Consider the following 52,806-nt stretch of genomic DNA (forward strand, 5'->3'; position numbering starts at 1 on the left):
CTTCGGCCTGCACTGCATCTACGAGGTGCCGACGGAGTGTTTTATGGCGATGGAGTTGCAACCCGGCGGGCTCGACGGGGTAAGGGGCGAGGTGCTCTATCACCCCCTGTTCGATGAAGAGCCGGTGGAGTGACCGCCTGCCCATCCATGAAAAAGGACCCTGAGCGGGTCCTTTTTCATGCCATGCCCATCGCTTGAATGGACGTCACTGGGCCAGGGATTTCAGCTGCTGCTTGCCCGGCGGGTTGTTCCAGTCGATGGGGCCGTGGGTGAAACGGTACTGTAGCCTTGGCAGACTCAGTTCCAGCCACTCCTCCCGGAAGTAGGCATAACCCTGGTCCCAGTCTGGATCCTGCGCCCAGCCGGTCTGCAGGAAGTGGAGCCGGGTGCCCTGGCCCTCCGGCACGAAGCGCAGGCTGACCTGGGTCTTCTGCTGACGAATGTGGGGAAACTGGGGAGGGAAATTCCAGCTGAAGCTGAGCAGATCATGGGGCATGACCGCCATCACCCGGCACCCTTCGCTGCCACGCTCGCCGAGGGGAGCATCGGGTCTGAAATAGATCTCGAACGGTCCGTTGGGTTCCGGGACCATGAGGCACTCCGGCGCCAGAAAACTGCGCAGCCCGCTCTCCGTGGTCCAGGCCCGCCAGACATCGTCAATGTGGGCGGGTACCAGAATACTGCCTTCAATTTGCTTGTTATCCATAAATCAGTGAACCTCAAACCAGTCATGGACGGGACCTCGGCAGTATAGCCCCTGAGGCGATAAAATAGGCAGCCCTGTGTCACACGGTTACGTATTCAAGAGGGTCCACATTGCCGATTTGACAGCACGGCGGGATCCATCGAGAGTGGGAAGCGACAAGCACGCAACGCAAGGATGGTGTCATGATCAGAATGATGACGGAAGCTGACGAGCCCATGCTGGCGCAGCTCTTCCTCAAGGGAAGGCGCCAGGCCTTCCATTGGGTTGATCCCGCCCTGTTCCGGCTCGAGGATTTTGCCGAGCAGACCCGGGGCGAGGAGATCTGGGTGGCGGAGAAAGGGGGCAGCCCGTGCGGATTCGTCTCCATCTGGGGGGCCGAGAGCTTCGTGCATCATCTCTACGTGGTGGCGGACTGGCATGGGCAGGGCATGGGGCGGGCCTTGCTTGCCGCCGGCTTGGCCGGATACCCCTCCCCGGCCTCCCTCAAGGTGGCCATGCGCAACACCACGGCGATGGCTTTCTATCATCGCCTGGGCTGGGAGAACACCGAAGAGACGGGTCATTGCGACATCACGGGGCCCTGGCGCAGGCTGGTGTTGACGCCCGATGACGCAGGGGAATAAGCCGCTGGCAGACTGCTGCAACCGCACCGCACATTGATCTCCAGCCCTTGCAGGGCATAAAAAAGCCACTTCGCGGGAAGTGGCTCTTCAACACATCCGGGGGAGGGCAGACCTTCCCACGCTCAACCGATGATCACAGGGCCGCCACTGCCTCTCTTACCAGGGCGGCCAGCTCTTCCCACCTGCCCTCGTCGATGAGCTTGGCCGGCACCATCCAGGTGCCGCCGCAGGCGATCACGGCATTCAGCCCCAGATACTCCTTCAGATTGGCCGGCGTCACGCCGCCGGTGGGCATGAAGCGCACCGGATAGACGGCGCCCAGGGCCTTGAGCATGGCGGTGCCGCCAGACTGCTCGGCCGGGAAGAACTTGAGGTGGCGCAGCCCCATCTCCATGGCCTGCTCCACCAGGCTGGGGTTGTTGACCCCGGGGATGATGGTGACGTCCTTGTCCAGGCAGTACTGCACCGTGGTCGGGTTGAAGCCGGGGCTGACGATGAAGTCGGCGCCCGCCGCAACGGCCGCATCCACCTGCTCGCGGTTGAGCACGGTGCCGGCCCCGATCAGCAGATCCGGGTAGGCCGCGCGTATCTGGCGGATGGCCTCGGCGGCGGCGGGGGTGCGGAAGGTCACCTCGGCGGCGGGCAGGCCATTTTCCACCAGCACCCGGGCGAGAGGGACGGCCTGGGCAGCATCTTTCAGCGCGATGACGGGGATCACCTTGAGGGCTTCGAGGCGGGCGATGAGATCAGACATGGTGCGTTTCCTTGAGTGATGGCATGTGGGAGGGGGGAATGATGGCCCCCGGATACTGGATAACGGCCGCCGCCAGGCGGTGGCCTGCCCGGGCGGCGTCGGTGACGTCGGCCCCTTGCAGGCGTGCTGCGAGATAACCGGCGCTGAAGGAGTCGCCCGCCGCCGTGGTGTCGATCACCTGTTCGGCGGACAACCGCAGGGCGGCGATTTCGATCCGCTGCGCTGCCGTGACCACCAGGCAAGGCTCAGAGCCGCGCTTGACGACGATCTCGCCCACCCCGAAGCCCTGGCTGCGGGCGAGGCAGGTTTCTACCTCCGCGTCGCCCCAGAGTGCCTGCTCGTCATCCAGGGTCAGCAGGGCGATGTCCGCCAGGCGCAGGATGGCGGTGTAGGCCTCTTTGGCGGTCTCCTTGTCTTGCCAGAGGCGGGGGCGGTAGTTGTTGTCAAAGGCAATTCTGGCCCCCCGGGCGCGCGCTGCGGCGAGTCCTTCCAGCAGGCGCTGGCGCGAGACGGGCGGCAGTATGGCCAGGCTGATGCCGCTCACGTAGACAAGATCGCACTGGCCCAGGGCGGCGAGAATGGCCTCGCCCTCGGGTTGCGCCAGCCAGTAGCGGGCGGCGGCGTCGCTGCGCCAGTAGGTGAACGAGCGCTCGCCGTCGGCCGCGGTGTCGATGAGATAGAGACCAGGGGCCTTGTCAGCCAGGCGCTGCACCCAGTCGGTGTGGATGCCCTCTTGCTGCCAGGCGGCCAGCATCTGGCTGCTGAACCCGTCCTGGCCAAGGGCCGTGACATAGTGCACCGCGAACGCCTGGCTCCCCAGGCGGGCGAGATAGAGGGCGGTGTTGAGGGTGTCGCCCCCGAAACCTTGTGCCAGCAGGCCTTGCCCGGCTCGGCGCAGCTCCACCATGCATTCGCCGATAACGGCTATCTGTCGGGTCATGGTTTCGACTCCTTGCAATCGTTACAGGGGGTTCGCCAGGGGATGACGCCACATGCGATACATGGTGTGGCAGTTGACGAACAGGAAGGTGGTCTCAATCAGGCTGCCGCCGATGGAGCCGATCAGTATGTTGTGGCTGGTCCAGCACAGGCCGCCCGCCAGCATGCACAGCCGCAGCGCCAGCCCGCGGGCCCGGAACAGGCCCCAGGTGCCGATGGTGGTGCCGATGATGGGGAGCCACTGCACCGCACTGGTGATCCCGGGGATGCCCAGCACCCACACCAGCACGAGGAAGAAGAGCATCACCCAGGGGCTGCGGGTGCGCCCCGAGGCGATGGTGCGACCACAGCTGAGGGCGGCGCTGAGAGCCGCCGTGCTGGCACCCATTAGCAGGAAGTGGACCGCGATGGCTCCCTGGTAGAGACACAGCCGCCAGCGAAAGCGGCTGTCGTCCCGTTGCAGGAAGGCGCTCACCCCGACCAGCATGGCGGCAAGGCCGATGCCTTGCGCCAGGGGCTGCTGTTCAATCAGGGTCCAGACCGGTTGCAGCCAGCCAAGCTCGAGACTCACAGGGTGACACCACTCTTGAAGATGGCCAGCTCCCGGAAGTCGTTGCGCTCGTTGCAGGTCGGCTTGCCGTTGGCGATGTCGACGATGAGGTCGATGAACTGGGCGAGCAGGCTGCTCATGGGGGTGCCCTCAATCAGGGTGCCGGCATTGAAGTCGATCCAGTGCGGCTTGCGCCTGGCCAGATCGCTGTTGGTGGCGAGCTTGACCGTGGGGGCCGGGCCACCGTAAGGGGTGCCGCGCCCGGTACTGAACAGCACCATGTGGCAGCCTGCGCCGGCCAGGGCGCTGGTGGCGACGGCGTCGTTGCCCGGGGCGCTCAGCAGGTTCAGCCCGGGGCGCTGCAAGCGGGCGCCGTAGGGCAGCACGTCCACCACCTGGCTGTGCCCCGCCTTCTGGGTGCAGCCGAGGGACTTCTCCTCCAGGGTCGAGATGCCGCCCGCCTTGTTGCCGGGGGAGGGGTTCTCGTAGATGGGCTGCTGGTGGTCGATGAAGTACTGCTTGAAGTCGTTGACCATCTGCACCGTCTTGTCGAAGGTCTGCTCGTCCTGGCAGCGGGACATCAGGATGCGCTCGGCGCCAAACATCTCCGGCACCTCGGTCAGCACCGAGCTGCCCCCGTGCTGGATCACGTAGTCGGAGAAGCAGCCGAGCAGCGGGTTGGCGGTGATCCCGGAGAGGCCGTCCGAGCCGCCGCATTCCAGCCCGAATTTGAGCTCGCCGAGCCGACCGGGTTGGCGCCTGTCTTGCTGCATCTGCGCGAGCAGCTCGCGCAGCAGCCCCAGCCCGTGCTCCACTTCGTCATCGTGCTGCTGGCACACCATGAAGCGCACGCGGGCGGCATCGACGGGGCCCAGGGTCTCCCTGAAGGCGGCGATCTGGTTGTTCTCGCAGCCCAGCCCCACCACCAGAACCCCCCCCGAGTTGGGGTGATGCACCAGGTTTTGCAGCAGGGTGCGGGTGTTGAGGTGATCCTGACCGAGTTGGGAGCAGCCGTACTGGTGGCTGAACAGGTGCACCCCGTCGATGGCGCCGAGATCGGTGTCGCGCTCGAGCTGTTGCTTCATCTGTTTGGCGAGGGCGTTGACGCAGCCCACGGTGGGCAGGATCCACAGCTCGTTGCGAATGCCGACCTGGCCGTCGTGGCGGCGGTAGACCTGGATCTCCCGGTCCGGCAGCGCGGTGCTGACGTCGATGAGCTCCGGCTGGTAGCTGTACTCGTCGAGATCGCTGAGGTTGGTGGCCAGGTTGTGGTGATGGATATGTTCTCCCGCCGCGATGGCGCGGGTGGCGTGGCCGATGGGCAGACCGTACTTGATGATCTGATCCCCTTCAGAGAGGGCCACCAGCGCCAGCTTGTGGCCGCGGGGGAGGGGGTCGCTCAGGGTGAAGGCAACACCTTCGTGCGCTATCTGCTCGCCAGCGGCGAGCTCTCTCAGGGTCACCAGCACATTGTCGGCGGGGTGGATGCGAATCACGGCTTGCATGGTCACTCCTTAGCAGCAGGCGGCCAGCGCCGCGCGCAGGCCCTGCTCGCGGATCCGGGTCAGGCAGAGATCTACCCGCTCGACCAGGCCGGGCACCTCGCACAGGGACTGGCCCCAGTGGGCCTCCTGGCCGAGCACCTCTTGCACCAGGGCGCGCTGGGGGATCTCGCCGCGCTCCACCGCAGGCCAGAAGCGGGCGTAGGCGTCGAGCCAGGGTTGATCGTCCTGCAGCGGATAGGCGTGTCCGTTGCGCTCCCCGCGATAGAAGGCGAGCAGGGCGGCGAGGGCAAAGCTCAGGCGCGGCGCCAGGGTGCCCTGCTGCTGTTGATAGGTCAGCAACTGCGGCAGCAAACGGGTGCGGAACTTGGTCATGCCGTTCAGGGCGATGGAGAGCAACTGGTGCTTGATGAAGGGATTGCGAAAGCGCCCCTGCACGTCGCGGGCGAAGGAGAGCAGCTCTTCTTGCGGCAGGCTCAAGGTCGGCACTATCTCATCGCGCATGATGCGCTCGACGAACTTGCCAATCTCCTCGTCGGCCATGGCCTCGCCCACCGTGTCGAGCCCGGCCAGGAAGGCGACCGGCACCAGGGCGGTGTGGGCGCCGTTGAGGATGGCGACCTTGCGCTCCTTGTAGGGCTTGATGTCGTCGACGATGAGGATGTTGAGTGCCTGCCCGGCGGGCAGCTGATCGAGGCAGAGGGCGCTCGCCAGCCATGCAGGCCCCTGGATCACCAGCAGGTAGAAGTGCTCGGCGGTGACCACGAACTGATCCTGATAGCCAAATTGCGTCTGCAGCTCGGCGTGCTCGTCCCGGGGGAAGCCGGTGACGATGCGATCCACCAGGGTGGAGCAGAAGGTGTTGTGTTCGCGCAGCCAGGTCTGGAAAGCGTCTGGCAACTGCCACTGGGCGGCGTAGCGCAGCACCAGCTCGCGCAGGGCGTCGCCGTTGTAGTCGATGAGCTCGCACGGCAGCAGCACCCAGCCCTTGTCGGCGGCGCCGTCAAAGTGACTGAAGCGCTCGAACAGCAAGCGGGTCAGCTTGGCCGGGAAGCTCGCGGGCGGAGCGTCGTCGAACTGGTCGTCGGCGTGATAGCTGATCCCGGCTTCCGTGGTGTTGGAGAAGAGGAAGCGGATATCCGGGTTGCGCGCCAGTGCCAGCACCTCGTCGAACTGGCGATAGCAGCTCAGTTCGCGGTTGACGCTGCGGATCAGGCGCTGGGTGCTGATGGCCTTGCCGGACTCGTCCAGCCCGCGGATGACGGTGGTGTAGAGGCCGTCCTGAGTGCTCAGGCTGGGGGGAAAGTCGCTGTCGATGGGGCGCACAATGACCACGCCGGCGTCGAGGCGGGTGTGCTCGTTGAGCAGGTCCAGCTGCCAGTCGATGAAGGCGCGCAGGAAATTCCCCTCGCCAAACTGGATCACGCGGTCCGGATATTGGGCCCCCGGGAAGGCATCACGATTCAGGCGTTGCATCTTGTTGTGGTCCTCATGGGGCTGTGCCCCTGTGGCGGATATGGATGATGGGCGCGGTTTGACCCATGGAATGGTCCGCTCCGGCGGCGGGACATGCCCGCCGCCTCATTTTTTATTTCTGGTCAGTTCAGCTCGATGGCGAAGTAGTCGCGGGCGTTGTGGAAGCAGATGTTCTCCACCATCTGGCCCAGCAGCGCGAGATCGGCCGGGGCCTCACCGTCCGCGACCCAGTGCCCGATCATGCGGCACAGGATGCGGCGGAAGTATTCGTGACGGGTGTAGGAGAGGAAGCTGCGGCTGTCGGTCAGCATGCCGACGAAGCGACTGAGCAGGCCGAGCTGGGCGAGCTGGGTCATCTGGCGCTCCATGCCATCCTTCTGATCGTTGAACCACCAGCCCGAGCCGAACTGCATCTTGCCGGGAAGGTTGTCCCCCTGGAAGTTGCCGATCATGGTGCCGAGCACCTCGTTGTCCCTCGGGTTCAGGCAGTAGAGGATGGTCTTGGGCAGCGTCCCTTGCGCGTCCTGGGCGTCGAGCAGGCGGGAGAGCGCCTTGGCCACGGGAGCGTCGTGGATGGAGTCAAAGCCGGTGTCCGGCCCCAGGGTCAGCAGGCGGCGGCTGTTGTTGTTGCGCAGCGCCCCGATGTGGTACTGCTGCACCCAGCCGCGCCTGTGGTATTCGCCCGCCAGATAGAGCAGCACGGCGGTCTTGAAGGCGGCCACATCGGCGCTCTCCAGTACGGCACCCCCCAGACGGCGGGTCAGCATGGCGTCGAGCGCCTGTTCGCCGGCCTGGCCGAAGGGCACTTCGTCCAGGGCATGGTCGGCAATCTTGCAGCCGTGTGCGGCGAAGTGATTCAGCCGCACGCCGAGGGCCCGGGTCAGATCGGCAAAGGTGCGGATCTGGATGTCGCTGACCCGGCCAAGCTCGGCCAGGTAGTCAGCAAAGCCATGGGCGTCGATGTTGAACGCCTTGTCCGGACGCCAGCTCGGCAGCACCTTGATGTCGAAGCCGCCGTCGGCCGCGATGGCGGCGTGGTGGCGCAGATCGTCGACGGGATCGTCCGTGGTGCCCACCATCTTGACGTTCATCTGTTTCATGATGCCGCGGGCCGAGAAGTCGGGCTGGGCCAGCTTGTCGTTGCACTGGTGCCAAATGGCCTGTGCGGTCTGCGGCCCCAGCAGCTGGCCCGTGATGCCAAAGGGCCGCTTGAGCTCGAGATGGGTCCAGTGATAGAGGGGGTTGCCGATGGTGTGGGGCACGGTGCGGGCCCAGGCCTCGAACTTGGCGTAGTCGTCGGCATCCCCGGTGCAGAAGCGTTCATCCACTCCGTTTGAGCGCATGGCGCGCCACTTGTAGTGATCCCCCTTGAGCCAGATCTCATACAGGTTGGCGAAGCGGTGATCCTCGGCAATCAGCTGGGGCGGCAGGTGGCAGTGATAGTCGAAGATGGGCTGTCCGGCGGCGAAGCCGTGATAAAGCTGGCGCGAGAATTCGGTATCCAGCAGAAAGTCATCGGTCATGAAGGCGGTCATTCGCTTGCTCCCTACGAGAGTGCTCGGTGAAGTGGAGATAGTTGTTGGACCAATTATTCTCATTGCCAGACATCTCGTCCAGTCACCATATTGAAAAAACACCGGTCGGCTCACAAAATCGTCGAATTAAACCATTTTGAGTCTCAAAGAGGGCCTTCAATGGTGCCTAACAGGGTGAGAAAGAGCGGGAAAGAGGATGAAGAGGCTGGATGAGAGGTTTGTATGACACCTTTTTACTCTTGTGGATCGGGAAAATGTGACCTGCGTTGGGTTTATCACAGCCCATTTGTGGGGGTATGCCGTTTTTGTGATGGTTCTCAACATTCATAGATGTTCTACCAATTACAGTGTGCATCACAAAGATGTAGGACATTAAGACTGACTCCTCAGGGAAGAGGTCTAGCAGATAAACGCACACACTTGAGGTCCCGCTCCAATGAAAATGAAAACCATCGCCGCCGCCATCCTGATGGCCGCCCCCCTGGCCCTGACAGCCTTCTCTTCCCATGCCATGGAGAGAGTGACGCTGAAGCTGGCCCATAATCTGGACACCAACCATGTGGTACACCAGGCGCTGGCCCAGATGGCCAAGGAGATCAGCACCGCCTCCGACGGCAAGATGAAGCTGCGCATCTACCCGGGTGGCCAGATGGGCGGTCCCCGTGAGACCCTGGAGTTGCTGCAAAACGGCGCCCTGGACATGACCAAGGCCAGTGCCAGCGAGATGGAACCCTTCTCGCCCGCCTTCTCCATCTTCAGCCTGCCTTACCTGTTCAAGGATCAGGCCCACTTCAACAAGGTTATTTACGGCCCCGTGGGCGAATCCATGATGGCCCAGACCCGTGACAAGGGCTTCGTTTCCATCGCCGCCTACGTGGCGGGGACCCGCAGCTTCTACGCCAACAAGCCTATTCACACCCCGGCCGACATGAAGGGGATGAAGATCCGGGTGGTCGCCACCCCCACCACCATCAAGCTGATCGAACTGCTGGGTGCGGCCCCGGCCCCGATCCCCTTCGGTGAGGTCTACACCGCACTGCAGCAAGGGGTCATCGACGGCGCCGAGAACAACGAGCCCTCCTACGTGCAGACTCGTCATGTCGAGGTGGCCAAGTTCTACGCCGAAGATCAGCACACTTCTGTGCCCGATTTCCTGGTGATCTCGAGCAAGGTGCTGGACAAGCTTTCCGACGAGCAGAAGGCCATCCTCACCACTGCCGCCAAGCACTCGGAAACCTACGAACAGGAGCTGTGGGACAAGGAGGTCGCGGCATCTCGCAAGCAGGCGACCGACGCGGGGGCCACCTTCATCCAGGTCGACAAGGAGGCTTTCCGCACTGCGCTGGCCCCCCTGTATGACGATTTCCGCAAGGATCCGATACGCGGTGAGTGGCTCACCAAGATCGAGAATGAAGCCGGTCAGTAATCATGAGGGGAGGGCGACGAGATCGCCCTCCCGGGAGAACCGCAATGCGTCTTGAAAAGTTCAAGCAACCCATCGACAGGTTGCTCGCCGGGTTTACCGTCGCCGTGATGGCCATGCTGGTGGTCTGCGTGGTCTGGCAGGTGTTCAGCCGCTACGTGCTGGCACAGCCGAGCACCATGACCGACGAGATAGCCCGCTTCAGCATGATCTGGGTGGGATTGCTGGGAGCGGCCTACGCCACCGGCAAGCGTCGCCACCTCAGCATCGACCTGTTCGTTTCCGACCTCAAGGGAGGGCGCAAGCTCGCCAACCAGCTGTTCGTGGATCTCTGCGTGCTGCTGTTTTCCAGCGGCGCCATGGTGTGGGGCGGCCTGACCCTGGTGACCAAGGTCTACAGCACCGGCCAGGTCTCCCCGGCCATGCAGTTGCCGATGGCCTATGTCTACGCCGTGCTGCCCCTGAGCGGCCTCATCATCAGTTATTACTGTGTGCTCTTCATGCTGGAGACCCTGCTCGACAGTCTGGCGCCCACCCCCGATCTTGCCCCCTCAGAGGAGAACATCTGATGGATTGGACCATAGCCCTGGTCATGTTCGGCTCCTTCTTCGTGTTGGTGTTCGCGGGCGTGCCCATCTCTTTCTCCATCGGCCTGGCGACCCTGGCCTCCGGCATGATGATGCTGCCGATGGAAACCATCCTTGCGGTGGTCGGCCAGAAGATGGCCACCGGCCTCGACAGCTTCTCCCTGCTGGCGATCCCCTTCTTCATCCTGGCGGGGACCCTGATGAACTGCGGCGGCATCGCCCAGCGGCTCATCAACTTCTCCCAGGTGCTGGTGGGCCGCATGCCGGGCTCGCTCGGCCACGTGAATGTCATGGCCAACATGCTGTTCGGCTCCATCTCGGGGTCGGCGGTGGCAGCCGCGGCCGCGGTGGGTGGCACCATGGCCCCCATGCAGAAGAAGTCCGGCTATGATCCGGCCTATTCGGCGGCCATCAACGTGACCTCCTGCATCACGGGTCTGCTGATCCCGCCCTCCAACGTGCTCATCATCTATGCCCTGACCGCCGGCGGCATCTCGGTGGCCACCCTGTTCATGGCCGGTTACGTCCCCGGCATCCTGATGGGGCTCAGCATCATGGCCGTGGGAGCCATCATCGCCAAGCGCCGTGGCTACCCGGTTGCGGAGCGACCCTCCTTTGCCATGGTGATGCGCGCCTTCTGGGATGCCATCCCCAGCCTGCTGCTGGTGGTGGTGGTCATGGGCGGGATCCTGGGGGGCATCTTCACCGCCACCGAAGCCTCCGCCATCGCCGTGGTCTACACCTTCGTGCTCTCGGTGCTCATCTACCGCGAAGTGAAGTTCAAGGATCTGCCGGCCATCATGCTGGACTCGGTCATCACCACCGCCATCGTGCTGCTGCTGATCGGCATCTCGGTGGGCATGTCCTGGGCCATGACCAATGCGGATATCCCCTACACCATCAGTGACGCCTTGATGAATGTCTCCGATAACCCTCTGGTCATCCTGCTCATCATCAACGTGATCCTGCTCATCGTGGGCGTCTTCATGGACATGACCCCGGCGGTGCTGATCTTCACCCCGATCTTCCTGCCCATCGTCACCGAGCTCGGCATGGATCCGGTCCACTTCGGCATCATGATGATCTTCAACCTCTGCATCGGGCTCTGTACACCGCCGGTGGGCAGTGCGTTGTTTGTGGGGTGTTCGGTCTCGGGGGTCAAGCTGCAGGCCCTGATCCGGCCCATGCTGCCCTTCTTCTTCGTCTTGCTGCTGAGCCTGATGGCGGTGACCTACATACCGTCACTCAGCCTCTTCCTGCCGGGACTGTTTGGCATGCATTGAGTCATGAGAGAGCAAGTGAGCCCAGGGCTCACTTGTTCATTTTCATGTAAATTGGTATAACAAGTTACCGTATCCGGGGGACAGTCCCGGCACTTGAATAGTATGAGGCTGGGGTGTGAGTGAGATGAATATGGACTTGGTTGAATCAAAGCGTCTCTATCAGAAAGTCGCCGCCGAGCTGAAACAACGCATTGCCAGCCAGCGTTATCAAGTTGGCGAGCGTCTGCCGGCCGAGCGGCTGATTGCCGAGGAGATGGACGTGAGTCGCACCGTGGTGCGCGAAGCCATCATCATGCTGGAAGTGGAAGGGCTGGTGGCGGTGCAGAAAGGGTCCGGGATCCACGTGATCGCCCGGGAGAGCCAGTATGCCGAAGCGACTCCCACCCTGGATGACGCCCTGTTGACGGCGGGCCCCTTCGAGCTGCTGCAAGCCAGGCAACTGCTGGAGAGCAATATCGCCGAGTTTGCCGCGACCCAGGTGACCAAGCAGGACATCATGGAGCTGCTGAAGATCCAGGCCCTGGCCCGCAAGGAGGATCGTGCCCGCGATTCGGAGTGGGACAAGCAGTTCCATATCCAGGTGGCCAAGGCGACCCAGAACTCCGTGCTGGTGATCCTGACCGAGCAGCTCTGGCTGCATCGCGAGCGCAACCCCTACTGGCGCAAGCTCCACGAGCATATCGACGACAAGGCTATCTCCAGCTGGTGCGACGATCACGACCAGATCCTCAAGGCCCTGATGCGCAAGGATCCGCAGGCGGCCAAGCTGGCCATGTGGCAGCACCTGGAGAACACCAAGCAGATGCTCTTCCAGGCCACCATCTTCGATGACGAAATGGAGGATGACCGCTACCTCTTCTCCGAAAATCCCGTCGTTCATCTGACCCAGCATTCCACTGCCAACGGCTAGTGGAAGGTTCTCGGGGGCGAATCCTCGAGGCTGTTTCAACCCCATGGAGGCGCTGGGCTGATGGCGTAGCCCAGAGCTCCCGGGCAAATTGCCGTTCCACTCGCCGGTTTTTGCTGGCCGCATCACCTGGATGCTGGCCCATGTCAAATGCAGTCACGACCCGCAGAGCCTTTGGCCCTTGGTCTGGAGATACACAGCACTCGCGGGGCGGATACAACCTCTGAAGGTGAGAAAAAGGATACAAAAAGGGCCACTTCTTGCGAAGTGGCCCTTTCCAAACGTTTGGTGGAGCTGGGGGGAGGTGACAACCAATCTTTAGTTTATCATTTCAGATCAATAAGTTAGATGACCTGTTCCAGCGAATCATTTCTGTGACCCTTCACTATGACACCAAAATTTGGACGCCGGTTCAACCTCCAGATGACGAAGAAATTTATCAACTTGCGAGGGAGATCTCTTTCATAAATTAGCCTCATATGAGCATAATATGAGTAATTTACAAGGAGGTAATAATGGAACCTATAGACTTCTCAATTACTCTTTCAGATAAACACTGTGATGATGGTGCAGAACAGTCCCAGCAAATATCAACAAATGATTATTTGAAAAGGCTTGCTGAATATTTCTCTGTTGAGCAAAAGATTGATTTGGTAATATATTCAGGAAATATAGGTTCGCCAGCTGACAATGATTTTAGGAATGCGTTATCTAAAAGTAAAAAGAATGAGAAAGTTATTCTTTGGCTGTCAACGTATGGGGGAGTTCCTGATTCAGCGTATAGAATGGGTAGAGCATTGCAGAGCCACTATAATCATATCACGGTTTATGTTGATAGATATTGTAAGAGTTCTGGTACTTTGCTCGCATTGGCAGCAGATGAGATCTGTATGTCTGAAAGTGGTGAGTTTGGTCCATTAGACATTCAATTATTAAATAAAGAAGAGTTTTATGAAAGGAATTCAGGCCTAGATTCTTTTCAAGCGTTAAGTACGCTAGCTGAGCGTAGTAATGAAATAATGCGTTCTCAGTTCATGGACCTTAGAATGGGGGCTAGGCTTAGTACCAAACAGGCATTAGATGCAGCAACTAAAGTCACAATAGGGTTGCTTAGCCCAATCTATGAACAACTTGAGCCAATGAGGTTAGGCGAGGTGCATAGATCGATGCAAATCGCATATGAGTATGGGAATAGATTAAACAAAGGCATTCTTAAACAGAATGCACTTAGCCATTTGATTGCTCAGTATCCCTCTCACTCTTATGTTATTGATCGTATCGAAGCAGAGGATAGGTTATTTAGCATAGTAACTGAGCCTGGAGATGCCTTGGTTGTACTAAGCAAGATACTTAGCCCAATAGTTGATGAACGGATCGCCAATTCTGCCCCTTTACTTGTACATCTTAATGATTACTTGAAAGAGAGTGATGATAAGCATGACTGTGTAGCTACACAAGAAGATGCCGTTAACGAAGATGCCGTTAATGAAGATGCCGTTAACGAAGATGCCGTTAACGAAGATGCTGTTAATGAAGATGCCGTTAACGAAGGTGTTGTTAACGTAGATGCTGAAAATAACTAAAGAATAACGGAACAAAATGTTAACGAGCAAATGTAGGGTGATTGTAAGATTACATGATGAAAATCATGGATTTTCTGCATCATTTGGCTCGATAATTGCTTGTGAACTGCTATGTGTCAGATCTGTGTACCTGCCCCCAAAATGAGGAACTAACGGGAGTGCAAGTAGTCTTAATTGGTAAAGTCACTTGCACAAAAGTTCCTAGCTTGTATGGTTACAGAAAGACATCGTTGGGTACGTCTGGGTACATGTATGTCTAATCGAGCATGGAGTGCTCAAGCTGCAATTGAGGAGTGTTTGTTATGTTTTTTTCAGCATCTAAGGTTGCATCCGTGAGTCAAGGCAACTCTGAAGCTGTTGATCTTGCTAAGATTCTTCAGGAGTATCAGAGTGGGGCAGCTAAACGCTGGGAAGGCGGAGATGTAGCTACTGTCGTTATCGTTGATAACAAGCCAGATCGAAACCGAGTGATCAAACCGAAGGTTATTGATAAACCTAGTGCCTATCAAACGCCGCCTGCTGATATTCTATGGTAATGCCACAACGTCAAAAGAAGGCCCTAATGGGGCCTTTTTTTTGCCTGTTTTTTTGACCGTTGCGAGTTCTAGTGCTTTGTAAGCAACAGAAATATTTAGTGTCATAAAACGACTGAATTATGACACCAGCACTTGCAACGATCAGAGCATGACCATGAGAGATGAACGGTCACTAACTCAGATATCATTTTTCATGTCTACGCCCACAACGAACGTTGAACATTGTGTGTGGCTGTTGTTAATCCGAGACTAATCCCTTCCTTGCTTTGGCTCAAAATGTGTACCTTTTGAGCCACCTAAACACCCCACTGAAAATGATGGCTCAAAAGTGTTGATTTCAATATGAGCTACCACTATATTGTGAGCCATAGTTTTTGAGCTATCCGTGGGGAATTGTTATGGCGGTTATCGGGTATCTGAGGGTGAGCACTGGCGAGCAAAGCGTAGAGGCTCAGCGACACAGCATTGAGCAGATTCACAAGGTAGAAACGTGGTTCGCAGACGAGGGCATATCTGGCGCAGTGAAGGCATTAGAGCGCCCGGAATTCTCCGAGCTGTTCAAGTTTGTGCGGAAGGGGGATACGCTAATTGTTCCCGCTGTTGACCGTCTTGGGCGTGACACCATCGACGTTCTATACACGGTTGAAGCGCTGCAAGCCAAGGGCGTGTCGATTATCAGCTTGCGGGAGGGGTTCGACCTATCCACGCCAATCGGTAAGGCAATGCTGACCATGCTGGCCGCTGTCGCAGAGCTGGAACGCTCAAATATCAAGGCCCGTCAGATGGCCGGGATCGCTAAGGCCAAGGCAGAGGGCAAAGCATTAGGGCGTGAGAAGACCATCGACGATACCGCCGTTGCTATCTGGCGGAAGGAAAACAGCGCAAGCATCCAGGCGACCGCCGAACATTTTGGGATTTCACCCGCCAGTGTGAAGCGAGCCTGCAAAGCAGCGTAATGACGACCCAAGCAGCACGCGAATAAAGCAACAACATACCGGCCAAGCGCCGGTATTTTTTTGTCTCGAATATGGTGATCGGTCATCTGTTTGTGTAACATGAAATCATTGTAACTTATTGAGATTTATAGGCTTATACATGAAGGTTTCAATATTGAAGCGTCAGCTCGCAGAGCGGATGGGTGAGGATGCGCACTATCTGGAAGGTAGGGACAAAGCGTTTTTAGCAGAGCTTGCCGGTATACCGGTTGAGCAGATTGAAGACGACGAGATCATCACTGGTGAAGGGGAAACCGGCTGGATTGAAGAGCGTGAGACCCATCTAGATTTGGCGGACAGGATGCGCATGGAAGTTAAGGAGGAAATCGAGAAGCAGCGTCAGCGCACTATTGAGCGTGGAAGCCTTGGCGGCTCGTATCGTATAGCGGCGGCATTGGCCCGCAATGGAGGTAAAGCATGATCCCGGAAACGCGTTTCGAACAGGCGCATGGTGTGACAGCGGGCAAGCTCTCATACGCTTTGGAACTGATGGATAAGGGGGACGTTGTGGCGGCTCGCGATGTAATCCTTGAGGTTCAAAAGACCAATGAAGAGCAGGCCCGGGTTATTGATACCCGGCTTTATGGGGCTGTTCGTAATCTATGCGAGGCGAGGCGTATGGATAGCCGGAGATTTTTCGCATTGCAGCAGGTGTTAGGGTTGCGCGAGATCGTCCGCTCCTTGCTCGTATCACCTGCCGGGGTGGATCTGATCTCTATGCATGTGCCAGTAGAAAATGATTTTTTCGTCTCCATGCTGTCTAGGATCCCACAATCGGCGGCAGTAGCCCCCATAGCCAATGACAATGAGCGGGCGGCAACCCTGACATATCAAAATGGGAATGCGCGTTTATGGACGATGTTCTGCGAACAGCAGCAGGGTTTGGAGCATGGAGAGGGGAAAGCATGAAGCCGCAAAAAACAGTCCAAGTAATACGGCTATCCCGTCCAGTCGCGGAACGTGTGGCGATATGGGCCAGTGCTCTGAATATGTCGCCTACGCAAATTGTGGAGCTAGCAATCACCCGATGGGAACAATTGACCCCGTGTGATGCGCTCGGAATAGAGGGGGGCCGCGATGCGTCGCACCTCCCCCGCCCTTGAAGCGCAGGTCGCCGCAGCTCTCGCGGCAGGATGGCCTATTGTTGCTATCGCCGAGCAGACGGGAATCAGCCTATCCACAGTGAAACGGATCAGGGGGCGTTCAGGTGTTCGCCCCGACTCGATGCGGGAGGAGTTGATAGAGGAGGCCCGCGCCGGATTGCGGGCCTCATTGTCTTCTGAGTTCGCAGCCTCGGAGGGCGCTCGCCTCGTCCTGTAGTGGTCTAATCATCCCGGACACCGTTTTAGGTGGTACAGTCGCCACCATTATTTGAGGTGTTCAATGACAAGATTACGTCGCTCATTTACTGCCGAGTTCAAGCTGGAAGCCGCATCCCTGGTGCTCGACCAAGGCTATTCAGTCCCCGAAGCCAGCCGTTCACTGGATGTCGGCGAAACCGTGCTGCGTCGATGGGTTCAGCAACTTCAATCAGAACGAAGTGGCGCTACACCTGCTAACCGGGCGCTGACCCCTGAGCAGCAAAAAATTCAGGAGTTGGAAGCCCGCATCAACCGGCTTGAACGCGAAAAGGCCATTCTAAAAAAGGCTACTGCTCTCTTGATGGCGGACGAACTCGAACGTACGCGCTGATAGACCGATTAAGGGAGCAAGCCCCCACCACCCTGGTCTGTTGCGCTTTCGGTATACCAACCGCCTGTTTTTACGACTATCTGGCTCGCAGGCGCACAATTAACCGTGAACGGGTGCAGCAGAGAAGTGAGTTACGGTGTTTGTTCAAAGAGAGTAGAGGCTCAGCTGGCAGCCGGGCCTTGATGTCAATGATGCGGGCACTGGGGCATCAGATTGGTCGGTTCAAGGTGCGTCGCCTGATGAAGGAGGCCGGGCTGGTCTCCAAACAACCGGGAGCTCATCGTTATCAGGTCGCGCGGTCTGAACGACCGGATATTCCTAATCTTCTGGCGCGTGAATTTGATGTCCAGCAACCCAATCAGGTGTGGTGCGGCGACATCACTTACGTATGGGCAGGTGGCCGCTGGCATTACCTGGCCGCGGTGCTCGACCTCCACACCCGACGGGTCGTGGGCTGGGCGATGTCCGGCAGGCCTGATGCTGAGTTGGCCGTGAAAGCGCTCGACATGGCGTATCAGCAACGGGGCTGCCCGTCTGGCGTGCTGTTTCACTCCGACCAGGGCAGCCAATACGGCAGCCGGGTATTTCGGCAACGGCTGTGGCGCTATCGCATGACCCAGAGCATGAGTCGGCGTGGCAACTGCTGGGATAACGCGCCGATGGAGCGGCTGTTCAGGAGCCTCAAGACGGAATGGCTTCCGACCACGGGGTACATGAGCCTGCGGGAAGCCAAGCGGGATATCAGCTACTACCTGATGGATTACTACAACTGGCGGCGCCCGCATCAACACAATGATGGGATACCGCCAGCAGAGGCCGAAAATCGGCTTAACTGTGTGTCCGGATTTAGTTGACCACTACAGCCCCTGCTCGGACAGGGAGGGCAGGCCCCGCTTGCCTAAGCCCAGATACCAGTTACGCCGCAGCACGGGATCCTCGGGGCGCTCTTTCCAAATTGACAATTTCGGGAGATTCTTAGGGATCGTGCGAATAACCTCTCGATAGTGGGCAATATCGGCGGCACTAAGCGCCGCGCTGCCCAGCGGGCCGAGAACATCGAGGAAACGGGCAAGATTGCTCTGGCGTTGGCTCAGGGTCTTGGGTTTGAGCTTTTCCACATGTTCGCTGTGCTCGTTGAATCGGGCCACCAGCCATTCCAACGATTGACTGCACGCAGAGGGGGCAACCAAGGCTCCACCGACGGGCACCGGCTCGGCGTTGATCGTTGTTGGCAACGTGGCGAGAGCGTCAGCCATCCGCCGGGATTCTATGAGCTGGCCTTGTGTCCGTTGGGCAATGCCAACCGCTGTACGGGCCAGCTCCTTCGCCTTCTGAGTCACTGTCTGAGCAGTCGCCAGCTCTTTGCGGGAGCGTAGTGCTTCAAGACGCTGCTCGTTAATCTGGTCTTGCAGTGCGGCCAGTTGTTCCCCGAGCCGGATTTGTTCTCTTTTCGCGGCGATCTTCGCCTTCATGATTTCTGAGATTTCAGCCATGTCTACTTCCTGATCGACTTCCTGAACTAATGCCAATAATTCGTCGAGCAGGAGCCTGCCAAGTTGGAAAGCATGGATCCACAATTCTCCCGTTTTAGCGCGATTTTTTGTGCCAAGTGAGAAGCGAGTCTCACGAGGAGCGCCGTACTGGCGGAGGGAAGGGGGGAAGATCAGACGGTAGCAGTAGACACCACAGCGGTTTTTGATGAGACCGGGATAGAGCATATGTGACACCTCAGTGTGTCACTCCCTAACCAGCCATAAAGAAAAAGCCCTGACGAATCAGGGCTTTAGAAGGTGGTGGAGCTGGGGGGATTTGAACCCCCGGACTGTGCAGCTTTACCAATTGAACTATAAGGCTTTTTTATTTTCCGGTTGGATTTTGGATCAGGATTGGCGCTTTTGCTGTCTGGCCGTCGTACTCGGCAAGGTAGGATCCGTAGTGCCGAAACAGCATTTCTGGCCCCTTGTGTCCCATCTGGGTGGAGAGCCAAAACAGGTTGCAACCGCGGCTGATGTTGGCGGTGGCGAAGGTGTGGCGGGTTTGGTAGAGGTGGCGGTAGCGAACGCCGGACCGCTTGAGGGTGTAGAGCCAGGCTTTCTTCCTGATGGCGTCGGCCCCGGCCCAGGGCTGGTTGAGCTTGGGGTCGTCAAAGACATACTCCCCCCGCATGAAGGTGAAGCGCTTCTGGCTGGTCAGCGCCGCCAGCGCCTCGCTGGTCAGCTCGATGGTGCGAGTCCCGGCCCTGGTCTTGGTGGTCTTGATGACCCCGACCACTTTGGCGCGCGACACCTGCACGGTGTTACCGACCCAGTCGATCTCCTCCCAGCGCAGGGCGCACAGCTCTGACGGCCGCATCCCGGTTGCGAAAGCGAAGGAGAACAGGTTGGCCCACTGCTCATTGATGCCGTGGGCTGTGGAGAGGATGGCGGCCACTTCCTCCGGGGTGAACGGGTCCACGTCCTTGGCTCCCTGTTCGGGAACTGAACTCCCGTCCAAATATCGGGAAACGGTCACCAGCGAAACAGGGTTTGATGCGAGCAAACCATCCGTGACAGCCTCGTCGATTGCGCTGCGCAGGAACGAGAGCCGGTTGCGCGCTGTCTTGGCGGTAGTGCCTCCCCTGATCAGCCAGTTTTTCACCTGGGCGGGGGTCAGCTCCGAGACGGTGATCCCGTGCAGATCGGCCAGCGCCTTGTGGCACTTGCGGTACCCAACCATGGTGGATGGGCTCAGCCCCCGGCGCTCACAACGCTGCAGGTACTCGTCCAGATAGTCGGCCACCTTGGCGGCGATCGAGGCGCCGCCGAACATCCGCAGTTTCTTGGACTTCGGGAAGTAGTCGGCGTAGGCGAATTGGCCACGCTCTATCTTGCCTTGTATCTCCCCGAGCAAGCGGGAGGCATAGCGCACGTTTGCCGTGGTGTTGGGCAGGTTGGACAGGGGCTCACGGCAGCGAACCCCCTTAAAGGTAAAGGTGATGTTGATGGTCTCACCGCGCAGGCTCACGCCGCGTGGGAGCTGTTTTTCATTGCCCACTTTGTCACCTCTGCGATGTTAACCCAGCGTTCTTTCACCCCGTCCACGTTGACGATGTGAACCCCCAACTGCCAGATGCCGCGCTGGATCCGCTTGTTGATGGTGTCCCGGTCGGTGAGCTCGATGGTGCTCAGGTAGGTGCTGAGCGGGATGGCGTCAGGCATTCTCATTATGATGAGCTGGCCCTGAATGTGGCTTTGCGCCGGGTCTGCTGCTGCTCCCATGGTTGTTGGTCCTCGTCAGTCTGGTGATTTCATCCCGGCCCGCTCGGTTGTAGAGGAAGCATTCCACCTGCTTCCTGCTGCTGACCGCCTGGTCAAGGCGGTACTCCCCGAACGCCGGGCGTTTGAGTTGGTGCTGGTTAGCCAGCCGGCCAATGGCCTGGGCACTTACCCCCAGCTCCTTGCCCAGCTCGGTGGCGCTCCAGAGCTGGCCATCAACCCGGGGCGCTTCGATAGGCAGATCGAAGTGCGCAAGGATGCGGCCAATCTCGGCGAGCTTGGCCGAACGGGAAAGGGTGGGGGAGAGTACGGTATTAACCAGATCGTCCAGCAGTTGGCTGCTCTGGTCGATGAGCTGTAGCTGTTGCATGGCGTGGCCCTCCTGTCCTTGAGGATGGGGCGCCAATTGGATTGAAGGAAGGGCCGTTAATCAGCGGCAGATGATGTAGCCGGGTGTTTTGCCTCGTAGGTTTCGTCTTTGTGCGCCTCCCATGAGTAGGTTGCCGGGAAGGCGCCACGAGTGCCTTCTTTGACGAAGGCGAAGATGTGGCTGTGCTCACCTGTCGAGTCTGGAACAACCTTAACCCAGCGATACTCTGGAACGCAGAGGAAGCAGTCATATCCCTCAGCCCGCACAGCCCTCATAAACTCATGGATGTCGTGATGGCCGCGAGACATGAAAATGCGCTGCCTATCACAACTGACGTCGTAAACGTCGAGTGGATATTCTTTTCCGCTCATGCCTACCACCTTCCAATCAGTGCGGCCGCCACAATGACGGCCAGAATGTTAATGGCCAGGATGGCGAGCCCGGCGGCCCGCTGTCTGGTCATGCCGCCACCTCGTCAGCCAAGTGCGGCACGGGGAGGATTATGGCCTTGCCGAGCTTGATGGCCAGGGCGTGCTCTGCTCTGGCGCCGGCGCTGCGCTCCCAGCCAGGCAGCATGACCAGCTGATCTGCCATCTTGACCATCTCGATGCAGATGGCCATGTATTCGTGTTGCTCCAGCCCATCCGGCAGGATCGCCGGGTTTAGGGCCACATGGCCCAGGCCAAGCAGGCGGTGCGCCTCGGCATTGAAGGCGTCGCGGTTGAAGTTCGGCAGGCCTGAGATAGGCCCGGCTATGTAGATTTTCGCCATGGTGAGTCCTTGAATTGGAAGCCCCGGGCAGGCCGGGGATCTGGTTATGCTCGCCAGCCCCGGTACCCGATAAAGCCGGGATCCATGACTTGCCTGAACGGCAGGACGGGGAGGTGGGCTATCAGGGTCTTGAGCTGGGGGTTATCGGGTTGGCTGTCGATGGTGACCCGGGCGCCGGGATTGATGAGTAGATATCGCTCCCTCACGTTCACCGCCTCTTCTAGGGTTAACCCTGTTTGGATAATTGGTTCTCTGAAGCGCACCCATTCATTCCTCGCCGCCCAGAGCGGCAAGCAGGGCCGGGATGAACTGGGAGAGCTCGCCGGTCACCAGGGCGAAGTCGGCGTCCAGGCGGGCGGCAGGATCTTCGCTGGCGATGTCGTCGTTCTGCTCGCGCAGCTCCTCGCTGAACTTCAGGCGCTTGATGGAGAGGTCGTCGCCCAGTACAAAGCTGAGGCGCTCACCCCAGTTCAGGGCCAGCTTGGTGACCAGCTTGTCGTTGGCGAGGTGATTTTTCACCTCGTCGGTCATCAGGTCTTGCTGTTTGAAGCGGGCGATCCCGCCGTGCTCCATGGCGCTGCGCAGCTCGGATTCATCCTCCAGGGTGAAAGCTGCCGGCAGGTTTCCCTCTTGCAGCCACTCAGTCATGGTGATCTCGGGTGGGTTCTTGAGCGCCACCGGCACCACCGGCAGGCTGCCAATGGACTTGCGAAGCAGAGCCAGCACATCGTCCGCCTTCTTGGCGGAGGAGGCATCGACCATCAGCAGGCCGTCGGCCGGGTTGATCCAGGCGAAGGTGTTGGCGGTGCGGCTGAATGCCCGGGGCAGCAGGGTGTGAAGCAGCTCCTCCTTGAGCGCTTCCTTCTCTTTCTTCTTGAGGGGGAGGCCCTGCTCGTACTCGATGGCCTCCACCTTCTCTGCCAGCGCTTCCTTGATGACGGCGGTCGGCAGGATCTTGTCCTCGCGGCGGGCGCACAGCAGGATCTGGCCGTTGGCGGCATGGGTCAGGGTGCCGCCGAACTTGCCGAGTGGGCGGGTCCAGCCGAAGCGGGAAACATCCTGGCTGCCGCAGGGGGTGAAGGCGCAGGCTTCCAGCTGGGTTTCCAGCTGCTCAACGGTCAGGTCGAAGGGGCGGGTAAAGCGGTAAATCTGCAGGTTTTTAAACCACATGGTCTGGGTCCTTTGGTCGGTTAGTTGCGGGCTTTCTTGGCCTGCAGGTCGTGGATCTTCTTGGCTGCGGCCTCGGCGGTTTGCCTGTCGCAGGTGATGCCGCCTGGCAGAACGAACTTGCCGGGCTGCTTGGGATGGGGCATGACGACGCCCAACCCGATGACTACTGCACCGCAGTAGGGGTTTTCCGTGGCTTTCATGGGGTTCCTCGACTTGCCCACCGTTTCTGTGGGGATGGCGGTGGATGGGTTGGTGGTATCAGGCGGCAGCGCTGATGGGCTCTGCTCCTGCCAGCAGCAGTGTCAGCTTGCTGACATCGCGGATCCGGCATTCGCCGCGCCAGTTGGGTGCGAAGATGAGGAGCATGGAGCCCTTGGGGTTGCCCTTCATCTCCTCGCCGGTGGCCTTGTTGATGAAGCTCACCCGGCCGTTACGCCATTTGCCATTGGCATCGTGGTAGCCGGTGATGTGCCGCACCTCGCTGGCACGCATACCGGGATACCATTCGGTGCTGGTGTCCTGGGGGACCAGCATGACGGTGCCGATGCCGCGCCCCTGCTGCTCGATGGCCTTTTCTACCCACGGCCCTATATCGGAGTAGGGTGGGTTGAGCCATGCCCACGGCGAGCGCACTGACGGGCTGATAAAGTCGCCCCAGTCCACGCTCAGGGCGTCGATATCCGGTGTCAGGTACTTCTCGCAGAGCGCCGTTTCCGGCAGGGCGGCGGCATCGAGGGCGAAGTTGAAATCCCGATCCAGCGCCCGGAACAGCCAGAGCGGGGTCTGGGTCATGTCGCGGGTGGCTTCTGGAGTGGTAGAGCCGCGGTAGTCGCTCATGCTACCTCCCCTCCTGCTGCATTTACCTCAAGGATCTCTCGGCCAAGTTTGGTGATGGTCGCCTTGGCGCGACCGTGCCGGATCCGAGCCTTCTTGCGCTGTTGGATCAGGGTGTGGGCCTTTCGGCAGTGCCCACAAATCCCGCTGCTCGCGATCTCGTCTAGGTATTCGGCAGCCTCCTCGATGGTTAGCCGGCGCTCTGACTGGTGGCCGCCATAGTGATCCTCGGTGGTGGTCGCCGTGTAGGCTTCGATCAGATGCGGGCGTTTCGGGTAGTCGGCCTCCTGCGGGCACTGTCCCAGCTCAAAAGCGATCTCGTCGGTGAGCCTTTCGACTTCCTGTCGCGTCTCGCCATACCGGAGGATTGCCTGCATGGCTCGGTTCTCGATCTTCGGTTTCATGCTGCCTCCTGGTGCTGTTCAGACTGCCGGCTGGCGGAGAACTGTTCCTCCCACAGCTTCACCTTGAGCTCGCAGGCGTAGACGACCTGGCCGACCAGCTTCTGGCCGATCCCCTTCACCTTGTCCAGCTTGTTCCCCTGATGGCTCATCACCTTGTAGAGGGTGTCGATCCCGGCATCCTCCAGCGGCTTGATGGTGCGCGGCGGCAAGCCACATTCATGGATGCTGACTGCCTTGGCCCATTCGGTGCGGGGTTGCAGGTGGGGGTGACTCTGCTCCAGTGCCTCCTGCATGAAGGCGAAGATGTCCTGCGTCATGGCATCAGGGGCCCCGGCACCATATGGCGCCGGGTAGATGGGGTTCATCCACTGGCTCAGCATGACCGAGCAGCCGGAGCCATCGGATTTCATGGCGTGCAGCTTCCAGTTGAGGTCATTGATGAGGTAGGGGAGGTTTGACTGCAGGCCGTGATCCACCAGGTAAACATTCCAGAGCGTGCCGTCCTCGCCCTTGTAGGTCTTGGCAAGGTGCTTGAACCAGACCAGCTTGGCATCACGGCAGCTCTCGAGCTCCATGATGACGCCGTGGCGGCTTTCCAGCTCACGATCCTGCTCGTTGATGGCATCCAGCAGGTCTTTGATGCGGCGCTCGAGTTTCAGCACCTCGGCGCGGTAGGCGGCCTCATTGCTCTTGTGCTTGGCGATCGCGGTGCGCTGCAGCTCCAGCTGGTCGTTTTTCTCCTTGATGCGGCGCTTCATTCCTGCCGGGTCCATGGTCTTGAGGTCAGCCAGCTGGCGATCGGTCTGGCGGGAGGTGAATTGCAGGGCGCTGAATTTGGCCTCAATCTCGTTCAGGGCGCGCTGCGCCTTGTAGAGCTCGCCTGCCTTGGCTTCCAGCTCGGCGGCGCCTTCTTGCCGCGCTGCTGCGATGCGCTGCTCGGCTTCTGCTACCTGCTGGCGCAGCTGGCTGACCAGGGCCGCCTGGGCGAGCAGTTCGCCATCCCGGCCTTCCAGTTGGTCGATTAGCCCGTTGAACTCGTCGATATGGGCGTTGGCGGACTCGCTGATCATGGTCAGGTTGGCAGTGAGCAGGGTTTCAAAGCTGCCGATGGCGGCCTTTGCCGGGCCGTCAGGCATCAGCAGGATGTTGCGGATCTGGCTGGTGAGGGTGTGCAGGGCGAGACTGGTCGCCTCGCTGGGGTTCAGCGTGGTCATGGTTGGTCCTCTGGGAGTGCAAGGGCCCCGTTGGCGGCGGGGCGGGTGATCAGTAGTTGATGGTCAGATGGTCGATCTTGTTGCTGGCGATGTGCTTGATGAGGTTGATGGCTTTCCCCTCATCGATCCCCAAGCCCATCAGGTCCATCAGGATGGCGTTGTTGACGGTGCGGCGGTGCTCCATGTCGGCGGCGCGACGGTCGTCTTCCTGCTGCTTGCGAGCCTGCTCCTGCTCGATGCGCTGACGCTCTTGTTCTGCGGCGCGGGCGGCAGCCTCCTCTGCCATGCGTGCGGCGTTGGCTTCGGCCTGCTGGCGGGCCAGCTCGGCGGCTTCGGCATCGCGCCGGGCTTGTTCTTCACGTTCACGGGCGACCTGGGCTTGGCGTTGGGCCTCCTGCTCGCGGTGCTGGGCGGCTTCACGCTCCAGGCGCTGGCGATTCTCTTCCTGAAGGCGGGCTTGCTCCGCCGCCTGCTCGGCTATCAGGCGCTCGCGGTCGATGCGATCCTGTTCGGCCTGCTTCTGGCGCAGCTGTTCCAGCTCTGCCTGTTCGGCTTCGTACTTCTGGCGGGCTGCCAGGGCCTCGCCGAGGCGCTTGGTTGCGAGCTCCTTGGCGACGGTCGCCTGGGGCAGCAGCTCTTGCCAGGAGTCGTCCAGGGCGTTCTGCTCGACCTCCTGCAGCATGACCTGCAGGTCGGCGGCGGCGATCTCGATACTGGCAGAGGATCCCAGTTCATTGAGGCGGGCCAGTCGGGATTGCAGTGCTGCCACTCGGGCTTCCTCTGCCGCTTCGTACTGGGTGAGCGGGGCGCGCACCTCGTCTTTCAAGGTGTCCAGGGTGTCGCGCAGGGTTTTGCGGTTGGCGTCGATGCGCTTGGGGATCTCCTTGTACTGGTCGGTCAGCTCTTTGCCGAGCCCGTCCAGGTAGGTCTTGGTGCGGGCGACAGCATGGGCGACGCTGGCGATCTCCTTGCGGCCCTTGGCGGTGGTGATGTCGGGTACCAGGCTGGTTGCCTTCTGGCGAATGTCGGCCAGCAGTTCAGCCACGCCCTGGCCCTCGGTGAACAGGGCGACGGCGGTAGTGGGTTCGATGACAACCAGCTGGGCTTGGGTATTGTCGGTCTTGGCTTGTTCGGTCATGGTGGGTCCTTGGGATTGAAAAGGCCCGCAGTGTGCGGGCCTTGTGGGTTATTGCTGGGCGCTGAGCTGTTTCTTGCGCTCGCCGGCGATCTGCTTGATACCTGCGATGATGTTCTGGTCGCCGGTTTCGTTGGCCCAGGTCCAGGCGGTGGTGTAGGCCTGCTGCCATTCGGTGGTATCACATGCCCCCTCGATGGCGGCGCAGTGGTCGGCGTAGGCGTTGGCGTGGTCCGCCTGGGCGGGTTCGGCCATCTGCTCATGCTCCAGGGTGACCGATTCGGTGCTCTGGCCGCGGATGGCATCCAGGGTGCGGCTCTTTGCCGGTGCGCCATGCTGCGGTTGGCTACCTGGGATCTCGTTGATGATGATCTCCTTGCCCTCCATCTCCTCGGCGGTGGGCTCGCTACCGATCTCCGGCCAGGCCTTGCGTAGCGCCTGCGCCTCGGTGCACTTGGCGAGCTGGGCATAGGGCCGCTTGCGCCACATGGCGTTGGGGCACTCGGTCTTGCCGCTCTGGGTGGCGTAGTTCTCCTTCCAGCGCTCCAGGGCGTGGAAGGCAACCCGCTGGCCGTTGACCATCTTATAGACGGTGTACTTGCACCACTGCGGGTAGGTGACCTTGATCTTGGCGCTTTGGTTGTAGGGGTCTTGGAATTCCTCGGTCACATCCGGCCCGAACACGGGTTCATCGGCCCCCGCGTAGTTGCCGGAGCGATCGGCCTGGATCCGGTACATGCCGATCCCGGGCATAGGTACATCCCGCCAGACTTTCTCCTTGGAGCGGGCATCAGTCACCTGCATGGGGACGAGGTGGACCGGCTTGAGCAGAATGTCCAGGCCGCGAGCCTTGCAGTAGTCGATAGCCATGACCACCGAATCGGGGTTGGCTCCCGGGTAAATGGTGTTGCACAGGGCGTTCCAGGTCGGCTCGTCGATGCCTCGCTGGACGAGAATGGGGAACTGGGCGGCGAAGTTATCGGCCGCCTGCTGCTTGATACTGGTGATGTTGCTCATGCTGCTTTCCTTGTCGCCCAGGCTGGGCGCTGGAGGGGTTTGAAGTCGTGCCAGTCGTTGTTGACCCGGCAGTCGTGGAAGCGATGGAGGTCGCGGCGGAACAGGTCCTTGCCCGCATCCTTCCAGTCATCCGTCAGGGGGCGCACCCGCACCGGGTAGCGGCCACAGTTCACGCTGGTGCTGACAGCCAGAAAGACGAATTCCGGCTCCTCGCCCATCACCCGGTGGAAGCCTTCGGAGTACATGGCATCCTGCACGTGGTAGCGGAAGTCCTCGACATGGCGCTCGAAGCGCCCCATATCGTCCACCGACTTCACGTCGATCATGATGGGGTGATTGCTCAGGTGGCGGTCGGGGCGGATCCGGCACAGCTCCTGGGTCTGGGGGTCAATCCAGTAGAAGGAGGCCTCGCTGTGCCCCTCTTGTTCCAGCAGCCAGCGGGCGTCCGGGTGGGCCATCACGCTGTCGCGCATTAGGTAGAGCTTGCGTCCCTCCTCGGCATCCATCACCGTCTTGCCCAGCTCTGCGCAGCTGGCCAGGAACTCGGCCTCTTCTGCCTTGCCGGCATTGGTGCGGCGGTTGAACGGTGGGGCGATGATGAAGCGGTCTTTGAACTCGTCGGGCTCCAGCAGCAGGCAGTGGATGGCGCTGCCCATGTCGAAGGCCTTGAGCTTCTCCTCATCTACCGGGGCGTTTTTGGCCCAGATGTAGGTGGCTGGGCTTTCGGCTATCTGGTCGAGCTGGCTTTTGCTGACCCCGGGGCCAGCGTGGTACTCCTCGTTGGAGAGGCCGAACACCCGGCCAAGCGGGTGCGCGGTGGAGGTGTCGGCGAAGGCATTCATGCGGCACCGCCTTGCGTGTGTTCGTTCACCCTGTCTCTGCTCGGTTTTGACAGCAAGGGGAGCACTACAGACGGCGGCCTTACCGTAAATAACGTGCCACCTATCTCCACCGTTTGAATTCCGCGCAGGCTGGACTGAACATTGACCTCCGTGCCATTACGCATACGGCGCTTGTGGGCCTCAACCAGGTGTAGAATTGGTCGTCTGCGTCCAGTCTCACTCAGTGGTAGCGTGCGGGCGTATAGCAGCGACTTGATTTCTTCCTCTTGGCAGCCCAGCTTCACGAAAGCACGCTGCTCTTTAGCCTCGATGGTCCAACAGAATCGCTGATCAGCCAGGTACTGAAGAGCCATGGCTGCACAGACCTCAACCTCCTGCAATTGATGTGGTTCAGTGCACACCTCTTCATGTCGGCCACTGCGCCACCCAATGCTACCCCTCACAAAAGCTTCGCAGGCCACTATCCTCCCATCCTTGGTCACACTAAAATAGCTGCGCTCCCCCTCTGCGAATTCATTCCCTGTCGCCATGTAGACGAGCTCGTATAGCTTTCCGCCATCTCTACGGCGCCACCCATGGTTAAGTTTGTCGCTCTGTCTGATGTAGATGCTCCTAAACCATCCGTTATACTGCCCTTGGATATGCTGGGCGGTAGGTACGCATTGAGCAAAGCAGCCTGAAATCGGTAGTCGGTCGTTATCCATGTCAAAAAACTGCGGGCCATTGTCGCTGAACAGGACCTCGCGATCGCTGCCTGGAACATAAGGCCCTGCGTTACGAATCAGTTCAGCACGCTCTTCGTTCAGCGAGTTTGGGCCAGCGCCACGGTTCTTCCTTATCCCATATTCAAAGCAAGTGATGAGTGCCGCCGCAACGGTGTCCTCGAATTCTTCCTTTGACCATGCGTTTTTTAGTGTGCTCATGCTGCGCTCCTGTGTTGGTACTGCTCCCATTGCTCCTCGCTCATGGCGTCGTGCAACTGGGCCACATGTTCGTGCCATGCGTCGCGGGCCAGTCTAGCCAGCCTGCTATCCATCAGCTGTTGCAGCAGCGCCATGATCGGTTGTTTGTCCCCGCACACCATCAGCAGGTAAGCGGCCTGGTTGAGATCATCCCATTGGTCGGCGGTCACCTCGGCCAGCAAAGTGGCAGGCTCAGCGCCTTCCAGTTGGGCAGCCAGCAGGGTGGCGGCATGGTGTTCACACCACTCGGCGATCCACTCGGCCTTGGCGTTGGCCTCGGCCTCGCGGCTCTCCAGTAGGGCGAGCAGGGTGGTTTCGTTGGTCATGGCTACATCTCCATTTCCAGTTGCAGGGCTCGCGCTTCGTGATACTCCTCGATGGCGCGGCGGGTAGTGGCTTTGTTGCGGGCCATTCGCGCCTGTTCGGCGGATGGGGCGGCGTCTACGTGGTACTTGCGGCGGGTGGGTGGCACCATCGCGCCGCGAAAGCCCATCAGCTGGGCTTCGGTCAGATTCTTCATGGTCTGGGCCCTGTGGTTGTAAAAACGAAAAAGCCCAGCAGTTGCTGGGCTCTGTTAGCGTTATTGCGTGAATACGCTAAATAGGTTTTTTACACTTACGAAGCGCATCGATGCCGATCTGAAGCTCTGGGAACTTTGCGCTTGCCGTTCTTCCTTGGAAAATAATGTCGGTTTTCTTTGAGGCATGCACTGCATTCAATAAAAAGTTCTGGCCATCATCTGATACTGGCTTTACCAACACGCCCTCATTCTTGCCGCTAACATAAGCAGCTACAGACCTGAGCTTCACACCGTTGATGGTAATCACCATGTCATCTACAGCCCCATCCGTACCTCTGAAACCAGCGGCAAACCGGCTCGGCAATGACAAAGCCAACACCCCTTGATCTGATAGAACCAAACTTATCTGGCTATCGGTGCCACCATCTCGGTCAAGATTGAACCCATGAGCCCAATCGCAGGTATCTACAACGAACCAGTTATCTTCATCAGTCTTCGCGGATATACCAAATGCCATCAACGATCCACTGAGCAGCATTGCATGCCACCAACCCCCCACTCGATTCATAACCCCTCCTTATTTCGAAGGGGGTATTATGGATCTGTTTGGGGCGGCTGTCAGCCTGCAACCCCCTGATGCAAGGGGCTCCAGGCTGGCCACTGTTGCCAGTGGCCACCATTCACGTTCACGCACCGCCTTCCGGATTGAACGGGGTATCGGCGCATCCCTTCCGGCATCGGGATTTGTGGTTGTGAGCCGGTTCCAGGTTGTTAAAGAGCAGGCCCAGCCGAATTTGGCGTGAGCGAAGCCAAAGCATCCTTGCGGTGCTTGAGAAAGAGGCTTTGGCTACGGCGCTATGAGGGAAGCGCCAGACCCGGGTCAGATGGCGTTGCGGTGGAACTCGGTGCGCCAGTGGAGGAGGGCGCGGCATTTCATGGCGGTCAGGGTGCGCACCTTGGCAGACTGGGCTGCACGGGCGGCGACGAGCTGGTGCCGCTCGGTGGCCATCATGGCAACCGTCAAGCGTTGCTTGATGGTTCGGCGGCGGGTGACGTTGCCGTTCAGGCGGTCGGCGATGGCGGCAACGATCTGGTCGGCGCGTTTTGCGGCTCTGGAAATAGTGACTTTCATCATGTTATCCTTGCGTCTGTTGGCGAGTTGGTCCTCGCTAATTCCCAGTTGATTCGTCATGCTGGGTCCTGATTGCTGGGGTTGGTCCCTCGGCTTTCACTGACCGGGTGGTACCCGGTCCTTCGAAGCCCGCCTTGTGCGGGCTTTGTCGTTGTTACGCGCTGGTCAGGCGCTTCACTGCTGCCCTGGTTGGGGCTGGGTCCTGTTGCTGGTTGTCTAAATTTGGTCGGAGATACAGGGATCGAACCTGTGACGCCCTCATCCCAAATGAGGTGGCATACCGCTTGCCGAATCTCCGAGGTTGCCGGTAATTCGATTGCTTTACCGAACAAGGTGAAGGTTAATATTCGCGAACACTTTCGTCAATGAGAAATGTTCGGTATGACGAACTTTTTTGATGTGGGTACGGTTACCCCAAAGCTGCGGGCATGAAAAAGCCCGCACAAGGCGGGCTAGGCAAGAGTTGGGACGGTTATTCCTTCACATCACGACGGAGTTCAACCATTCGGCCGTAAACCAGCGCCTCTTTGATTGGCACAGCACCAAGACGCTGATCATCGGTGACGAGACTGATGCCAGATAATCCATCAAGGGCTTTGAGAAGCCTCCGCTGCTTACTCTCACCCAGGCGGACCAGTAGTATATCTTCATGCCGGGGCTCTCTGTCGGCCAAGTCGATCACACAGATATCACCAGTCTTGATGCCGGATTCGGCAAGATTGTCATCGTTGGCAACCACGCCAATAAGTTGCCCGTCCAGTTCACTGAAAATATGTCGCCCGCTATCCAGAGAGGAAAGCGCATCCGACGGGTGGTTACCAAGTTCAGACATTTCCCATACTGGTACTTTGCCGAGGTTGGTATCTGTCACATAGGTACCACTTTCCTTGCCGCTGTAGAGCCAGAGTGGATCACAGCCAAGAGCTTTGGCGATTGAGAGTAGGCTACTAACCCGCAGGTCTTTTAGCGGGTCTGACAATAGGACGGAGATTACAGCCTTGCTGATCCCGGACTTGCGAACCAGGTCTGCCTGCTTGTAGCCCCGCTCCTTCATCATGTATTCCAGTCGATCTCTAAAAGAGGTCATATCTCTCTCTCGTTCGCGTAATAAAACCCAAAATGTATTTTCACCTATTGCGTGTCCTTAATGTCGATCATTGACATGTTCGTGTAACCGAACCAAAATGAGCAGGAAACACCAGACAACGATGAGAGGACCAGACCAATGAAGAAAAACGACGCCATTCAATTCTTTGGCGGCAGTAACGCCCTTGCTCGCGCTCTCGGCGCAGCGAAGAGCACGGTATCCGAGTGGCCAGAGGTTATCCCTGAGAAGTTTGCTGCTCGCATTCACTTCGTATCCGGCGAGAAACTGGACTTCTGCCTGGAAGACTATCGACCTGAACAGCATGAAACCCAGCAGGCCGCCTGACCACCGGCCAGCTTTTCCACCCAACATAGAGGACCAACCCCATGGGAAGAGTATCGCTCCCCGATCATGAAAATATGAGCACCCGCTCCCCGCTGCGGGTGCGCGGCACCCCAGCTCAGCGCCAGGTATGGCAGGAAGTCGGCGCCGAGTGTGGCATGACCGAAACCGCATTTGCCCGCACCTCGCTGCTGATCCTGCTCCAGGCCATATCTCAGCATGAGCCCGGCATCTTGGCGAGGGCCGTAAAACGGGCCAATCGGAGCCTGCTCGACCAGGGATTTCCGCCCGTCACCGTCGAGGAGATCCTGGATGGCTCCGGCCTGCCCGAGCGCGGCCTGCTGCAGTTCACCCAGGAAGACGAGGCTGTCTACAACGAGGAGCGCCCGCTGCGCCCCCTGCAAAAACTCATCAACTTCGTTCTCGGGAGGTAACCCCATGACCATGCAACTCCGTCCGCCGCGCCCGGCATCCCAGCACGTCAGCGATCGCGACAACATCGTTTTGAAGGCAGTCATGCACGAGCTGGCACTCTATCTCGATGAGCCGCTGATTTCGACTGCCCACGCCGCTGGCACCGACCGCCAGGCCGTGCGCCTGGCTCGCGAGCTCGAAGCCCGCACCCTTGAACGCGCCGAGAACCAGCCCAGCGCATAACCACCATTCGCCTGCCTCACCACCAGGCTTACTGAATCAGGACCTGACCAATGACCAATCCGACCATGGCCCATGGGGGCCATTCCTTGCCGCATGATCTCGACCATTGCCCGCTGTGCGGCAGTGAGCTGCAGTCCGGCACCAATGACCGCGCCTTTGAGTGCCCCGCTTGCGAGTACACCGAGCAGGAGGTGACCAATGGCTAATCCGTCATCTGTTGCCACCTGGGAGCTCTATGAGCTCAGGAAGCGCGAATTACAGCTCCAGGGGCTTACCCAGCGCGAATACGAATTGGCTGTGCGCCGATTGGCTGATGAATTGGAGGTGTGAGATGGCGGCGCTTTTGAAGTTTCCAGATAGACGCCCACAGAGTGCCCCACAGGAGGTTCGTGTGGCAGACCTTGATGATGGCTATACCCGCATTGCCAATGAGCTCTACGAGGCGCTGATTGGCGCTGATTTGACCAAGCACCAGTTCAAGGTCGTACTGGCGGTGATCCGCAAGACCTATGGCTTTAACCAGACCCATGATCGCATCACCAATGGGCAGATAGCCGAGATGACCGGTTTGCCGGAGACCCGAGTTTGCACCGCCAAAAACCAATTATTGGAGATGGGAATACTGGTCAACAAAGGGCGAAAAATAGGACCCAACAAGGTACTTTCTGAGTGGGACTTTGACGCTCCCCGAAACAGGGAAAAGCTACCCGAAACAGGGTATAAAAATTTCCCCGAAACAGGGAATCGAATTTCCCCGAAACAGGGACACACAAAAGACACTATTCAAAAGACAGTAAAGACAACTACTGATGGGGCATCAGCTTGCGCTGAACCCCCAGCAGCAACCCCCGAAAAGCGACCAGTGAAAAATACACCATACCAGGCGATCCTGGATGCCTATCACGACATCCTGCCGGAGATGCCAGCCATCCGTGAGCTGACCGATTCTCGCAAAACCAAAATCAGGAACTTCTGGACCAAGTTCAAGTTCGACGAGACCCGCTGGCGCGCCTACTTGGATTTCATCGCCAAGAACTGCCGCTGGATGTGCGAGAGCCGCCCGCGCCGCGATGGCGAGTCGGCCTGGAAGCCGAAGAACTTGGATTTTTTGGTGACCGAGCGGTGTTATCTGGGCGTGCGGGAGGGGCGGTTCAATGACGAGTGATGCCATGGGGTTTGTGCCCCCTCACAACTTCGAGGCAGAGCAGTCTGTGCTGGGCGGGCTGATGCTGCGGGCTGACTCGTTCCACGACTTGGGCCTGTCTGAACGCGATTTTTACAGTCGCCCGCACCAGATCATTTTCGGGGCGATCTCCCAACTGATCGCCGCCAAGCAGCCGGTTGACATCATGACAGTGCAGCACCGTATCGAGCAGGACGGCGAGCTCGATGTTGCCGGCGGGTTTGCCTACCTAGTCGAGATCGCCAAGAACACCCCAAGCGCGGCGAACATCGTGACCTATGGGGGGATGGTGCGTAGCGCTGCAGAGCGGCGCTTCGCTGTTGCCAAGCTGCATGACTGTATCGCGGCGATGATGGAGCCTGGATTCAGCAACACCGATGAGCGGTTCGCTGCGATGGGGTTGCTGTTGTCTGAGGTCGATGCCAAGCGCTCTGGGGGTGTGACCGGGATTGCGGTGCACGCCAGCGAAATCGTGCGGGACTGGTGTGATGAGCTGGATCGCCGGGCAAGCCGCCGCCCAGGGGAGATGACCGGTTATGCCACGGGGATCGCGTCCTTGGATGAGTTGCTCTACCCAGGTGGGATCAGCCCTACGGCGCTGGTGTGTATCGGCGCTCGACCGAAGATGGGCAAGACCACGCTGATGGCGAGTCTGTGTAACCACACGTCGCTGGTCAAGAAGCTCCCTGTGGTTGGTTTTTCGCTGGAGATGACACGGGGTGAGCTGTTCGAGGTCATGGTATCGCAAGCGTCCGGTGTCTCCGGCAAGCATCTGAAATCAATGTCTGACCAGTGCAAGATGGACAAGGCCTACGCTGTTGCCGCAGAGCTTGGTAACTCCAAACTCCATATCGCAGATCTGCCTGGGCTGACTGTGCACCAGGTGGTGCGTGAGAGTCGCCGGCTGAAGCGACAGTTCGGTCAGCTCGGGCTGATCGCTGTTGACTACCTGACGCTGATGACTGCCGACAAGGCTGAGCGTAACGATCTGGCTTACGGCGCGATAACCAAGGCGCTCAAGATGCTAGCCAAGGAGATGGGTTGCCCGGTGATCCTGCTGACTCAGCTCAATCGAGGGCTGGAGCAGCGTGCAGACAAACGCCCGGTTCCCAGCGACAGCCGTGACACCGGCCAGATCGAGCAGGATTGCGATGTGTGGATCGGCTGTTATCGCGATGAGGTCTATAACGAGGCTTCCCCGATGGCAGGAGTCATGGAGTTGCTGGTCAGGCTCAACCGAGGCGGTAAGACGGGAACCGCTTACTGCCAGTTCCATGATGGGGTGATCTCAAATATCGACCAGCAAGAGGTTGCGCGCATGGCACATGCTGCAGAAGTGGAACGCAGCAAATCCAAGCCAGCGAAAGGGGGGTGGGATGGCTGATTTTTTCAATCCTGACGTGAGTGCCGCGGTCGTGGCTGCGAAGTTCTGCCGGGTGGTGATCTACTCCGCTGTGCGGGGCTGGTGTGGGGAACGGATGCAGCTCGAGGTGGCCGACGAGATCGATGCGCTGGGGCACACCGACCAGCAGCGTGGCGCAGGGCATTGGTTGGTGCAGAGCACGACGCCGGAGCGAGTGGCGGAGGAAGCCGCACGGCTGAGAGCCGCGCCAGTGCTGGTGTTGCGGTGTGATGCTTCGTTTGGAGCTGTGGATAACTTCGAAGGGGAGGGCCTTGCCAACCAGTGACACAGGGGGTAGCGCCCCGTACCATTGCCAGTGCCGGACCTAGACCACCCGGCTGTTTAACCAAAGGACCTAGACTATGACCAAGCCACATACCCGAGATCTATCCATCGCGACCCAGTTGGGGCGCGTGATATCCATCATGAGCGACGGCAAGCCCCGCACCCTGCGCGACATCGAGCGCGAGTGCTGGAGCCGCTACGGCCACGCCGACACCCAGGCCGCCATCAGCGCCCGCCTGCGCGAAGTCTGCTGCCACGGCTGGGAGAAGCACTCCAGCAACCAGAATATCGACGGTAAGCAGGTGTGGCATTACCACCTGACCCCGTTCCCCACCACCGAGGCCGTTGCGGCTAAGGCGGTGGCAGCATGAGACTGACCCACGCTATCGCAGCCGTTCTGGCCGCCACTGCTGCCCAATCGCCCTGGTTCAACCCGCTTGATTTCAAGCCTGGCCATGGCTTCTGCATCCCCAATCCGCGCAATGACCGGGCCGCACAGCGTCAGCGTGCCGCCGCCAAGCGCCGCAACAAAGCCAAGCGGGGGTGAGGATGAACAAACAACCGCTTGAGTCCGCCCTGCACTTCAACCCATTCGAAGGGGATTTCGGAAGCTGTGGCGACAGGACCCTGAAAAACAAGATCGTCAAGTTCAGAAAGCCTCATATTTGCCACATCTGCGATGCAGAAACGAAGGTCGGTGAAACTGGTCGCAACCTTGTTGAGATTTTTGAAGGCGAGATAGGTTCGTTTTACTTCTGCCAAGAGTGCTGCGTAGCCATGGCCAAATCGGTTGATGGCGACGATGACGGGGATGACGACTGCGACGAAATTGACCGCCGCTATGAGCTTGGAAATGACCGCCGCCAGAGCAAGATTGATGGGGAGGCGGCATAACCATGGAACTTACCCTTCTGAAAATGTCCGGCGGGGTGCTCGCCCCGTCAACTCCGGCCGATGCTGAGGCCATCAAGCTGATGCCGATCGGTACCACCATTCTGGCCAAGGGCAAAGGGCGCCGCAACTTGGCGTTCCACCGTCGCTTCTTCGCCCTGCTAAACCTGACTTTCGATTACTGGGAGCCAACTGGCGGCATGGTCTCGCCAGCAGAGCAGGGGATCCTGTCCCGGTTTGTTCGCTACCTCGCCCAGTTCGGCGCCGGCAGCGTGTTGGACAAGGCCAAGGATGAGTTTATCGACCAGTTGGCCAGCAGCCGTATCGAGCGCCACGGCCCCCAGGCTGAGAAGTCGTTTGAGGTGATGCGCAAGTGGCTCACTGTCGAGGCCGGTTATTACACCGTGGTGATGCTGCCGGATGGCGGCATGCGCAAGGAGGCCAAGAGCGTCAGCTTTGCCAAGATGGATCAGACTGAGTTCTCCGACCTGTACCGGGCTGTGTTCGAGGTCTGCTGGCGCTATGTGCTGAGCAAGCAGTTTGCCACCGAGGAGGAGGCTGAGAACGCCTGCGCCCAGCTGATGGGGTTTGCCGGATGAGATTCGAGACCAGCCCAATCCGATCCGGCGACCTGCGCGATGGCGCTCGCGGCCAGCTCTGCAAGATCCAGCTTGCCGGGGTCTGCATCGGTGGTACCGAAACCACCGTGCTGGCTCACCTGCCAAGCGCCCCGCATGGGATGGCCCTCAAAGGGGATGATTTGGTGGCGGTTGAGGCGTGCTGCGCTTGCCATGACGCCATTGATGGCCGTATTGCCTACGACTGGCAGCCCGGGGAGCGTGAAGAGGTTACCTATAGCGCCCTGACCCGTCAGCTGCACAGCTGGGTGGTGCGGGGGCTTGTCAGTGTGAAGGGGGCGGCATGATCCACCTCTCTGCTATCGATGCCAGCCGCCTGCTCGGCAACAATCCGAAAGCCAAGGCCGTGGTGAACAAGGTCAAGAAGGCGCAGCAGGTGGACACCCTGCACAGCAAGGTGCTGGCCCAGCTGGTCGGCTTCCCTGACCCAGCCACCGAGCTGTTGTTTCACCCCAAGCGCAAATGGCGCTTCGACTACGCCTGGGAGGAGCAGAAGCTCGCCCTTGAGGTCCACGGCGGGATCCACTCCGGCGGTCGGCACACCAGGGGGAGGGGGTTCGTAGAGGACCGGGCCAAGATGAACGAGGCTGCCCTGCTCGGGTGGACTGTCATTGAAGCCACCCCCGAGCACATCAAGGGAGGCCAGCTGCGCGCCTGGCTGCTCGCCGCCTTCAATCAGGATCCAGACCAGAGGACCAAACCATGACCCACGCTATCGAAATGGCTCTGCGCCTTTTCTCGCCGAAAGGCGCACTGCATGAGCCCTCGTCTGGTCGCTCCAGCGCCCTGGGGAGGGAGGAGTTTCTGGGAGCCCTGCAGGTTGCTGCAAAGAACAACCCCCAGGGGCTCCAGTTCCTGATGGCAGACCACCTGGGGGATGAACAAGCCCTTGCGTCGCTGCTGACGCACTTCAGCGCCACGCTGGACAGCGACGAGGCCGGTGGTATGGCCATGGCTATCCTGCTACGCCGCCCCCTGCCTGAGCAGCTGGATCACCTGGTACTTTGCCACCCTCACTATGACAAGGAGCGCCGCCGGGCCGCCGTGGTGATGGAGAAGGCCAAGCGCGCCCACCGGTCCGGCAATGATCACGAGTACCAGCGCCTTCTGGCTGAGCGGAACGAGATCCTGTCCCTGGCCAATGACCACTGTGTCGCCGAGATGATGCAGTCAGGGCGCTGCCCGCACTGCAATGGCACCGGGATCCGCCCGCGCAAGGGTGACGGCTGCCCGAAGTGCCACGGCACCGGCCGGGTCGTGCCACACGTAGAGTTGGTGTCGCGCCGGTTCGGGCAGGAGATGAGGCAGGCCGTAGAGCGTGCTGTTGATGAGGTGATCCACCAGGCGTCAGACCTGTCAAAGCTCATGGATCGGCAGGTGAGGGAGATGCGGGCGGCTTAGGGGTGGCAGCAAGTTTCCTTGAACATCCAAGCAGTCGAATTCGGCTGCTTTTTTTCATCTACCCACTTGCAAGTGTCGTACAGTTGTCATACATTTAACCCGTGGTCAGGGATAACCCGCCACACCACCATCAACTCAGTGAGCCGAAGCGCCAACAGGCGGGTGAGGCAAAGGAGAACATCATGAACGAACTGACTATCACCTCTCGCAAAACCGGCGAAACCTTCACCTTCTGGATGCCTGCTTCTGGCGGCTACATCTTCCGCACCTATCCAGGCAAGCCTGGCACTCTTGGCGACCAAATCTGTGATGGTGGCCGTTCAATGGGTAATACCCTCAGTGCAACACCTGCCACCTTCGAGAAGGTATGCCGCCGCTGGTATCGTGCTCACCAGCGCCGCGAACAACTGATGAACTTCTGATAAGTATCGCTAGGCCCAGCAGTGCTGGGCCTTATTGTGGAGCTTCACTATGCAGCAAGATAAACCCCTCGCCCGTAATCCATCCTTCACCCCGTCACCGTCCCTGCGCCGCGAGCTGGAGCAACACCACAGGGCATTGGGCACTACTGGCCGCCTTAACCAGATCTGGGATCGCTATAGCCATCTTGTCCGCGCAGAAGCGCTGCGCCTCGACGATGCCGAGCGCCAAGTGCTGCTGAACGTACTTTCTGGCTCGCTGGTAGATGTCAACTTCCTGACCGGATTGGAGCTGGAGGTGCGCGACAGTGACGACTATATCGAGGGCGTGGCCGCCGCCCGCACTCTGCTTGAGAAGGTTTCTGCGGCGACTTACGCCCAGCGTTTGGCGACGATTGAGGCTGTCGGATTCTGACGGTGAGGTCAAGGAGGGCCACCTTGTCATTGATGAACCGGAAGAGTAAGAGGAAAAAATCATGGATTGAATCTACCCCTCCCCGGCGTTAGTATTGCTCAAAGATGGCCAGAGTCCCCGTGACCCTGGCCTTTTTCATTTCTGGCCCGCCTCGTGCGGGCTTTGTCGTTTCTGGAGGGGCGATGACGCCTGACAAGGATCCACAGAACTACAGCGTGCTCGCCTATCTGGCATTCGGCGGGCTGAGCGTATGGGGAGGGCTTGTGACCTACATACAGACGGTGAAACGCGAGGGAAGGCAGTTCCGATGGGTCGAGGCGCTGCTGCAGGTGGTGGTGTCAGGGTTCGCCGGGATGTTGACCATGCTGCTGAGCTGGTACATCGCAGCCCCGCTCCCGTTGTGCGGCTTCCTGGCTGGCCTGGCTGGCTTGATGGGGTCGAAAGCACTGGAGCTGTACGAACGCCGGGCATCCGGCTGGATGACTGGGGGGAAGGGGTAATGAGTATTCGCCTGCAGGTTATTGATGAGGTGATCCAGCGTGAGGGGGGTGACAAGTTCACTGATCGCGCAGAGGACCGCGGCGGCCCGACTCGCTGGGGGGTGACTCAAGCCACCGCTCGCCAGTTCGGCTACACCGGCCATATGCGCGACTATCCAAAGGCTGAGGCGGTAAAGGTCTACACCTCTTATTGGAACCAGATGAGCCTCTCATCCATTGAGGTGATTGATGCCGATCTGGCCACCTACCTGTTTGACTATGGGGTCAACTCCGGTCCAGGTCGGGCAGCAAAAGACCTTCAGCGCCTGCTGAATGTGTTGAACGACAGGCAAAGGCTCTATCCGGACGTGAAAGCAGACGGGACCATAGGGCCTCGCTCTCTTTCTGCGCTGGAGAGTTACATCACGGCGCGCGGTACCGGTGGCAAGCGCCTGCTGGCCGAGGCTGTGAACTCCCTTCGAATTGCCCACTGCATCACCCTGGCTGAGCGTCAGGAGTCGCAGGAGGCCAATGCCTACGGCTGGCTGAGCCGGGTTTGTAACCTGTGAGGTAGATATGGAGCACATCGTTGAGGTGGTCATCAACTGGCTTGTCATCCTGATGGCCGTGGTAGGGGGCGCGTCCCTCGTGGTGCAGGGGCTGGCCAAGATTGCGGCCGTCACCCCGTCCACCCGGGATGATGAGATTATCGGGAAGGTAGACGCCTTCCTGGTCGGTCTCGCCAAGGTGCTGGATAAGCTGGCCCTGAACCTGCCGGCTGATAAGGCCAGGAAGCAATAACATGAACAGCTTGCTCCAACTGCTCGACATTCTAACGGCCCTTCTGGGCCGTTGGCTTAAGCAGGAGCGGGCAAGGGAGGCGCAGGAAAGCTATGACCAAAACCATAGTGACCCACAAGGGCGCTTTGCTGCTCGCTTCGGTGCTGCTTCTGGCCAGCTGCCAGACAACACCAAGCCAGCCGGCAAACTGCCCGCCACCCACACCCAGGCTGACATGGAACCCCGCCGCTAATGGCGGGGTTTGTCTTTCTGGGGAATTCACAGCCGACCTACTGGACTATCTCGATGCACTGGAGCGATGCGGTGGTTAATGGCATTACCGTGACCGGGGTTGTTACTCAGGTGAGGGAGTATGACGGGAGTCAGGCCCTGGTCACCCTGAATACTGGCGTCTCCGTCGTAGTACCGGCTACCCATGAGCCTGTACCTGGTGATGCCATCGTCGAAGGCGAGTTATCTCTCTAAATGGCAAAGACCGACTGGGCACAGCTCAATGCAAAGTTCCTGCAGGAGCATGAAGCGACAGGCATCAGTGCGAAAGACTGGTGCGACAGCCGCGGCCTGAACTACAACTCGGCGCGTCGCTATTTGAAATCTCGGGGGCAATCCCCTGCGCAACCTGATATTTCTCGCGTAGCTGCGCAATCTGCGCATTCCGAAGTGCGCAAAACTGCGCAATCTGCGCAATCTGCGCAACCCAAGGGGAATGAAGGCAAGGCCAAGAGGGGAGAGGGAAGAGGGGAAAAGTCCTCCTCATCCACACAAACCCCTGACGACTCAGGCCAAAACCCGAAAAGAAAATCGGGGCGCCAGCCAGATGGCCGCTTTGGCGTGGGCAATCGTGAGTCCGTCGGCAACCCCGGCAACCCGAGCCCTGTCGCAAAGTGGAAGCCAGGCGATCGGCCCGCGCTGACCCACGGAGGTTACGCCCAGTTCCTCGATTCGCCTGAGCTGTTCGACCAGGCCCGCGAGTTGCAACTGCGCGACGAGCTGGACTTCACCCGGGCGCGAGTCATTTCCGTCACCAAGCTGCTCAAGGGGCTGCAGCAGGACCTGGTCACGGCCAGCGAGATGACTGACCGGATTGCGCTCTACGACAAGATCCTGAAAGCAGAGCAGGCACTCGACCGCAACATCCAGCGCATCGAATCCATCGAGCGGACCCTTAGCGCCCTTCGCATCGATGAGGTGAGCGTGCCGAAGATTGAAGAGGACACTCGCCGGATCCGGGCTGCGGCTCGCAAGCTGACGGCCGAAGCCGATCGGCTGGAGAAGGATGGCGGCAGCGAGGCCACCCCGGTCAGCGAGATGGTTTCCGAGCTCCACGACATGGGGACAGGGGGGCTGATGTCATGACTGTTCCCATCGACGCATCTTCCATGACTGAGCAGGAGCAGATGGCCTACATCCGCTCGAAGCTCAGCGATAAGTGGTGGCGGATGAACAACCTCTACATGATCGAGAGCGAGCAGGGCCAACTGGTGCGCTTCCGGCTGCGCCCGGCGCAGGAGCTGCTGTTCCGGACCATGTGGTACCTGAACATCATCCTCAAGGCGCGCCAGCTTGGGTTTTCCACGGCCATCGACATCTACCTGCTCGACGAGGCGCTGTTCAACAAGAACCTCAAGTGCGGGATCATCGCCCAGGACCTGACGGCCGCCGGCGAGATCTACCGCACCAAGATTGAAGTGCCCTTTGATAACCTGCCCAGCTGGCTCAAGGCCCAATTCAAGGTGGTGACCCGGCGCGGCGGGGCGAATGGCGGGCACATCCTGTTCCGGCATGGCTCCAGCATCCAGGTGGCCACCTCGTTCCGCTCCGGCACCGTCCAGCGCCTGCATGTCTCCGAGCACGGGAAGATCTGCGCCAAGTACCCGGAGAAGGCCAAGGAGGTGCGAACCGGGACGCTGCAGGCGATCCACCCGGGCGCCGTGGCCTTCATCGAGAGCACAGCCGAAGGGGTAGGGGGCGACTTCCACGCCATGAGCATGAAGTCCCTCGAGCTGGCCAGGGCATCCGGTGAACTCAGTCAGCTCGACTGGAAGTTCCACTTCTTCGCCTGGTGGCAGGATCCCAAGTATCGCGCCGATGTCCCCGCTTCCGGTGTGGTGATGAGCAAGGCCCAAGCGGAATACTTCGCCGCGGTGGAGAAGGCGATGAGCTGCACCATCACCGACGAGCAGCGGCAATGGTACGTGCTGAAAGAGTCCACCTTGGGCGCCGAGATGAAGCAGGAGTTCCCCAGCACGCCGCTGGAGGCATTCCTGACCTCCGGGCGCCGGGTGTTCGACCCCATAGCCACGATGGAAGCAGAGGGCGATTGCATGGCCCCGCTCATCGTCTATGACATCGACCCGGTCACCGGCAGGCGCGAGAAGGCTCGCAAACCGGAGAAGTTGGACGAGCAGGGGCAGCGTTCGCTCGAGAACATGTTGCTGGTCTGGGAGCTGCCAGACCCCGACGAGGATTACGCCATCGGCGCCGATGTGGCGGAAGGACTGGAGCACGGCGACCGCTCAAGCCTGGACGTCATCAAGCGCAGCACCGGGGAGCAGGTAGCTCACTGGTACGGGCATCTGGATGCCGAGCTGTTTGCCATGCTGCTGAATCATGTTGGCCGGATGTACGGCACAACAGACGAGCCTGCTTTCATCGGCCCCGAGCGGAATAACCATGGCCATGCCGTGCTGCTCAAGCTCCGCGACATCTACCCGACACGCCGCATCTATGCCCAAGAATACATCGACCGCGACCGCGATGATGAGACGCCGCGCCTCGGCTGGCTCACCACCGCACAATCCAAGCCTCTCGTCACCGAAGGTCTCAAGACGCTGCTGCGTAATGGCTGCTCCGGGATCCGCTGGATTGGCACCGTCAGCGAGGCGACCAGCTACGTCTATGACAAGCAGGGCCGGATGAACGCACAGGAAGGCTGCTACGACGACCAACTGATGAGCTACATGATCGCCCAAGAAATGCGGGCTCGAATGCCAGCCCGCATCGTCAAACCCGAAACCTCCCGCAAACCCAAGCACTGGATGGCCAACTGATGATCAACGCCCAACCCAAGGCACCTGAGAAAGGTGGCCTCGATACCCCGCGACTGCTCAAGCTGATGAGCGATATCAACGGCCAGCCGGACTGGCGTTCTATCGCCAATCGGGCGTGCGCCTACTACGACGGCGATCAACTGCCGCCCGAGGTGGTGAGTGTGCTCAAGGCACGGGGCCAGCCAATCACCATTCACAACCTGGTCGCACCGACCATTGACGGCGTGCTGGGGATGGAGGCCAAGAGCCGCACCGATCTGATGGTGATCGCCGATGACCACGACGACGAGCTGGAGCAACTGGCCGAGGCCGTCAACGCCGAATACGCCGACATGTGCCGCCTTGGCGGACTGGACCGCGCCCGGGGCGAGGCCTACGGCGGCCAAATCAAGACCGGCCTGGGCTGGGTTGAGGTGTGTCGCCGCGATGACCCGTTCGGCCCACGTTACAAGTTCAGCAATGTCCACCGTGACGAGGTTTATTGGGACTGGCATAGCAGGGAGCCGGATCTGAGCGACTGCCGCTGGCTGATGCGACGCCGCTGGGTCGATCTGGATGAGGCCAAGACCATGTTCCCGAGCAAGGCACAGGCGCTGGAGTGGGGCGTCAACGACTGGGATGGGGTCATGAGCCTGACCGCCATCGAGGGGATGGATCCCAACCTAGTCAGTGCCTATGACGAGTGGAGTCAGTTCAGCGGCAAGGAGATAGAGTGGTGCAGCCGGGAGCGGGACCGGGTGCTGCTGCAAGTGGTCTACTACCGCACCTACACCATGCGTCAGGTGCTGAAGCTCGACTCAGGCCGGGCGTTGGAATACGACAAGACCAATCAACTGCATCTCGCTGCTGTGGCCATGGGGCGCGCCAAGCTGGAACGCTGCCCGGTGGCCGTGATCCGGGAATCCTGGTTCGTCGGCCCTCATCATCTGGTTGATCGACCCTGCTCTGCTCCCCACAACATGTACCCGCTGGTGCCGTTCTGGGGGTATCGCAAAGACCGCACCGGCGAACCCTATGGGCTGATTGCTCGAGCCATGCCGGCGCAGGACGAGGTGAACCTGCGGCGTATCAAGCTCACCTTCCTGCTGCAGGCCAAGCGCGTCATCATGGACAAGGACGCCACCAACATGAGCCGGGATCAGGTGCTGGAGCAAGTCGAGCGCCCCGATGGCTATATCGAGCTCAACCCTGACCGAGCCAACAAGACCAGCGTGAGCGATGCCTTCAAGGTGGAGCAGGACTTCAACGTGGCGGCCCAGCAGTTTCAGGTGATGCAGGACTCGGTGAAGCTGATCCAGGACACCATGGGGGTGTATGCCGCCTTCCTGGGGCAGGGCTCCACCGGGCAGTCCGGCGTGGCTATCAGCAACCTGGTGGAGCAGGGGGCGACCACGCTTTCGGAGATCAACGACAACTACCGGATGGGCTGCCAGCAAGTGGGGCAGTTGGCGCTGGCGTACCTGCTGGAAGACATGGCCAGCAAGCGCAACTACAAGGTGACAGTGAACCGGGATGACCCGCGCCGCCGCAAGGCTGTGGTGATTAACGTGGAGCAGGAGGATGGCAAACTCACCAATGATGTGACCCGGCTGCGGGCACATATCGCACTGGCGCCGATCCAGCAAACAGCCGCTTACAAGCAGCAACTTGCCGAGCGAATGACCCAGGCTATGTCCCAGCTGCCGCCAGAGGCCGCCGGTGCCTGCTTTGACCTGCTGGTCGAGCTGATGGATGTGCCGCGCAAGGCAGAGTTCGTGGAGCGGATCCGCAATGCCCTGAACATCCCGAAAGACCCGGACGAGATGAGCGACGAGGAACGCGTAGCCGCCGAGCAGCAAGCCCAGCAGGCCCAGATGCAGCAGGAGCTGGCCATGCGCGAGATGCAGGCCAAGCTGGCCGAGCTGGAGGGCAAAGCCGCCAAGTGGCAGGCAGAGGCCCAGCGCATCGCCAAGCTGACCGACTCCATCCGGTTCGAGGATGCCCTCACGCAGGCCCAGACAGGCAAGACATTGCAGGAGATGGAGCAACTGGCAGCCCAGCAGCAGGCGATGCAGACCGAGCAGGCAGCCCTGCAGGCCCAGCTGCTGGACAGCATCCAACAGCAGATAGACGCGATCGCGCTCTGATAGTTGCTTTCCTGACCTGCCAGCGTTACGATTTCCCCAACATGGCCCAGTCTCTCGAGATTGGGCCTTTTTCATTTCCAGACCCGGCCACTGTGCCGGGTTTTTTATTTGGAGCGGGCCATGACCGACCAGCAACACATTGATGCCGAAATGGAGCGCGAGATCCAGACTCTCGGGCTGACAGCGCCGCGTGTTACTCCGGACCAGATCGATGCGCTGATGCGTGGCGTTCGCTATGAGGTTCAGGTTGTTCCCGGTACCACAACCACGATTGCCACCGCCATTGCTGCCAATGGCTTCACCCTGGCCATCGGCATGACCGCCTGTGCGGACCCGGCCAACTTCAATGCTGAGCTTGGCGCCAAGTACGCCATCAAGGATGCCGAAGCCAAGGCCCGCCAAGAGCTGTGGAAGCTGGAAGGCTGGCGGCTCAAGTGCCATTTAGCGAATCTTTAGCGATAGACGGCAACCCTTGCCCGCGTTGTGCGGGCTTTTTTGTGCCCAGCCCCAGCCGGGGAGCGCTTTCACCGAGAGCCTTCCCCCGCTTGGGCAGCGATACCACCCACTGAAAACCCACGAGGACAACCATGGATAAGAACATCGACAACCTGACCGGCACTGAGAGCCTGGACGAACTGGAAGCCATGCTGGAAGCGATCGAGCGTGAGCCCGATGGCGAGCTGGATGATGGCACTGGCACCGAGCAAACGGACGTACAACCCGCGCCGTCGGCGGGCGAGGTGGCAGCCGGTAACGAACAGGGCAGTACCGAGCAGGGCGGTGAAGGGGCCACGGAGCCTGAGAAGGTGATCCTGGCCAAGAGCGGTCAACACACCATCCCGTATGAAGTGCTTGAGCAGTCGCGCAATGAGGTCAAGGTGCTGCGTGAGCAGCTGGCCGCATCGCAGCAAGCCCAGGCCGAGCGGGACAAGCTGCAGGCGCTGATGGAGAAGCACGGGATCAACCCCGACGTGGACCCCGACGACATCAGCCAGGAGGAGCTCGAGCAGTTGGCGCAGGACTACCCGGATCTCGGCAAGTCCATCGCCGCCATTGCCCGCAAGCTCCAAAAGCTGGAGCCCCAGGTCGCCCCGCAGCAGGTTCAACCCACCCTCAACCCGGTACAGGCCGCACTGCAGGCGGTACCTGATCTGGTGAGCTGGCGGGAAAAGGACCAGGACCGTTTCGACTTCGCCATCATCGTCGATGAGAAGCTCCAGGCTGATCCCGCGTGGCAAGGCAAGTCGCTGGATGAGCGATTCGCAGAGGCGGCTCGCCGCACCAAGCTGGCCTTTGGTGATGAGGTTCAAGCGCCTCCCGCCAAGGTACCCGGCAAGGGTGCAGAAAAGCCCGCTGATTTCATCCCGTCCAGCCCTTCGGCACTCGGCCAGACCCATCATGCCGCTCCCACTGGAGTGGAGCGCTTTGGTGCCATGTCTCAGACCGAGCTTATCGGCGAGATGGGCGCCATGACGGACGCCCAAATGGAGGCGCTGCTGGAGCAGGCCGGGTACTAACCCACCACCCATTTCAATAAGCCAACCCCGGACCACTGTGTCGGGGTTTTTGTTTTCATGTAGGAGAGGATCATGACCCAAGTCACCTCGGCGCAAGCCAACAAGATTTTGCAGGCCGCACTGTTTACGGCGGCCAACCGTTCCCACTCGTTGGTGAACATGCTGACCGAAGAGGCTCCCAAGGGTGCCAAGGTCAACGGCGGCAAGCAGACCAGTGCAGGTGCGCCGGTAGTTCGCATCACCGACCTGACCAAGCAGCGCGGCGATTCCGTGGATATGCAGCTGTTCCATCAGCTCTCCGGTCGCCCGAGCATGGGCGATCAGAAGCTGGATGGCCGCCTGGAGTCCCTGTCCTTTGCTGACTTCGCGCTCAAAATCAACCAGACCCGTCACGGCGTGGATGCTGGCGGCAAGATGAGCCAGCAGCGCACCAAGCACGACCTGATCAAGACCGCCCGCACGCTGCTTGCTGATGGTTACTACGGCCGACTGGTTGATCAGCGCGGCTTTGCCCAGCTGGCCGGCGCCCGCGGCGACTACTACGCGACCGATATCATCCTGCCGCTGGCGGATGACCCGGAATTTGCCGATATCATGATCAACCCGCTGACTGCGCCCACCTACGAGCGCCACTTCTTCGGTGGTGATGCGACCAGCTTCGAAGCTATCGACGCGGCTGACCGCTTCAATCTGGGCTGCGTGGACAACATGTCGCTGTTCCTGTCCGAGATGGCCAACCCCATCCAGCCGATCCGCATGGTGGCGGATCCGTCCGGTGGCGAGCCGCTCTACGTGCTCTATGTCACCCCGCGCCAGTGGCACGACTTCTACACCTCAACCTCCGGCAAGGACTGGCAGGCGATGCTGTCGGCCTCAATTGAGCGCAGCAAGGGATGGAACCACCCCATCTTCCGCGGTGAAGGTGCGATGTGGCGCGGCATCCTGGTCAAGCCCTACAAGGGCATGCCGATCCGATTCAACCAAGGCAGCACCGTCAAGGTGTGCGCCGCCAACTCCGCGACCGGCGTGGAAGTGGACAAGGTAGCAGGCACCACCATCGACCGCGCCGTGCTGCTGGGTGGTCAGGCGCTTGCCAATGCCTTTGGCTCTGGCGAGAAGGGCGGCTCTTTCGGCATGCACGAAGAGAAGACCGACCACGACAACAGCACCGAGATCTCCATCAGCTGGGTGTCCGGTCTGCAGAAGATCCGCTTCAAGCAGCGCAACGGCAACATTCAGGACCATGGCTGCATGGTGCTGGATACCGCCGTCAGCGCCGTCGCGCGCTAATCCACCCATCAGAGCGAGGGGGTTGATACCCCCTCCTGTTGATATCTGACCAGATAAGGAGCCATGTCATGGCCAAAACTACCCTGATCGCCCGAGCTTACCGCTGGTTTGTTGGTTCGTTCGGCAACCTCTCTATCTCCCCGACCCTGGTGGCCAAGCTGACGGCTGTGCCGTCTGGCGATGTTGTCGCATACGGTGACAAGGTGGAGCCCAACCTGAAAGTGGTGGGTGTGACGATGTTCAGCACTGCGCTGGGCGCGAGTACCACCATCACCGCCAAGATCGGCACGACCACCATCATCAACGCCGAGAGTACGGTGGGGGCGGTGGCAAAGTATTACCCGGTCGATGACTTGCTGACCGAGCCTGACCAGGAGCTCACCCTCACGGTTGGCGGCGGCGCGGCAACTGGCACGGTCAAGCTCAAGCTGCATTACGAGGTAGTCGGCAACCTGTAAGGCTGCCGATCACTGTCCGCCCGGCCCTGTGCCGGGCTTTTTCGTTTCTGAATAGGAGTCATCGCCATGAGCGACAAGATTGCCGTGGTTTACATCGGCGACAAGCCGAGCAAGAAAGACACGGTCACCGGCAGCCGCCTGGTCTTCCCGCGCCATACCGCAGTGGATGTGGAGAGTCACATCGCCATGCAACTGCTGGAGTTCCCGAGCGTCTGGATCCGCCATGAGGCACTGGCTGGCGAGCTGGAGCGGCAGGAGACCACTGCCCAGGCTGCCGCCAAAGAGAAGGAGCGCCTCGCCGCCGAGCAGGCCCGCCTGGCGGAAGAGCGGAGCATGGTGGTCGGTGAGCGCGATCTGGCCAAGATGACCTCTGCCCAACTGGCCACCCTGGTGGAAGGGGAAGACCTGGATATCGAGCCGCAGGGCCCGCAGGAGAAGGTGCCAGAATACCGGGTGCGCGTGCGTGACGCCCTGAAGGCCAAGCTGGCAGAGCAGGGGGAATAGCATGCAGATGGTGTCGCGTGAGCAGTTCCTGCCCACTGTCAGGCTGCACATCACCGGCCCGCTCGAAGTCATGCTGGGTGAGGCCGTCACAGAGGCGGCCATCACGTTCTGCCGGGAGTCGGCCTTGCTGACCCTTGACCGACTACTGCCAAGCGCGTCAGCCGGCAGCCTGGTGGAGGTCTGCAACATCAGCGGGATGACATCGTGCAATGTGCTGCACCTGACCGGAGAAGGGGGCGCGCCATTTGTCAGCGGGCGTGACTACTTCGCCATGTCGGCCAATGAGCTGAGCATCCTGACAGATCTCTGCAATGTGCGGATCTGGTATGTGGCTGCCCCGGTCAAGAACGCCACCGAGCTCCCAGCCCAGCTCTACCACGATCACGCCGATGCCATTGCCCATGGCGTCGCAGCCTTGCTCTATGCCCAGCCAGACCGCCCCTGGTCTGACCCTAAGCGTGCAGGGTACCACCGAGCTGAGTTCGTCGAGGGGTGGAGGCGCGCCGGCCGGTTCCGCAAAGAGCACAGTGCCCCGACCCAAGTTGAATTCCACAACCCGCCCCGCAAACACACTTTTTTCTAAAGGACTCCACACATGGCAACCGTTACCGTTGACTCGATCTTGAAGCGGGTAAATACCCTGCTCAACGATCGCACCTGGGTTCGCTGGCCCAAGCAGGAGCTGTTGGACTACTACAACGATGCTGCCAAAGCGATCGTGTTGATGCGTCCTGACGCCCACACCAAGAACGTGCAGTTCAACTGCGCCGCTGGTACCAAGCAGACTTTGCCTGCAGATGCCCTGCGGCTGATCGAGGTGCTGCGCAATGCCGACGGCAAAGTGATCCGCTTCGTGCCGCGGCGCGCCCTCGATGACAGTTACCCGGACTGGCATGCTGGCAAGGATGGCACCAGCGTGGCCGCCTACACCTATGACGATCGGGACCCCAAGAACTTCTATCTCTACCCGGGCCCCGCCGCCGCAGTGAAGGTGGATGTGATCTACTCCGTAGCGCCGCAATCCAAGGTGCTGACGGATGTGGAAAACGTGGGCACGCCGGCGCTGGCCGATCTGGATGACATCTACATCAACCCGCTTATCGACTTCATCATGTACCGGGCCTTCTCGAAGGATTCCGAATACAGCGCCAACTCCAATCGGGCTGTCGGCCACTACAACGCCTACCTGCAGCAGCTGGGTGAAAAGACCCAGGTTGATACCAATATGGAGCAGCGCAAGACCGAAGGCTTCTCCCGCGTGACCGGGCAGTAAGGGGGCAGCATGGCTGGAGTGTGGAAGCGTGACGGCACGGTGGCCGTCACCAATGGTAACAAGAAGGTGACCGGTACCGGGACAACCTTCGCAGACACCAAGAACGGGGTGGCCAAGGGCCACCTTTTTTGTATCACCAGTGGCACCTCGGTGGATTTCTACGAGGTGGACTACGTGGTGTCCAACACGGAGTTGTATCTGGTGCAGTCATACCGTGGCTCCACTGCCACGGGCAAAGCCTACGAGATCATCACGACTTTCTCGGATTCCGTCCCTGAGTTCGCCCGCCGCCTGACCGCCACACTGAGTGCCTATCAGCAGCAGAGCGATGCTTTTCAGGCGCTGCTGACGAGCACTGCCACCACTGTTGAGGTGACTGCACCGGATGGAACCAAGCAAACACTGATCCCGTGGAAGCGGGTGACCAGCGAGGGGGAGGGGCAGACGGCCCGCGCCAAGGTCGAAGCCGACCGGGCAAAGACCGAGGCCGATCGCGCCGCTGCGGCCGCCAATGCCACGGCCGAAGCCGGGACCGGCTCGCTGATGCGCGTGGGCGGCGCCACCATCCTCGATGCGGAGCGCTACGCCCTGGAGCGGGCAACCGGCGGCAGCCAGACCATCATTCGCGACAGCGCTGGCAACGCCAATGCTATGTTCGTGCTGCCGCGCTTCAGCTACGCCGACCTGGGCATGACTGCCGATATGGGCACTGGCGATGTGACGGCGTTCGATTTTGGCAGCGGCAGCATCAAGAGCGAGATATTCATCGGCGCCTATCTTGCGTCCGGCTCCGGCTCTGTCAGCGCGCCGCGGCAAGACCCGCGAGCATCACTAGATCATACCGCAGCCCGCGCCGCTTGTGCAGCGAAGGGGGCGGGGTGGCACTTGATGACCGCTCACGAGTGGGCGGCCATTGCACTCTGGTGCATGGCCAACGGCTACGAGCCGATTGGCAACACCAACTGGGGGCGCAGTCATGCCAAGACGTGGATTGTTGGCGACCGGGCCGACAACCGGGCACCTGGCGATGGCGCCGGTACGGGCCGGACGCAAACGGGCTCGATGGGCGCGGAGGCGACACATAACCGCACGCCCATCGGCATCGCCGATCTGGTCGGCAACGTCTGGGAGTGGCAGGACGGATTTTTGCTGCAAGATGGGCGCTTTAAGCTGTCCTCCTACAACACCCAGGCAGAAGTTGACTGGGCGTTCGCTGATGCGTTTCTTGATGCATCCATACCAACTGGAGGCTCGGTCATCCTGTCCAACGCAGTCAACAACAGGCTGGGAGCCATCGGAGACAACGTCAACGCTGGCAACTCGGCTAGCGTTGACTGGCGCTCAATGACAAAGTCGGGCAGCTACGTCAGCAATCAGGCGATGAAGCGGCTGCTGCTGGAGCCGGCTGGGGCATTGCCGCAGGGGCGCATCTATATGCGCAATTTCGGCGAGCGACTCCCGTATCGTGGCGGCAGTTGGTACGGCGGGGCCGACGCTGGCCTGGCTGCGCTCAATCTGAGCAATTCACGCGCGTACACGAGCGCGTACTTCGGGTTTCGCCCCGCCTTTGCTTGAGCACTGACCTTTGGGTTTTGTTGGCGCCACGGAAGTGGCGCTTAATTGATTCACGAGGACACTATGGATAAACAACCGCTCATTATTGAGCAGCGGATCCGCGACATGATGCAGTATGGGCACATCGCCCTGCGCCAGTTTCCGAAGTCAGAGAAGCATGTGTTGGCGGCCGAGATCAGGACCAGCATGTTGACGCTATTGCGCCTCGTCATTACGGCGGCGAAGCGCTATCACAAGAAGACCACGCTCACCGATCTCGATGTCGAACTGGCGGTGTTGCAAAACCAGATCAGGCTG

Annotated in this window: 72 protein-coding genes and 1 tRNA gene (2 of these 73 running past the window's edge); 46 read left to right on the forward strand and 27 right to left on the reverse strand. The window is 60.1% G+C overall.

Annotated elements, in window-relative coordinates:
* A protein-coding gene (locus MUW49_RS04910) for an N-acetyltransferase (protein WP_119196859.1) crosses the window boundary here: on the forward strand, window positions 1–133 show its 3' portion. Its footprint begins 374 nt before the window's first position; 133 of the gene's 507 nt are visible here — the last part of the coding sequence; its start codon lies beyond the left edge, outside the window; it ends in the stop codon at window positions 131–133.
* Between the two features lie 72 nt (window positions 134–205).
* Here the strand turns inward: MUW49_RS04910 and MUW49_RS04915 are convergent, their stop codons facing one another.
* Complete coding sequence (locus tag MUW49_RS04915; protein ID WP_010673967.1) at window positions 206–706, reverse strand: SRPBCC domain-containing protein; 501 nt, start codon at window positions 704–706, stop codon at window positions 206–208.
* Between the two features lie 182 nt (window positions 707–888).
* On the opposite strand from MUW49_RS04915, the gene MUW49_RS04920 reads away from it, so the two are divergent.
* The gene (locus MUW49_RS04920) at window positions 889–1,329 is read left to right on the forward strand and encodes a GNAT family N-acetyltransferase (RefSeq protein WP_041212649.1); all 441 of its coding nucleotides are present in this window, start codon (window positions 889–891) and stop codon (window positions 1,327–1,329) included.
* Window positions 1,330–1,462: 133 nt separating this feature from the next.
* Here the strand turns inward: MUW49_RS04920 and MUW49_RS04925 are convergent, their stop codons facing one another.
* From MUW49_RS04925 to uxaC, 6 genes are all read right to left on the reverse strand, one after another.
* A complete protein-coding gene (locus tag MUW49_RS04925) occupies window positions 1,463–2,083 on the reverse strand; it encodes a bifunctional 4-hydroxy-2-oxoglutarate aldolase/2-dehydro-3-deoxy-phosphogluconate aldolase (RefSeq protein WP_244812442.1) in 621 nt (206 codons plus the stop codon).
* The gene (locus MUW49_RS04930) at window positions 2,076–3,023 is read right to left on the reverse strand and encodes a sugar kinase (RefSeq protein ID WP_244812443.1); all 948 of its coding nucleotides are present in this window, start codon (window positions 3,021–3,023) and stop codon (window positions 2,076–2,078) included. The genes MUW49_RS04925 and MUW49_RS04930 overlap by 8 nt, the downstream gene beginning before the upstream one ends.
* Before the next feature lie 21 nt (window positions 3,024–3,044).
* Window positions 3,045–3,593, reverse strand: coding sequence for a YgjV family protein (locus MUW49_RS04935; protein ID WP_049637252.1), 549 nt, complete (start codon window positions 3,591–3,593; stop codon window positions 3,045–3,047).
* The gene (locus tag MUW49_RS04940; protein WP_244812444.1) at window positions 3,590–5,077 is read right to left on the reverse strand and encodes an altronate dehydratase family protein; all 1,488 of its coding nucleotides are present in this window, start codon (window positions 5,075–5,077) and stop codon (window positions 3,590–3,592) included. Before MUW49_RS04940 ends, MUW49_RS04935 begins: the two co-directional genes overlap by 4 nt.
* A gap of 9 nt (window positions 5,078–5,086) precedes the next feature.
* A complete protein-coding gene (locus MUW49_RS04945; protein ID WP_244812445.1) occupies window positions 5,087–6,550 on the reverse strand; it encodes a tagaturonate reductase in 1,464 nt (487 codons plus the stop codon).
* A 122-nt stretch (window positions 6,551–6,672) separates the two neighbouring features.
* Entirely contained in the window at window positions 6,673–8,085 is a 1,413-nt protein-coding gene (uxaC, locus tag MUW49_RS04950; RefSeq protein ID WP_201872805.1) for a glucuronate isomerase, read from the reverse strand.
* A 436-nt stretch (window positions 8,086–8,521) separates the two neighbouring features.
* Here uxaC and MUW49_RS04955 point away from each other — a divergent pair, with 436 nt between their 5' ends.
* From MUW49_RS04955 to MUW49_RS05000, 10 genes are all read left to right on the forward strand, one after another.
* Window positions 8,522–9,511, forward strand: coding sequence for a TRAP transporter substrate-binding protein (locus MUW49_RS04955; RefSeq protein WP_043154532.1), 990 nt, complete (start codon window positions 8,522–8,524; stop codon window positions 9,509–9,511).
* Between the two features lie 44 nt (window positions 9,512–9,555).
* Window positions 9,556–10,077, forward strand: coding sequence for a TRAP transporter small permease (locus tag MUW49_RS04960; protein WP_043154535.1), 522 nt, complete (start codon window positions 9,556–9,558; stop codon window positions 10,075–10,077).
* Window positions 10,077–11,378, forward strand: a complete 1,302-nt coding sequence (locus MUW49_RS04965) for a TRAP transporter large permease (protein ID WP_043154537.1) — start codon at window positions 10,077–10,079, stop codon at window positions 11,376–11,378. Before MUW49_RS04960 ends, MUW49_RS04965 begins: the two co-directional genes overlap by 1 nt.
* A 130-nt stretch (window positions 11,379–11,508) precedes the next feature.
* Window positions 11,509–12,288, forward strand: a complete 780-nt coding sequence (gene exuR, locus MUW49_RS04970; RefSeq protein WP_045525244.1) for a transcriptional regulator ExuR — start codon at window positions 11,509–11,511, stop codon at window positions 12,286–12,288.
* A gap of 512 nt (window positions 12,289–12,800) precedes the next feature.
* Complete coding sequence (locus tag MUW49_RS04975) at window positions 12,801–13,868, forward strand: hypothetical protein (protein WP_244812446.1); 1,068 nt, start codon at window positions 12,801–12,803, stop codon at window positions 13,866–13,868.
* A gap of 332 nt (window positions 13,869–14,200) precedes the next feature.
* On the forward strand, window positions 14,201–14,404 hold the full coding sequence (locus MUW49_RS04980; protein WP_162540941.1) for a hypothetical protein: 204 nt from the start codon (window positions 14,201–14,203) through the stop codon (window positions 14,402–14,404).
* 398 nt (window positions 14,405–14,802) lie between these two features.
* The gene (locus MUW49_RS04985) at window positions 14,803–15,360 is read left to right on the forward strand and encodes a recombinase family protein (protein WP_103243503.1); all 558 of its coding nucleotides are present in this window, start codon (window positions 14,803–14,805) and stop codon (window positions 15,358–15,360) included.
* A gap of 154 nt (window positions 15,361–15,514) precedes the next feature.
* Window positions 15,515–15,820, forward strand: a complete 306-nt coding sequence (locus MUW49_RS04990) for a hypothetical protein (protein ID WP_158654839.1) — start codon at window positions 15,515–15,517, stop codon at window positions 15,818–15,820.
* On the forward strand, window positions 15,817–16,308 hold the full coding sequence (locus MUW49_RS04995) for a hypothetical protein (RefSeq protein ID WP_069651784.1): 492 nt from the start codon (window positions 15,817–15,819) through the stop codon (window positions 16,306–16,308). Before MUW49_RS04990 ends, MUW49_RS04995 begins: the two co-directional genes overlap by 4 nt.
* Window positions 16,309–16,782: 474 nt before the next feature.
* Window positions 16,783–17,945, forward strand: a protein-coding gene (locus MUW49_RS05000) for an IS3 family transposase (RefSeq protein ID WP_103243192.1) whose coding sequence is annotated in 2 segments (ribosomal slippage) — window positions 16,783–17,038 and window positions 17,038–17,945 — 1,164 coding nt in all. Because the reading frame shifts where the segments join, the coding sequence is not laid out codon by codon here.
* Window positions 17,946–17,948: 3 nt separating this feature from the next.
* Here the strand turns inward: MUW49_RS05000 and MUW49_RS05005 are convergent.
* From MUW49_RS05005 to MUW49_RS05015, 3 genes are all read right to left on the reverse strand, one after another.
* Window positions 17,949–18,809, reverse strand: coding sequence for a hypothetical protein (locus MUW49_RS05005; RefSeq protein WP_244812447.1), 861 nt, complete (start codon window positions 18,807–18,809; stop codon window positions 17,949–17,951).
* A 139-nt stretch (window positions 18,810–18,948) separates the two neighbouring features.
* Window positions 18,949–20,124, reverse strand: coding sequence for a site-specific integrase (locus MUW49_RS05010; protein WP_244812448.1), 1,176 nt, complete (start codon window positions 20,122–20,124; stop codon window positions 18,949–18,951).
* Window positions 20,091–20,348, reverse strand: a complete 258-nt coding sequence (locus tag MUW49_RS05015; RefSeq protein ID WP_244812449.1) for an excisionase — start codon at window positions 20,346–20,348, stop codon at window positions 20,091–20,093. The genes MUW49_RS05010 and MUW49_RS05015 overlap by 34 nt, the downstream gene beginning before the upstream one ends.
* Here MUW49_RS05015 and MUW49_RS05020 point away from each other — a divergent pair.
* A complete protein-coding gene (locus tag MUW49_RS05020) occupies window positions 20,347–20,706 on the forward strand; it encodes a hypothetical protein (RefSeq protein WP_244812450.1) in 360 nt (119 codons plus the stop codon). The two genes, MUW49_RS05015 and MUW49_RS05020, sit on opposite strands and share 2 nt — an antisense overlap.
* Window positions 20,707–20,771: 65 nt before the next feature.
* On the opposite strand, the gene MUW49_RS05025 is transcribed toward MUW49_RS05020, so the two are convergent.
* From MUW49_RS05025 to MUW49_RS05105, 17 genes are all read right to left on the reverse strand, one after another.
* Window positions 20,772–21,086: a hypothetical protein gene (locus MUW49_RS05025; protein WP_210538397.1), complete on the reverse strand. Its 315-nt coding sequence runs from the start codon at window positions 21,084–21,086 to the stop codon at window positions 20,772–20,774.
* Between the two features lie 88 nt (window positions 21,087–21,174).
* Complete coding sequence (locus tag MUW49_RS05030) at window positions 21,175–21,486, reverse strand: DUF4406 domain-containing protein (RefSeq protein ID WP_210538398.1); 312 nt, start codon at window positions 21,484–21,486, stop codon at window positions 21,175–21,177.
* Between the two features lie 267 nt (window positions 21,487–21,753).
* Complete coding sequence (rdgC, locus tag MUW49_RS05035; RefSeq protein ID WP_244812451.1) at window positions 21,754–22,656, reverse strand: recombination-associated protein RdgC; 903 nt, start codon at window positions 22,654–22,656, stop codon at window positions 21,754–21,756.
* Between the two features lie 20 nt (window positions 22,657–22,676).
* Window positions 22,677–22,856 (reverse strand): hypothetical protein, encoded by a 180-nt coding sequence (locus MUW49_RS05040; protein ID WP_043163230.1) that lies wholly within the window; start codon window positions 22,854–22,856, stop codon window positions 22,677–22,679.
* Between the two features lie 58 nt (window positions 22,857–22,914).
* A complete protein-coding gene (locus tag MUW49_RS05045) occupies window positions 22,915–23,493 on the reverse strand; it encodes a phage N-6-adenine-methyltransferase (RefSeq protein ID WP_244812452.1) in 579 nt (192 codons plus the stop codon).
* On the reverse strand, window positions 23,490–23,894 hold the full coding sequence (locus tag MUW49_RS05050) for a hypothetical protein (RefSeq protein WP_244812453.1): 405 nt from the start codon (window positions 23,892–23,894) through the stop codon (window positions 23,490–23,492). The genes MUW49_RS05045 and MUW49_RS05050 overlap by 4 nt, the downstream gene beginning before the upstream one ends.
* A complete protein-coding gene (locus MUW49_RS05055) occupies window positions 23,891–25,108 on the reverse strand; it encodes a hypothetical protein (RefSeq protein ID WP_244812454.1) in 1,218 nt (405 codons plus the stop codon). Before MUW49_RS05055 ends, MUW49_RS05050 begins: the two co-directional genes overlap by 4 nt.
* 49 nt (window positions 25,109–25,157) lie before the next feature.
* Window positions 25,158–26,246 (reverse strand): hypothetical protein, encoded by a 1,089-nt coding sequence (locus tag MUW49_RS05060; protein WP_244812455.1) that lies wholly within the window; start codon window positions 26,244–26,246, stop codon window positions 25,158–25,160.
* Window positions 26,247–26,294: 48 nt separating this feature from the next.
* On the reverse strand, window positions 26,295–27,260 hold the full coding sequence (gene bet, locus MUW49_RS05065; RefSeq protein ID WP_244812456.1) for a phage recombination protein Bet: 966 nt from the start codon (window positions 27,258–27,260) through the stop codon (window positions 26,295–26,297).
* The gene (locus MUW49_RS05070) at window positions 27,257–28,102 is read right to left on the reverse strand and encodes a PD-(D/E)XK nuclease-like domain-containing protein (protein WP_244812457.1); all 846 of its coding nucleotides are present in this window, start codon (window positions 28,100–28,102) and stop codon (window positions 27,257–27,259) included. The genes bet and MUW49_RS05070 overlap by 4 nt, the downstream gene beginning before the upstream one ends.
* A complete protein-coding gene (locus MUW49_RS05075) occupies window positions 28,099–29,025 on the reverse strand; it encodes a hypothetical protein (RefSeq protein WP_244812458.1) in 927 nt (308 codons plus the stop codon). Before MUW49_RS05075 ends, MUW49_RS05070 begins: the two co-directional genes overlap by 4 nt.
* Window positions 29,022–29,390: a hypothetical protein gene (locus MUW49_RS05080; RefSeq protein WP_244812459.1), complete on the reverse strand. Its 369-nt coding sequence runs from the start codon at window positions 29,388–29,390 to the stop codon at window positions 29,022–29,024. The genes MUW49_RS05075 and MUW49_RS05080 overlap by 4 nt, the downstream gene beginning before the upstream one ends.
* Window positions 29,391–29,392: 2 nt before the next feature.
* Complete coding sequence (locus MUW49_RS05085; RefSeq protein WP_244812460.1) at window positions 29,393–29,584, reverse strand: hypothetical protein; 192 nt, start codon at window positions 29,582–29,584, stop codon at window positions 29,393–29,395.
* 76 nt (window positions 29,585–29,660) lie between these two features.
* On the reverse strand, window positions 29,661–30,152 hold the full coding sequence (locus tag MUW49_RS05090; protein ID WP_113070520.1) for a hypothetical protein: 492 nt from the start codon (window positions 30,150–30,152) through the stop codon (window positions 29,661–29,663).
* Between the two features lie 312 nt (window positions 30,153–30,464).
* On the reverse strand, window positions 30,465–30,716 hold the full coding sequence (locus MUW49_RS05095; RefSeq protein ID WP_244812461.1) for a hypothetical protein: 252 nt from the start codon (window positions 30,714–30,716) through the stop codon (window positions 30,465–30,467).
* A gap of 223 nt (window positions 30,717–30,939) precedes the next feature.
* Window positions 30,940–31,014: transfer RNA gene (locus MUW49_RS05100), tRNA-Pro, on the reverse strand.
* A 174-nt stretch (window positions 31,015–31,188) separates the two neighbouring features.
* Window positions 31,189–31,803, reverse strand: coding sequence for a helix-turn-helix transcriptional regulator (locus MUW49_RS05105; RefSeq protein ID WP_223940122.1), 615 nt, complete (start codon window positions 31,801–31,803; stop codon window positions 31,189–31,191).
* 138 nt (window positions 31,804–31,941) lie between these two features.
* Here MUW49_RS05105 and MUW49_RS05110 point away from each other — a divergent pair, with 138 nt between their 5' ends.
* The 33 genes from MUW49_RS05110 to avd form a co-directional block, all read left to right on the forward strand.
* Window positions 31,942–32,148 carry a Cro/CI family transcriptional regulator gene (locus MUW49_RS05110; RefSeq protein ID WP_043129257.1) on the forward strand — a complete coding sequence of 69 codons (207 nt, stop codon included), beginning with the start codon at window positions 31,942–31,944 and terminating at the stop codon, window positions 32,146–32,148.
* Between the two features lie 41 nt (window positions 32,149–32,189).
* Complete coding sequence (locus MUW49_RS05115; RefSeq protein WP_180911590.1) at window positions 32,190–32,579, forward strand: hypothetical protein; 390 nt, start codon at window positions 32,190–32,192, stop codon at window positions 32,577–32,579.
* A gap of 4 nt (window positions 32,580–32,583) precedes the next feature.
* The gene (locus MUW49_RS05120; RefSeq protein WP_180911591.1) at window positions 32,584–32,802 is read left to right on the forward strand and encodes a hypothetical protein; all 219 of its coding nucleotides are present in this window, start codon (window positions 32,584–32,586) and stop codon (window positions 32,800–32,802) included.
* 50 nt (window positions 32,803–32,852) lie between these two features.
* Window positions 32,853–33,008, forward strand: coding sequence for a hypothetical protein (locus tag MUW49_RS05125; RefSeq protein ID WP_182785907.1), 156 nt, complete (start codon window positions 32,853–32,855; stop codon window positions 33,006–33,008).
* Complete coding sequence (locus tag MUW49_RS21890) at window positions 33,001–33,132, forward strand: adenylate cyclase (RefSeq protein WP_182785905.1); 132 nt, start codon at window positions 33,001–33,003, stop codon at window positions 33,130–33,132. The genes MUW49_RS05125 and MUW49_RS21890 overlap by 8 nt, the downstream gene beginning before the upstream one ends.
* Window positions 33,133–33,193: 61 nt before the next feature.
* On the forward strand, window positions 33,194–33,967 hold the full coding sequence (locus tag MUW49_RS05130; RefSeq protein ID WP_244812462.1) for a replication protein: 774 nt from the start codon (window positions 33,194–33,196) through the stop codon (window positions 33,965–33,967).
* Entirely contained in the window at window positions 33,957–35,369 is a 1,413-nt protein-coding gene (locus MUW49_RS05135; protein ID WP_244812463.1) for a DnaB-like helicase C-terminal domain-containing protein, read from the forward strand. Before MUW49_RS05130 ends, MUW49_RS05135 begins: the two co-directional genes overlap by 11 nt.
* Window positions 35,362–35,673 (forward strand): hypothetical protein, encoded by a 312-nt coding sequence (locus MUW49_RS05140; protein WP_244812464.1) that lies wholly within the window; start codon window positions 35,362–35,364, stop codon window positions 35,671–35,673. The genes MUW49_RS05135 and MUW49_RS05140 overlap by 8 nt, the downstream gene beginning before the upstream one ends.
* A 76-nt stretch (window positions 35,674–35,749) precedes the next feature.
* Window positions 35,750–36,043, forward strand: a complete 294-nt coding sequence (locus MUW49_RS05145) for a hypothetical protein (protein WP_064339879.1) — start codon at window positions 35,750–35,752, stop codon at window positions 36,041–36,043.
* Entirely contained in the window at window positions 36,040–36,219 is a 180-nt protein-coding gene (locus tag MUW49_RS05150; protein ID WP_244812465.1) for a hypothetical protein, read from the forward strand. Before MUW49_RS05145 ends, MUW49_RS05150 begins: the two co-directional genes overlap by 4 nt.
* A 2-nt stretch (window positions 36,220–36,221) precedes the next feature.
* On the forward strand, window positions 36,222–36,566 hold the full coding sequence (locus MUW49_RS05155; protein WP_244812466.1) for a hypothetical protein: 345 nt from the start codon (window positions 36,222–36,224) through the stop codon (window positions 36,564–36,566).
* A 2-nt stretch (window positions 36,567–36,568) separates the two neighbouring features.
* Window positions 36,569–37,162 carry a DUF1367 family protein gene (locus MUW49_RS05160; protein WP_244812467.1) on the forward strand — a complete coding sequence of 198 codons (594 nt, stop codon included), beginning with the start codon at window positions 36,569–36,571 and terminating at the stop codon, window positions 37,160–37,162.
* Window positions 37,159–37,488: a nuclease domain-containing protein gene (locus MUW49_RS05165; RefSeq protein ID WP_043163254.1), complete on the forward strand. Its 330-nt coding sequence runs from the start codon at window positions 37,159–37,161 to the stop codon at window positions 37,486–37,488. Before MUW49_RS05160 ends, MUW49_RS05165 begins: the two co-directional genes overlap by 4 nt.
* Window positions 37,485–37,907, forward strand: coding sequence for a hypothetical protein (locus MUW49_RS05170; RefSeq protein ID WP_244812468.1), 423 nt, complete (start codon window positions 37,485–37,487; stop codon window positions 37,905–37,907). The genes MUW49_RS05165 and MUW49_RS05170 overlap by 4 nt, the downstream gene beginning before the upstream one ends.
* Window positions 37,904–38,602 (forward strand): TIGR02642 family protein, encoded by a 699-nt coding sequence (locus MUW49_RS05175; RefSeq protein ID WP_244812469.1) that lies wholly within the window; start codon window positions 37,904–37,906, stop codon window positions 38,600–38,602. Before MUW49_RS05170 ends, MUW49_RS05175 begins: the two co-directional genes overlap by 4 nt.
* Window positions 38,603–38,784: 182 nt before the next feature.
* Window positions 38,785–39,024 (forward strand): hypothetical protein, encoded by a 240-nt coding sequence (locus MUW49_RS05180; protein WP_114680107.1) that lies wholly within the window; start codon window positions 38,785–38,787, stop codon window positions 39,022–39,024.
* 49 nt (window positions 39,025–39,073) lie between these two features.
* Window positions 39,074–39,436 carry a hypothetical protein gene (locus MUW49_RS05185; protein ID WP_244812470.1) on the forward strand — a complete coding sequence of 121 codons (363 nt, stop codon included), beginning with the start codon at window positions 39,074–39,076 and terminating at the stop codon, window positions 39,434–39,436.
* A gap of 182 nt (window positions 39,437–39,618) precedes the next feature.
* A complete protein-coding gene (locus MUW49_RS05190) occupies window positions 39,619–39,936 on the forward strand; it encodes a phage holin family protein (protein ID WP_244812471.1) in 318 nt (105 codons plus the stop codon).
* A complete protein-coding gene (locus tag MUW49_RS05195; RefSeq protein ID WP_244812472.1) occupies window positions 39,936–40,484 on the forward strand; it encodes a glycosyl hydrolase 108 family protein in 549 nt (182 codons plus the stop codon). Before MUW49_RS05190 ends, MUW49_RS05195 begins: the two co-directional genes overlap by 1 nt.
* Before the next feature lie 7 nt (window positions 40,485–40,491).
* Window positions 40,492–40,716, forward strand: coding sequence for a hypothetical protein (locus tag MUW49_RS05200; RefSeq protein WP_244812473.1), 225 nt, complete (start codon window positions 40,492–40,494; stop codon window positions 40,714–40,716).
* Between the two features lies 1 nt (window position 40,717).
* The gene (locus MUW49_RS05205) at window positions 40,718–40,948 is read left to right on the forward strand and encodes a hypothetical protein (RefSeq protein WP_244812474.1); all 231 of its coding nucleotides are present in this window, start codon (window positions 40,718–40,720) and stop codon (window positions 40,946–40,948) included.
* 599 nt (window positions 40,949–41,547) lie between these two features.
* Window positions 41,548–42,072, forward strand: coding sequence for a hypothetical protein (locus MUW49_RS05210; RefSeq protein WP_244812475.1), 525 nt, complete (start codon window positions 41,548–41,550; stop codon window positions 42,070–42,072).
* A complete protein-coding gene (locus tag MUW49_RS05215) occupies window positions 42,069–43,766 on the forward strand; it encodes a terminase (RefSeq protein ID WP_244812476.1) in 1,698 nt (565 codons plus the stop codon). Before MUW49_RS05210 ends, MUW49_RS05215 begins: the two co-directional genes overlap by 4 nt.
* Window positions 43,766–45,892 (forward strand): portal protein, encoded by a 2,127-nt coding sequence (locus MUW49_RS05220; RefSeq protein ID WP_244812477.1) that lies wholly within the window; start codon window positions 43,766–43,768, stop codon window positions 45,890–45,892. The genes MUW49_RS05215 and MUW49_RS05220 overlap by 1 nt, the downstream gene beginning before the upstream one ends.
* A gap of 120 nt (window positions 45,893–46,012) precedes the next feature.
* Entirely contained in the window at window positions 46,013–46,348 is a 336-nt protein-coding gene (locus MUW49_RS05225) for a Gp49 family protein (RefSeq protein ID WP_244812478.1), read from the forward strand.
* Between the two features lie 131 nt (window positions 46,349–46,479).
* Window positions 46,480–47,409, forward strand: coding sequence for a hypothetical protein (locus MUW49_RS05230; protein ID WP_244812479.1), 930 nt, complete (start codon window positions 46,480–46,482; stop codon window positions 47,407–47,409).
* Window positions 47,410–47,481: 72 nt separating this feature from the next.
* Window positions 47,482–48,699, forward strand: a complete 1,218-nt coding sequence (locus tag MUW49_RS05235) for a DUF4043 family protein (RefSeq protein WP_244812480.1) — start codon at window positions 47,482–47,484, stop codon at window positions 48,697–48,699.
* Window positions 48,700–48,767: 68 nt separating this feature from the next.
* Window positions 48,768–49,157 carry a hypothetical protein gene (locus tag MUW49_RS05240; protein WP_201955778.1) on the forward strand — a complete coding sequence of 130 codons (390 nt, stop codon included), beginning with the start codon at window positions 48,768–48,770 and terminating at the stop codon, window positions 49,155–49,157.
* Between the two features lie 66 nt (window positions 49,158–49,223).
* On the forward strand, window positions 49,224–49,661 hold the full coding sequence (locus MUW49_RS05245) for a hypothetical protein (RefSeq protein ID WP_244812481.1): 438 nt from the start codon (window positions 49,224–49,226) through the stop codon (window positions 49,659–49,661).
* A gap of 1 nt (window position 49,662) precedes the next feature.
* Complete coding sequence (locus tag MUW49_RS05250; RefSeq protein ID WP_244812482.1) at window positions 49,663–50,244, forward strand: hypothetical protein; 582 nt, start codon at window positions 49,663–49,665, stop codon at window positions 50,242–50,244.
* A gap of 12 nt (window positions 50,245–50,256) precedes the next feature.
* A complete protein-coding gene (locus tag MUW49_RS05255; protein ID WP_171269001.1) occupies window positions 50,257–50,934 on the forward strand; it encodes a DUF6682 family protein in 678 nt (225 codons plus the stop codon).
* Window positions 50,935–50,943: 9 nt separating this feature from the next.
* Window positions 50,944–52,509, forward strand: coding sequence for an SUMF1/EgtB/PvdO family nonheme iron enzyme (locus tag MUW49_RS05260; protein WP_244812483.1), 1,566 nt, complete (start codon window positions 50,944–50,946; stop codon window positions 52,507–52,509).
* Window positions 52,510–52,572: 63 nt separating this feature from the next.
* Window positions 52,573–52,806: the 5' portion of a diversity-generating retroelement protein Avd gene (gene avd, locus MUW49_RS05265; RefSeq protein ID WP_223940142.1), read on the forward strand. It continues 111 nt past the right edge of the window; the window shows 234 of its 345 coding nt (coding positions 1–234); the start codon lies at window positions 52,573–52,575; the stop codon falls past the right edge of the window.

The sequence above is a fragment of the Aeromonas sp. LsrichE-8G genome (assembly GCF_022869435.1).
GTDB classification, from domain to species: Bacteria; Pseudomonadota; Gammaproteobacteria; order Enterobacterales; family Aeromonadaceae; genus Aeromonas; species Aeromonas caviae.

Excerpts from the sequence above, each read along its gene's own strand:
- MUW49_RS04915 (WP_010673967.1), bottom strand. The coding sequence starts at position 706 with ATGGATAACAAGCAAATTGAAGGCAGTATTCTGGTACCCGCCCACATT.
- MUW49_RS04920 (WP_041212649.1), top strand. The coding sequence starts at position 889 with ATGATCAGAATGATGACGGAAGCTGACGAGCCCATGCTGGCGCAGCTC.
- MUW49_RS04925 (WP_244812442.1), bottom strand. The coding sequence starts at position 2,083 with ATGTCTGATCTCATCGCCCGCCTCGAAGCCCTCAAGGTGATCCCCGTC.
- MUW49_RS04930 (WP_244812443.1), bottom strand. The coding sequence starts at position 3,023 with ATGACCCGACAGATAGCCGTTATCGGCGAATGCATGGTGGAGCTGCGC.
- MUW49_RS04940 (WP_244812444.1), bottom strand. The coding sequence starts at position 5,077 with ATGCAAGCCGTGATTCGCATCCACCCCGCCGACAATGTGCTGGTGACC.
- MUW49_RS04945 (WP_244812445.1), bottom strand. The coding sequence starts at position 6,550 with ATGCAACGCCTGAATCGTGATGCCTTCCCGGGGGCCCAATATCCGGAC.
- uxaC (WP_201872805.1), bottom strand. The coding sequence starts at position 8,085 with ATGACCGCCTTCATGACCGATGACTTTCTGCTGGATACCGAATTCTCG.
- MUW49_RS04955 (WP_043154532.1), top strand. The coding sequence starts at position 8,522 with ATGAAAATGAAAACCATCGCCGCCGCCATCCTGATGGCCGCCCCCCTG.
- MUW49_RS04960 (WP_043154535.1), top strand. The coding sequence starts at position 9,556 with ATGCGTCTTGAAAAGTTCAAGCAACCCATCGACAGGTTGCTCGCCGGG.
- MUW49_RS04965 (WP_043154537.1), top strand. The coding sequence starts at position 10,077 with ATGGATTGGACCATAGCCCTGGTCATGTTCGGCTCCTTCTTCGTGTTG.
- exuR (WP_045525244.1), top strand. The coding sequence starts at position 11,509 with ATGGACTTGGTTGAATCAAAGCGTCTCTATCAGAAAGTCGCCGCCGAG.
- MUW49_RS04975 (WP_244812446.1), top strand. The coding sequence starts at position 12,801 with ATGGAACCTATAGACTTCTCAATTACTCTTTCAGATAAACACTGTGAT.
- MUW49_RS04985 (WP_103243503.1), top strand. The coding sequence starts at position 14,803 with ATGGCGGTTATCGGGTATCTGAGGGTGAGCACTGGCGAGCAAAGCGTA.
- MUW49_RS04995 (WP_069651784.1), top strand. The coding sequence starts at position 15,817 with ATGATCCCGGAAACGCGTTTCGAACAGGCGCATGGTGTGACAGCGGGC.
- MUW49_RS05005 (WP_244812447.1), bottom strand. The coding sequence starts at position 18,809 with ATGCTCTATCCCGGTCTCATCAAAAACCGCTGTGGTGTCTACTGCTAC.
- MUW49_RS05020 (WP_244812450.1), top strand. The coding sequence starts at position 20,347 with ATGGTTGTTGGTCCTCGTCAGTCTGGTGATTTCATCCCGGCCCGCTCG.
- MUW49_RS05015 (WP_244812449.1), bottom strand. The coding sequence starts at position 20,348 with ATGGGAGCAGCAGCAGACCCGGCGCAAAGCCACATTCAGGGCCAGCTC.
- MUW49_RS05025 (WP_210538397.1), bottom strand. The coding sequence starts at position 21,086 with ATGAGCGGAAAAGAATATCCACTCGACGTTTACGACGTCAGTTGTGAT.
- MUW49_RS05030 (WP_210538398.1), bottom strand. The coding sequence starts at position 21,486 with ATGGCGAAAATCTACATAGCCGGGCCTATCTCAGGCCTGCCGAACTTC.
- rdgC (WP_244812451.1), bottom strand. The coding sequence starts at position 22,656 with ATGTGGTTTAAAAACCTGCAGATTTACCGCTTTACCCGCCCCTTCGAC.
- MUW49_RS05040 (WP_043163230.1), bottom strand. The coding sequence starts at position 22,856 with ATGAAAGCCACGGAAAACCCCTACTGCGGTGCAGTAGTCATCGGGTTG.
- MUW49_RS05045 (WP_244812452.1), bottom strand. The coding sequence starts at position 23,493 with ATGAGCGACTACCGCGGCTCTACCACTCCAGAAGCCACCCGCGACATG.
- MUW49_RS05050 (WP_244812453.1), bottom strand. The coding sequence starts at position 23,894 with ATGAAACCGAAGATCGAGAACCGAGCCATGCAGGCAATCCTCCGGTAT.
- MUW49_RS05055 (WP_244812454.1), bottom strand. The coding sequence starts at position 25,108 with ATGACCACGCTGAACCCCAGCGAGGCGACCAGTCTCGCCCTGCACACC.
- MUW49_RS05060 (WP_244812455.1), bottom strand. The coding sequence starts at position 26,246 with ATGACCGAACAAGCCAAGACCGACAATACCCAAGCCCAGCTGGTTGTC.
- bet (WP_244812456.1), bottom strand. The coding sequence starts at position 27,260 with ATGAGCAACATCACCAGTATCAAGCAGCAGGCGGCCGATAACTTCGCC.
- MUW49_RS05070 (WP_244812457.1), bottom strand. The coding sequence starts at position 28,102 with ATGAATGCCTTCGCCGACACCTCCACCGCGCACCCGCTTGGCCGGGTG.
- MUW49_RS05075 (WP_244812458.1), bottom strand. The coding sequence starts at position 29,025 with ATGAGCACACTAAAAAACGCATGGTCAAAGGAAGAATTCGAGGACACC.
- MUW49_RS05080 (WP_244812459.1), bottom strand. The coding sequence starts at position 29,390 with ATGACCAACGAAACCACCCTGCTCGCCCTACTGGAGAGCCGCGAGGCC.
- MUW49_RS05085 (WP_244812460.1), bottom strand. The coding sequence starts at position 29,584 with ATGAAGAATCTGACCGAAGCCCAGCTGATGGGCTTTCGCGGCGCGATG.
- MUW49_RS05090 (WP_113070520.1), bottom strand. The coding sequence starts at position 30,152 with ATGAATCGAGTGGGGGGTTGGTGGCATGCAATGCTGCTCAGTGGATCG.
- MUW49_RS05095 (WP_244812461.1), bottom strand. The coding sequence starts at position 30,716 with ATGAAAGTCACTATTTCCAGAGCCGCAAAACGCGCCGACCAGATCGTT.
- MUW49_RS05105 (WP_223940122.1), bottom strand. The coding sequence starts at position 31,803 with ATGACCTCTTTTAGAGATCGACTGGAATACATGATGAAGGAGCGGGGC.
- MUW49_RS05110 (WP_043129257.1), top strand. The coding sequence starts at position 31,942 with ATGAAGAAAAACGACGCCATTCAATTCTTTGGCGGCAGTAACGCCCTT.
- MUW49_RS05115 (WP_180911590.1), top strand. The coding sequence starts at position 32,190 with ATGGGAAGAGTATCGCTCCCCGATCATGAAAATATGAGCACCCGCTCC.
- MUW49_RS05120 (WP_180911591.1), top strand. The coding sequence starts at position 32,584 with ATGACCATGCAACTCCGTCCGCCGCGCCCGGCATCCCAGCACGTCAGC.
- MUW49_RS05125 (WP_182785907.1), top strand. The coding sequence starts at position 32,853 with ATGACCAATCCGACCATGGCCCATGGGGGCCATTCCTTGCCGCATGAT.
- MUW49_RS21890 (WP_182785905.1), top strand. The coding sequence starts at position 33,001 with ATGGCTAATCCGTCATCTGTTGCCACCTGGGAGCTCTATGAGCTCAGG.
- MUW49_RS05135 (WP_244812463.1), top strand. The coding sequence starts at position 33,957 with ATGACGAGTGATGCCATGGGGTTTGTGCCCCCTCACAACTTCGAGGCA.
- MUW49_RS05140 (WP_244812464.1), top strand. The coding sequence starts at position 35,362 with ATGGCTGATTTTTTCAATCCTGACGTGAGTGCCGCGGTCGTGGCTGCG.
- MUW49_RS05145 (WP_064339879.1), top strand. The coding sequence starts at position 35,750 with ATGACCAAGCCACATACCCGAGATCTATCCATCGCGACCCAGTTGGGG.
- MUW49_RS05150 (WP_244812465.1), top strand. The coding sequence starts at position 36,040 with ATGAGACTGACCCACGCTATCGCAGCCGTTCTGGCCGCCACTGCTGCC.
- MUW49_RS05155 (WP_244812466.1), top strand. The coding sequence starts at position 36,222 with ATGAACAAACAACCGCTTGAGTCCGCCCTGCACTTCAACCCATTCGAA.
- MUW49_RS05160 (WP_244812467.1), top strand. The coding sequence starts at position 36,569 with ATGGAACTTACCCTTCTGAAAATGTCCGGCGGGGTGCTCGCCCCGTCA.
- MUW49_RS05165 (WP_043163254.1), top strand. The coding sequence starts at position 37,159 with ATGAGATTCGAGACCAGCCCAATCCGATCCGGCGACCTGCGCGATGGC.
- MUW49_RS05170 (WP_244812468.1), top strand. The coding sequence starts at position 37,485 with ATGATCCACCTCTCTGCTATCGATGCCAGCCGCCTGCTCGGCAACAAT.
- MUW49_RS05175 (WP_244812469.1), top strand. The coding sequence starts at position 37,904 with ATGACCCACGCTATCGAAATGGCTCTGCGCCTTTTCTCGCCGAAAGGC.
- MUW49_RS05180 (WP_114680107.1), top strand. The coding sequence starts at position 38,785 with ATGAACGAACTGACTATCACCTCTCGCAAAACCGGCGAAACCTTCACC.
- MUW49_RS05185 (WP_244812470.1), top strand. The coding sequence starts at position 39,074 with ATGCAGCAAGATAAACCCCTCGCCCGTAATCCATCCTTCACCCCGTCA.
- MUW49_RS05190 (WP_244812471.1), top strand. The coding sequence starts at position 39,619 with ATGACGCCTGACAAGGATCCACAGAACTACAGCGTGCTCGCCTATCTG.
- MUW49_RS05195 (WP_244812472.1), top strand. The coding sequence starts at position 39,936 with ATGAGTATTCGCCTGCAGGTTATTGATGAGGTGATCCAGCGTGAGGGG.
- MUW49_RS05200 (WP_244812473.1), top strand. The coding sequence starts at position 40,492 with ATGGAGCACATCGTTGAGGTGGTCATCAACTGGCTTGTCATCCTGATG.
- MUW49_RS05205 (WP_244812474.1), top strand. The coding sequence starts at position 40,718 with ATGAACAGCTTGCTCCAACTGCTCGACATTCTAACGGCCCTTCTGGGC.
- MUW49_RS05215 (WP_244812476.1), top strand. The coding sequence starts at position 42,069 with ATGACTGTTCCCATCGACGCATCTTCCATGACTGAGCAGGAGCAGATG.
- MUW49_RS05220 (WP_244812477.1), top strand. The coding sequence starts at position 43,766 with ATGATCAACGCCCAACCCAAGGCACCTGAGAAAGGTGGCCTCGATACC.
- MUW49_RS05225 (WP_244812478.1), top strand. The coding sequence starts at position 46,013 with ATGACCGACCAGCAACACATTGATGCCGAAATGGAGCGCGAGATCCAG.
- MUW49_RS05230 (WP_244812479.1), top strand. The coding sequence starts at position 46,480 with ATGGATAAGAACATCGACAACCTGACCGGCACTGAGAGCCTGGACGAA.
- MUW49_RS05235 (WP_244812480.1), top strand. The coding sequence starts at position 47,482 with ATGACCCAAGTCACCTCGGCGCAAGCCAACAAGATTTTGCAGGCCGCA.
- MUW49_RS05240 (WP_201955778.1), top strand. The coding sequence starts at position 48,768 with ATGGCCAAAACTACCCTGATCGCCCGAGCTTACCGCTGGTTTGTTGGT.
- MUW49_RS05245 (WP_244812481.1), top strand. The coding sequence starts at position 49,224 with ATGAGCGACAAGATTGCCGTGGTTTACATCGGCGACAAGCCGAGCAAG.
- MUW49_RS05250 (WP_244812482.1), top strand. The coding sequence starts at position 49,663 with ATGCAGATGGTGTCGCGTGAGCAGTTCCTGCCCACTGTCAGGCTGCAC.
- MUW49_RS05255 (WP_171269001.1), top strand. The coding sequence starts at position 50,257 with ATGGCAACCGTTACCGTTGACTCGATCTTGAAGCGGGTAAATACCCTG.
- MUW49_RS05260 (WP_244812483.1), top strand. The coding sequence starts at position 50,944 with ATGGCTGGAGTGTGGAAGCGTGACGGCACGGTGGCCGTCACCAATGGT.